This window comes from Caulobacter segnis (assembly GCF_031454995.1).
Lineage (GTDB): Bacteria > Pseudomonadota > Alphaproteobacteria > Caulobacterales > Caulobacteraceae > Caulobacter > Caulobacter segnis_E.
Genome location: NZ_JAVDRV010000006.1, coordinates 166,916 through 222,126 on the forward strand (window position 1 = coordinate 166,916; position 55,211 = coordinate 222,126).

The window sequence follows — 55,211 nt, forward strand, 5'->3', positions numbered from 1 at the left end:
CGCCCGCCTGCCGTCGGCGCCCAAGGTGCTACGGCTGGTCTCGCCGTTCGACTATGAGAACCACGCGCGGGCCTTGGTCGTCACCGACGTCAACAAGGAAGACCCGCGCCAGGTCTCGGCGGCGATGCGCGAGCTGTTCCTGGCGGCTGGCGGCGGCGGGCTTGGCCTGTTCACCGCCATCCGCCGCCTGAAAGCCGTGCACGAGCGCATCGCCGCGCCGCTGGCCGACAACGGCCTGGCGCTCTACGCCCAGCACGTCGATCCGCTGGAGGTGGGGGCGTTGGTCGACATCTTCCGGGCCGAGGAGGACGCCTGCCTCCTCGGAACCGACGCCATCCGCGACGGGGTGGATGTGCCGGGGCGGTCGTTGCGCCTGCTGGTCTTCGATCGGGTGCCTTGGCCGCGTCCGGATGTCCTGCACAAGGCTCGTCGGCTGCGCTTTGGCGGCAAGGGCTATGACGATGCCGTGGCGCGTGCGCGGATCAGCCAGGCGTTCGGCCGCCTGATCCGTCGCGCCGACGATCGCGGAGTCTTCGTGATGCTCGACGCCGCCGCGCCGACGCGATTGTTCTCCAGCCTGCCGGACGGCGTGAAGATCGAGCGGGTTGGACTGGTCGAGGCGATCGAGGCGACGGCGGCGTTCCTGGCCAAGAAGGATCGGGACGGACCGACCGACGATTTGGCGGCTTCCTGACTTAAAGCCGTCGAATTTCCGCAATGAGGACGTCCTAAAACTCGGTCATGGGGAGAGCCAGTACAGGAGCGTACCGATGACCCGCCATGCCGACCCCGCGATCGATGAAGCCGCCACGCCCTCGCGCGCCCGCTCGGCGCGAGCTCTCGTCCAGGCGGTTCGCTGGCGCACCGGGCTGTCGCAGGCCGATTTCGCGACCGTTTTCCGCATCGACCTCACCCTGCTGCAAGACCTGGAGCACGGCGAGGCCCGACTGGATCCGGCGCTGGCGGCCTATCTGCGCGTCATAGACCACGCGCCGGACGTCGTCCGGGCCGCCCTGGGCCGCGCCTCCTAGTCTCGACCTCGCCACGCATCCGTTCTTTCCGCCCGCTCGTATCGGGGGGGAAGTGGAGCGGTTCATGCGGCGTTGGATTTCGTGCGTCTTGGCGATCTGGGTGGCGTCCGCGGCCAGTGCGAACGCTTTCGAGCTGACGCCGAAGGCCAACGCGGCGCTGAACCGGGGCGAAGCCTATGCCGAGGTGACCCCGGACGCCGATGGCGTCTCCGGCCACGTGCGAGCGGTCATCGACATCGATGCGCCCATCCAGCGCGTCTGGCGCACGATGACCGACTGCGCCGCCGCCAAGGTCATGATCTCGACCTTGACCGGCTGCCGGGTGGTCGAGGGCGATCAGGCGCGCGGCTGGGACATCCGCGAGCACATCACGCGCCGGAACCTGGTCTTTCCCAGCATGCGCATCGTGTTCCGCTCCGACTACGAGCCCTACGGCTTGATCCGGTTTCGATTGGTCGAAGGCGATCTGAAGGTTCAGCAGGGCGAATGGCGGCTGCAGGCGCTGGACGGCGGCCGCCGGACCCGCGTCTTCTACGAGAACAGGCTCGCCGTGGACTGGCCCGTGCCGAAAGCCCTGATGCGCGAAGCCCTTCGCCGCGACACGCCCAAGGTGCTCATGAACCTTCGGCGGGTTTGCGAGTAGCCGACCGGCGTTCGGGATCGCGCGGCCCGTGGCGCGACTGCCTGCGACAGCGGGCCGCGTTGCCGTTAAACCCGTCTTCGGCGAATTAGCTGGGACGAGTTTGAGGCGAGACCGCGCCCGGTGCGGCGGCGATCGACGCCGTCCTGTTGGGGAACAGGACGACGCCCCTGGATCCCCTGGATCCGGGGGCGTTTTCACATGGCTTCATGAGCAAGGCACACCGCGACGCAGCGCTGGGCGAGGGCCTCGGTGGCGTCGAGGAACGGGACCGACAGGTCGGCGGCGGTCAGCACAAGCGGCACCTCGGTGCAGCCGGCCACCACGCTCTCAGCGCCCTTGCCCACCAGGCGATGGGCCAGCGCGGCCATGGTCTCGCGTGACGCGGAGCCCACGTCGCCGTGCTTGATCCGATAGAGCAGGGCCATGAACTCGACCTGTTCGTGGTCGTCGAGCGTGACGACCTCCAAGCCCATGTGAAAGAACCGGTCGCGATAGAGGCCGAGCGCCATGCTGGTGCCCAGCACGCCGACGACGGTCGCGCCGTTGGCCTTGGCCGCGAGGCCGGCCGTTTCCAGCATGTCGACCAGGGGCAGGCCGCTGGCTCGGACCGCGTCGGCGTAGGCGTGCGCGGTGTTGCAGGCGATCGCCAGCACCTGGGCGCCGGCGTCGCGCAATCCAGCCGCCATGGCGGCCAGGACGGGCGCGGGGTCTTCCTCGCCGACATTGCGGTCCGGGACTTTCGGATTGATGTCGACCAGCACGCGCAGGTGATCCTGCTCGCGCCGGACCGGTGTCGCCGCCTGCAGCTTGGCGAGGAAATCCAGGGTGGCGGCCGGACCCATGCCGCCCAGAACCCCGAGGACCTTGCTCATGAGATGGCTCCTCTAGGAAAGCGCGGGTTCGAGAACGCTTTGATAGCCGAATAGGCCTTGCGCGCCGCCCGTATGCAGGAAGACCACGCGCTCGCCCTTGAAGGCGCCTTTGCGCGCCTGGTCGATCAGGCCCTTCATCGCCTTGCCGGAATAGACCGGGTCCAGCAGCAAGCCCTCGGTCCGCGCGGCCAGGGTCAGGGCGTCGATCACGCCCTGGTCGACCAAACCATAGCCTTCGCCGACATAGTCGCAGTCGGCCACGACGGCTTCACGCTTGACCCGGCCCGCCGCGCCGATCGTTTCGGCGGTGGCGACAGCGAGGTTGAAGACGTTCTCTTCCTGCTTGGGCTTGGGCGCGCGCACGCCGAAGCCCAGGATCGGGATGTCCACCGAAAGGGCCGCGAAGCCCGCGACGAGACCGGCGTGGGTGCCGGCGCTGCCGGTCGCGGTGACCAGGCGGTCGATCTTCAGATCCATCTGGTCGGCCTGGACGACTAGCTCGCGGGCGCAGTCCACATAGCCGAGCGCGCCGATGGTGTTGGAGCCGCCGCCCGGGATCACATACGGCTTGCCGCCGCGTTGGCGGACGCCTTCGGCGGTCGCCTCGAGCTCCGCGATCATGTCGCTACCTCCGGGAACATAGCGGATCGCCGCGCCCATCAGCTTGTCGAGCAGAACGTTGCCGTTGCCGACATAGTCGCCGGCCTTGGAGCCGGTGCGCTCCTCCAGGATCACTTCGGTCTTGAGGCCGAACCGCGCGCCGGCCGCGATGGTCTGGCGGACGTGGTTGGATTGCACCGCGCCCTGCGTGACCAGGGTGTCGGCGCCTCGCGCCAGGGCTTCGCCCAGCAGGAACTCCAGCTTTCGGGTCTTGTTGCCGCCGCCCGCCAGGCCCGTGCAGTCGTCGCGCTTGACCCAGAGATCGACGCCGAGCGCGGCGCCCAGGCGGGGTAGGGGCTCCAGCGGCGTTGGCAGGTGGGCGAACCGAGCGCGGGGAAAACGGGCGAGATGCATGCGGTGAAGGTCCCTCGAGTGTCGCGGCCTTGTTAGCACGACTGGCGAGCCGTTCGACGATTTGGTGGCGCCCCCGCGAGCGCCTTGGTGGTATGATCCACCCATGAGAACCGGCGCTCGAACGACCGGCTCCACGGAGGAAGACATGACCCGGATGATTCCGTACCTCGCCTTGGGCGCGGCGGCTTTCCTGTTCGCCGGCGCGGCTGGCGCTTCAACCATCGTCATCGGCGGCGGCTCGGCCAACGAGTGTTCCGACGCCGCGCTCAAGGGGCGTTCCGATGATCGCGCGGTGCTCGCCTGCACCACCGCCCTCGAACTCGAGACCCTGAACTTCCGCGATCGCGCGCGGACCTATGTGAACCGCGGGGTGCTTCAAATGCGCCAGCATCGGTTCACCGCGGCGCGCGCGGACTTCGACCAAGCCTCGAGCATCGATCCGAGCCTTGGCGAGGCCTATGTGAACCGCGGGGCCACCCTGGTCGGCGAGGCGCGCTACCAGGAAGGCGTGGCCCAGATCGACAAGGGTCTGTCGATGGGCGTCAAGGATCCCGAACGCGCGCTGTACAATCGCGCCCTGGCCCACGAAGGTCTGGGCGACCTGCGCGCGGCCTATCTCGACTACGCCAAGGCGGCGGAGCTTAAGCCCGATTGGGCGGCGCCGAAGACCGAACTCGCGCGTTTCACCGTCAAGCGGCCCTGATCCTCGCCCGACCGGCGCGGCGGGCCGTTCTGAACAAGGAGCGCGACGTCGCGTGTGGAAGGTCTTTTTCGTATCGATAGGGCTGGCGGCTCTGGGCGGGAGCGCCGATGCCCAGAGCCTGCGCGAGATTCAGGCCCGCAACGCCGCCGCTCATGCGCTGGAGGACGTCCGGCGCGACCTGCTGGCTGGCCAGATCGAGGCGGCTAACGCTCAAGAGCGCGCGAGGACCGAGAGCCTGCTGCGCGGCTTGGAGCAACAACGGACCAGTTCCGCCCTCGCGGCGCCGTCGATGACGGTGCCGCCCGCGCGCGCCCTGGACACGCCGGAGCGGCGCGAGGCTGATCGCGCCAGCGCCATGAGCCGGATCGACCAACTGACCCAGGACGCTCTGACCGAGAGCAACGCCCGCATGCGCGCCATCCGGCCGGCGAGCGAACCGAAACGCTGATCTGAACAGAACGAGGCAGGCATGGAGTGGGAAGGCGGCCGTCGATCCGGCAACATCGAGGATCGACGCGGTCTGGGGCCAGTCGGGATCGCCGGCGGCGGGATCGGCGCGATCGTGCTGGCCGCGATAGGCTATTTCGTTTTCGGGATCGATCCCCAGACGACGATGCAGGCCACGCAGCAATTGCAGCCCGCGCAACAGGAAGGCGAGCGAGGAGAAGTGTCCGATCGTGACGGGCAGTTCGTCGACGTGATCGAGACTTCCAACCGAGAGGTGTGGACGCCGATCTTCGCCCGTGAAGGCGTGGACTACAGGCAGCCGGAGGCGATCGTGCTCTATGAGCAGGCCACCAGCACCGGCTGCGGCACGGGGCAGTCGGCGATGGGGCCGTTCTATTGTCCCGCCGACCAGAAGGTCTATCTCGACCTTTCGTTCTGGCGAGAGCTGGAGAGCCGTTTTGGCGCGAAGGGCGAGTTCGCTCGGGCCTATGTGATCAGCCACGAGATCGGCCACCACGTTCAGCACCTGCTCGGCGCCGATCAGCAAGCCCGCCGCATGGGCGCGCGGGGCGAGGAGAGCGGTTCGGTGCGGCTCGAACTGCAGGCCGACTGCTATGCCGGCGTCTGGGCGGCCCATGCGAACGAAGCCTCGGGCGGTCGGATCGTCATCAATCGCGGCGATATCCAGGATGGTCTGGGCGCGGCGGCGGCGGTCGGAGACGACACCATTCAGAACCGCACCCAAGGCCAGGTCGTGCCCGACAGTTTCACACACGGCACGAGCGCTCAGCGCATGCGGTGGTTCAGCCGCGGCTATGACCAGGGTGATCCATCGGCTTGCGACACCTTCTCGGCCGCCAACCTCTAGGGACTATTTCGTCGGGACGTGGGCGATCAGCTGGATCTCGACGATGCCGCCGGGCGCCAGCAGGCCGGTCGTGCCGACGGCGGTCCAGGCTGGGTTGGGGCCCTTGATGAACTCACTCTTCACGGCGTTGATCATGTTGATCTGCTCCCAGCGCGGCGCGGGCTGATCGGGACCTTCCCAGACGTGGAAGCTGTTGATCATGACGACGTCGTCGAAGCTGGCGCCCGAGGCCTTCAGAACCGCGTCCAGAGCGTTGAATGTTCGACGAACCTGCTTCTTGAAGGACTCCGGATCCGTGCCTTCGCCCTTGGCGCGGCCGACGATCGCCCCGGAGACGTAGAGCGTGTCCCCGACCCGCCGAGCCGGGGCGTACTTGATCTCGTCATAGGCCTTCTGATGGCCGGCGCTGGGGATGATGACCTCGCCGCCGGGCGCGGGGATTCTCTTGGGATAGGTCTCCCGCGCGAAGGCGGGGGTGGCGAGAAGGGCGCAGAGCGCGGGTAGGAGCAGACGGCGGACGGTCATGGCTGGAGCTCCGAAGAACGTGTGTCTTCGGATCGCCTCAACGACCGCCGCCGGCAAGTGAAATAAAGGTCACCCGGCCGCCTTGAGGATCAGATCCGCGATCGCCCGCGGATGAGAGATCATCGAGACATGGCTGGATGGCAGCTCGATCGTCGTGGCGCCCATGCGCTTGGCCAGGAACCGTTCGAGATCGGGATTGGTCGTCTGGTCGTTGGCCGACACCGCGTAGAAGCTGGGCTTCTCGCGCCAAGCGGCGACCGTGACGCGGCCCGCGAACAGGTTGGCGGCGATCGGCTGCTGCACGGCGTGGAGCGCCAGAGCGCGCGCCGGGTCGAGGTCGCCGGCGAAATAGCGGACGAAGGCGTCCTTCGACAGCCAGGAATAGCCGTCGCGGGTCATCACGCCGGCTCGGGCGGGCATGGTCGGGTACTGGGCCGCGAGGGCGTTGAAGTCCTCGCCCACGTCTGGCGCTCGGGCGGCGACGTAGACGAGGGCGGCGACCTTGGGGTCGAGGCCGGCCTCGGTGATCGGAACCCCGCCCCAGGAGTGACCGACCAGCACGGTCGGCCCGTCCTGAAGCGCCAGGACGCGGCGGGTCGCGGCCACGTCGTCGGCCAGGGAGGTGAGCGGGTTTTGCACCGCCGTGACATTGAAGCCCTTGCCCTGGAGGCGGGGAATGACCTCGCTCCAGCACGAGCCGTCGGCCCAGGCGCCGTGGACCAGGACGATGTTGCGAGCCGCCGTTCGGGCCAGGGCTGGCGCGGCGACGGAGAGGCCGACGCTCAAGCCGCCCAACAGCAGGGCGCGGCGATCGGTTCGCGGGGGCGGGGAAGGCGGCATCTTGATGGTCCCTGGACGGCCGCGCCGAGGACCCGTTCCTCGACCTGACCATCGCGTCACCATTCGGCCGAGGATGTCGAAAGGATACGCCGATGACGGCTTCGTGAACGGCTAGGCGCGCCGACGCTTGACCTGCGCGTCAGCGCGCCTAGTGTCCGACCCTTGTTCACCGGGGGGCCGCTCGCGCGGCTGAGATTGGGCTTTCGCCCTGACCCGTAGAACCTGATCCGGGTCATGCCGGCGAAGGGAGGGAACGCGGGCGCGGTCTTGATAAGCGTCCGTAGACCGACTCAAGCACGCACGTCCGGGTCTCCTTGGAAGCTTGAGGAGCGCCCGAAATGAATATCCAGACGACCATCAAGTCCGTGGCCGATACGATCTCGACCGGTCCGATCCCCGGCTCGCGCAAGGTCTATCAGGCCGGCGAGCTGTTCCCGGATCTGCGCGTGCCGTTCCGCGAGGTGGCGGTCCACCCCTCGGCCAACGAGCCGCCGGTGACGGTCTACGACCCCTCGGGCCCCTATACCGACCCCACGGTGGCCATCGACATCGAGAAGGGCCTACCGCGCACCCGCGAGGCCTTCGTGGTGGCGCGCGGCGATGTCGAGCTCGTCACCGATCCCCGCCAGGTGAAGCCCGAGGACAACGGCTTTGCTCAGGGCAAGCACCTGGCCCCCGAATTCCCCGACCAAGGTCGCAAGATCTATCGCGCCAAGCCGGGCAAGCTGGTCACCCAGCTGGAATACGCCCGCGCCGGGATCATCACGGCCGAGATGGAATATGTCGCCATCCGCGAGAACCTGCGCCGCGAGCAGAACGCCCCGTGCGTGCGCGACGGCGACGATTTCGGGGCCAGCATCCCCGACTTCGTGACGCCGGAGTTCGTGCGCCAGGAAGTGGCCCGCGGCCGCGCCATCATCCCGGCCAACATCAACCACGGCGAGCTGGAGCCGATGGCGATCGGCCGCAACTTCCTGGTCAAGATCAACGCCAACATCGGCAACTCAGCGGTGCTCTCCACCGTCGCCGACGAGGTCGACAAGCTGGTCTGGGCCACGCGCTGGGGCGCCGACACGGTCATGGACCTGTCGACCGGCCGCAACATCCACAACATCCGCGACTGGATCATCCGCAACAGCAGCGTGCCGATCGGCACGGTGCCGATCTATCAGGCTCTGGAGAAGGTCAACGGCGTGGCCGAGGATCTGAACTGGGAGGTCTTCCGCGACACCCTGATCGAGCAGTGCGAGCAGGGCGTCGACTACTTCACGATCCACGCCGGCGTGCGCCTGCCGTTCGTGCCGCTGACCGCCAAGCGCGTCACCGGCATCGTCAGCCGCGGCGGCTCGATCATGGCCAAGTGGTGCCTGGCGCACCACAAGGAGAACTTCCTCTACGAGCGCTTCGAGGACATCTGCGAGATCATGCGCGCCTATGACGTGTCGTTCTCGCTGGGCGACGGCCTGCGTCCGGGCTCGACCGCCGACGCCAACGACGAGGCCCAGTTCGCCGAGCTGCGCACCCTCGGCGAGCTGACCAAGGTGGCCTGGAACCACGGCGTGCAGGTGATGATCGAAGGGCCGGGCCACGTGGCCATGCACAAGATCAAGGCCAACATGGACGAGCAGCTGAAGCACTGCCACGAGGCCCCGTTCTACACCCTCGGTCCGTTGACCACGGACATCGCGCCTGGCTACGACCACATCACCTCGGCGATCGGCGCGGCGATGATCGGCTGGCTCGGCACGGCGATGCTCTGCTACGTCACGCCCAAGGAGCACCTGGGCCTTCCGGACCGCGACGACGTGAAGACCGGCGTCATCACCTACAAGCTGGCCGCCCACGCCGCCGACCTCGCCAAGGGCCACCCCGGCGCGGCGATGTGGGACGACGCCATCAGCCGCGCGCGCTTCGAGTTCCGCTGGGAAGACCAGTTCAACCTGGCGCTCGACCCGGAAACCGCGCGCAAGTTCCACGACGAGACCCTGCCCAAGGAGGCGCACAAGACCGCGCACTTCTGCTCGATGTGCGGTCCCAAGTTCTGCTCGATGAAGATCAGCCAGGAAGTCCGCGACTTCGCGGCCGGCAAGGCGCCCAACAGCGCCGAGCTGGGCATGGCCGAGATGAGCGAGAAGTTCCGCGAGCAGGGCTCGGAGATCTATCTGAAGACCGAATAGGGCGGGTTTGACCCGCCGCAAGGCGGGGCGAGCGGCGGCGGCTAAAGCTTGGGCTTTCGGAGCCGCCGCCATGCTCGACCGCCGCGCCCTGATCGTCGCCATGCCCCTGCTGGTCGCTGGATGTTCCGGCGGCGAGAGGCCCTATGACCGCGCCGTTCGGGATCTCTGGCGACTGCCGGACCTGGGCGGCGAGGTTCCGATGCTCGCCCTGGTTCACGCCGCGACGCTGGCGGCCAATGGACACAATACCCAGCCCTGGCGCTTTCGTGTCGAGGCGCGCGCGATCGAGATCCTGCCAGACTTTTCGCGACGGACGCCCGTCGTCGATCCGGACGACCACCACCTGTTCGTCAGCCTGGGCTGCGCCGTGGAGACCCTGCTGCGGGCGGGGCTTGGCTATGGCTGGGCGGGGGAGCCGGAGATCCTGCCGGGAGGCGGCGTCCGCGTCGCGTTTTCGAGCGCGCCGGCTCGCCCGGACGCGCTGTTCCAGGCCATTCCTCGCCGCGCCTCGACCCGGACCGAATACGACGGAAGGCCCGTGGACGCGGCGACGCTGCGCGGGCTCGAGGCGGTTGTCGGACAAGACGTGGCGCTCCGCTGGGTGCTGGCGGCCGAAGAACGCGCTCACCTCACCGACATGATCATCGACGGGAACAGCGCCCAGCTTGGCGATCCCGCCTTCATGCGCGAACTGACCGACTGGATCCGCTTCGACGCCCAGGAAGCCTTGGCGCGCCCGGACGGGCTGTTCACGGCCGCCTCCGGCAACCTCACGGCTCCGCGCTGGCTGGGCGAGCGCCTGCTGCCGATGGTCATGACGAAGAAGGGCGAGGCCGATCGCCTCGCGCGCTGGATGAAGAGCTCGGCGGGGGCGGCGATCTTCACCGGTCGCTCCGAGACGCCCGCCGGGTGGATCGCCGTGGGACGCGCCTTCACCCGGTTCGCTCTGAAGGCGACCGCGGCCGGCCTAAAGCTGGCCTTCCTCAACCAGCCGGTCGAGGACGTGTGGACCCGTCGTCGGATGGCGGCATGGATGGGCGAACCGAACAAACGCCCCGATCTCGTGGTTCGCTTCGGCTACGGCCCCGATCTGCCGCGCTCCCTGCGCCGCCCGCCGGGGGCCGTGCTGCTGTCCTAGCCACGCGCCTGATTTCACTGGCGCGGCGACCGCGAGGCCTTCACCGTCGCGCCATGAAACGACTGAGTCTCGCGGCCGCCGCCGCCGTTCTCGCCTTGGCAGCGCCCGCCTCCGCCGAAAGCCCGTTCTGGCCGGTCCAGGCCAAGGGCTCCGTCGCCGCGGAACTTCGCGGCGTCTGGAAGTCCCGCGGCTATGGCTGGATCGTCGAGTTCGGTCCCGATGGCGGCAAGCTTTTCCAAACAGCCGGCGGCGCCTGCTACGCCGATCCGCGTCGAGAGCCCGATCCGGACGGGGTCATGGCCGTCTGGCGGGCGGAGGGGCCGGGAACCGTCACGCTCGCCAGCGATCCCGACGGCACGCGCTATCTGTTCGACCGCCTTCCCAGCCTTCCGGCCGCTTGCCTCGCCACGGCCCCCTGGACGCCGGATCGCGTCGCGGCCTTCGTCGCCGACACCTTCGCCGAGGTCTATCCGCGCTCGGCCGAGCGCGGCCTGGATTGGACCGCGCGTCGCGCCGCCGTCTTGGCGCGGGTCGGCCCGCAAGCCGCCGACGCCCAGCTCTGGGCGGCTCTTTCGAGCTTGCTGGAGGGGCTCGACGATCCGCATGTCGAGCTGCATGGCGTGGTGGGCGGCGACCGGCGCGACCTGGAGCCCGGCGTGTCACCCACCTTGGCGCGCGTCCACGCCGCGGACCCCGAAGGCGGCGAGAAGGCGTGGTTGCAGGCCTATCGCGATGGGATCCTGACCCGGATCCTGGCGGGCAAGGGACGGCAAGCGGCCAACAACAGGATCTTCTGGGGACGGGTCGATGATATCGGCTACCTGAACGTCGTCACCATGGGCGCGTTCGCGCGCAACGCCGCGCCGGACGATCCCCGCCCGCTGGAGGCGACGCTGGACGAGGCGCTGACCGCCTTCGCCGGCGCAAAAGCCGTCGTGGTCGACGTCAGCAACAACCGCGGCGGCTATGACAGCATCGTTCGCGCGATCGCCGGCCGGTTCACCGATCAGCCGCGCGTGGCCTATTCCAAGGTCGCGGTTGGCGCCAAGGCCGCGCCGGGGGTGGTGACGGTCGAGCCGGCGCGTGGCCCGCGCTTCACCGGTCCGGTCTATCTGGTCACCAGCGACATCACCGTCAGCGCCGGCGAGACCTTCGGCTTGATGATGAAGGCCTTGCCAAACGTGAAGCACGTCGGCGGCGTCACGCATGGCGCCTACTCGGATCAACTGCCCAAGCCCTTGCCCAACGGCTGGGCGTTCGCCCTTCCGGCCGAGCTCTACAAGGCGCCGGATGGCAAGGACCTGGAGGGCAGGGGGCTCGCGCCGGACATGCCCATGGTCATCTTCCCGCCGGACGACCTTTCCGGCGGTCACGCGAAGGCCATCGAGGCTCTAATGATCAAGATTGGGCGAGAAACCCACTAGGGTGGCGTCCGGGCTGGTCAGTCCAAGCTTTGTTTCTTCCGTGAAACATGATTGCGACTTTCGCGGTCTGATCGCTCGAAATGTGACCAGCTTTCAAAGCTTCACCTAAAGCGAGGCCCGCCAAGGACATACTGGCGCGCGCTTTATCACACATGGTCTTTCCATACGCCGGGGGGCGTTGCGATGCGGGACGCTGGCCCGTGAGCGGCGGCGCCCCTAGCGTTCGCGCCGTCCGCGTGGCGGTCTTGCTTGCAACTCGTATTCCGTGGGCCGAATGACCCTTTCCGTGCTTCTCTACGGGCTAGCCGCCGCCTTCGATCCCACCAGCGTCGCCGCGACGGGCTATCCGTCCTCCGCGCCCGCGGCCGTCGAGGAGCAAAATCAGTCCGCCCCGAAGGCCGATGGTCCAAACGAGGTCGAGGGGCTGGTCATTCAGGCCGACCCGCGTGGCAAGGTCGAGGGCGATATTAAGCCCGAGATCGAGCTGAACGAGGCCGAGATCCAAAGCTTCGGCGCGACCAGCATCGGCGAACTGCTGACCATGCTGACGCCCCAGACCACCAGCACCCGCGGCCGCGACAGCGGCGGCGGTCCCGTTCTGCTGGTCAACGGTCGCCGCATCTCGGGCTTTCAGGAAATCCAGGGCATTCCGCCAGAGGCGATCGAACGCTTCCAGATCCTGCCCGAGGAGGTCGCGCTCAGCTACGGCTACAAGGCCGACCAGCGAGTCGTGAACATCATCCTCAAGAAGAACTACAACGCCCTGCAGACCCAGGCCTCGGCCACGGTCGCGACCGATGGCGGCCGGACCTCGCCCAGCGCGGGCGGAAACCGCGTCCGCATCGACGGCGACAAGCGCTGGAACGTGGACGTCCAGCTCTCCCACGAGCCCTATCTGTTGGAGACCGACCGGAATATCGTTCGCGCCGCCAACGGCCAGCCCTATGATCTGACCGGGAATATCGCGGGCGTGGGCGGCGCTGGCATCGCCGATCTCTCCGGCCTGACCGGAAGCGCGGTGACCTACGCCGGCGTCCCCAGCTCGGCCCTTGCCGGCAAGGCCAGCCTCTCTGACTACGCGCGCCTGGCCAACAGCTACAACACGGGCGACCTGACCCGTGACCGGTCGCTGATCTCCAAGTCGGACAAGGCGACGCTTCGCGGCTCGTATAGCCGGGATATCAACAAACAGACCCAGCTGACGATCAGCGGCAATCTCGAGGACACCAGCAGTCACGCGCTGCTGGGTGTGCCCGGGGTGACCTTCACCCTGCCGGCGGGCAGCCCGTTCTCGCCATTCTCCCAGGCCGTCACGGGCTATCGCTACATCGACGCGCCGGGTTCGTTGTCCAGGGACGTCGATACGCTGCGCACCCAGGTCAGCATGGCCGCCAATGGCCGGGTCAAGGACTGGCGCTGGAACCTGACCGGCGACTTCGACCGCACCGCGACCGACACCACGACGGGGCGCGGTTTGGACGCCTCGGCCTTCCGCGCCGCCGTCGCGGCCGGTGATCCAGCCGTCAACCCGTTCGGCGTGATCCCCACCAGCCTCTACACGTCCGTCGCGGCCGACACCGCCCACTCGGTCTCGACCTCGGCCAGCGCCGAGCTGGTGCTGAACGGAAACCTGTTCCAGTTGCCGGCGGGCCCCTTGCAGACCACGTTCAAGGTCGGGGCCAACAGCAAGGGCCTGGATTCGAAGACGGTCCGCTCCGGCGTGACCACGACGCGCGACATCACCCGCACGACCGAAAGCTTCCAGAGCAGCTTCAACCTACCCCTGACCAGCACGCGCCAGGACTTCCTGGCCAAGGCCGGGGATCTCTCGCTGAACTTCAATCTCGGCTATGACGACCTGTCGGACCTGGGCGGCCTGACCACGCTCGGCGGCGGTCTCAACTGGTCGCCGATCAAGAAGATCAGCTTCATCGCCAGCTACACCGACGAAGAGGGCGCGCCCTCGACCAACCAGATCAACGATCCGGTGCTGGTGACGCCCAACGTTTCGGTGTTCGACTTCACGACGGGTCAGACGGTGATCATCACTCGGACCGACGGCGGCAATCCGAACCTTCGGAACGACAACCGCCAGGTCCAGAAGCTGGGCGTGAACTACAAGCCATTCGACAAGGTCGAGCTGACGTTCAACGCCACCTATACCCACGCCGAGACCAAGAACATGATCTCGTCGTTCCCGGCCATTACGCCGGACCTGGAGCGCGCCTTCCCCGAACGCTTCACGCGCGACGCCGCGGGCAGGCTGCTGGCGATCGACGCCCGGCCGGTGAACTTCGCCAGCGCCGAGAGCGAGAACATCCGCTGGGGCTTCAACCTGTTCAAGCCGATCGGCCAACCGACTCCCGGCGCGGCGGCGGGACCCGGCGCGCGCCCGGGCGGCCCTGGCGGCGGGATGCGCTTTGGCGGGCCGCCCGGCGGCGGTCCTGGCGGTCCGGGTGGCGGCGGCTTCGGCGGACCGCCTCCAGGCCTGATGCGGCCGGGGCAGGGCATGTTCCAACTGTCGGTCTATCACACCTGGCGGCTGACCGACGAAGTGACCATCCGAGAGGGCTTGCCGGTGCTCGATCAGCTGGACGGCTCGGCGATCAATTCCCGCGCCGGTCAGGCCCGCAATGAAGTCCAGATCCAGGGCGGCTATTTCAAGGATGGCCTGGGCATGCGCTTCAACGGGACCTGGAAGGACTCGACATGGGTGAACGGCGGCTCCACGGGCGGCCAAACGCTCTACTTCTCGGATCTCGCCACGGTGGGCGTGAATTTCTTCGCCAACTTCAGCGTCCCGGCGCGAAAGAAGGCCGTGGAGCGCTTCCCGATCCTGAAGGGCGCGCAGGTGTCGTTGAACTTCGACAACATCCTCGACGCCAAGCAGACGGTTAGAGACCAGGACGGCAAAACGCCGCAGGCTTACCAGCGCGATTACTTGGATCCGCTGGGCCGCACGGTGCGTATCGGCTTCCGAAAACTGCTCTAGAGGGCGCGAGCGACAGATGATCGGCGTCTCAACACGTCCTTAAGCTGTCTGTCCCACCCTGATGGTCTGAGCGGCCGATTTGGCCGGGTCGGAGGTCGTCATGTCCATCATGACATCCAGTACGCGTCGCGCGGGCGACCACTTCGAACCTACGGATACGGACCCGCAGGTCCAACGTCGCATGCGTGGCTATCTCGAACAGATCGACTACACCGCCTTCGCCTCGAACAAGGCGGTCCTGTCCGTGGCGCTCCCACGAGCGGAGGGCGAGCAATTTCAGCGTCTGGCGGTCGCGGCCTCGACCGCGCGGGCGCGCTGGGTGACCGAGGCCGTGGCGATGGCCGACGGCGGGCACTCGCTGTCGGAGGCCCAGGTGGCCCGTCTGCATCACCTGCGTTCGACCTACGAGGAGCTGACCTCGGTCTATGAAGCCATGCGCCGTATGGTCGAGCGCGGCTACATCGCCTACCGCCCCATCTCGGCGTAATTTCTCCCGGGTAATATTGACTCGGATTATTATCCGGGTAAAAGGCGCGTCCAGGAGGCGATCATGTCCGGACGCAAGGCGCTGTCGCGCGCATACAAAGAGCGAAAGATCGAAGCGGGCGTCTACGCCGTGCGCTGTTTGGCGAGTGGAGAGGTGTGGGTCGGCTCGACCGCGGACCTCGCGACGCGCCAGAGCGGGGTATGGTTCACCCTGCGCCTGGGTTCGCACCGCGAGCCGACCCTGCAGGCGGCGTGGAATGGGCATGGCATCGACGCTTTCGCGTTCGAACCTCTCGAGACCGTCGATGTGGAGGGGCTGGACAACTTTGGCCGGACCAGCCGTCTGAAGGATCGCCGCGACCACTGGATCGGGACGCTGAACGCGCGAGGGTTGAACTGATGGAAGAGCGTTACATCGTCTTCCATGGCCATCGGCGCGTGGCGTCGGGGAGCCGTCTGGACGCCGCCTTGGCGGCGCATGCGCTAGCCGCCGAGGCGGAGGTTCTGGCTTTCGGTCCGGACGGACGCGGGATCGACTTCGACTTGACGGGCGGCGCCGAGCGCATCTCGGAGCGCTATGCGCCGATCGAGGCGACGAGGGGGCGGGGACGTCCCAAGCTTGGCGTCGTCGCGCGGGAGGTCACCCTGCTGCCGCGTCATTGGGAGTGGCTGGCAAGCCAGCCCGGCGGCGCCTCGGTGGCGATGCGCAAGCTGGTCGAGGCCGCCAGCCGCGCCGCCGAGGGACCCGATCGCATCAGGACAGCCCGCGAGGCGGCCTACCGTTTCGCGTCGGCCATGGCGGGAGACCTGCCGGGCTTCGAGGAGGCGATGCGCGCTCTGTTCGCGGGCGAAGACATGGCGTTCGAGGCGCGGATCGACCTCTGGCCCGGCGACATCGCGGCCCAGATGCGGACCTACGCGGCGGAAGCCTTCGGACCCGATCAGCCGGCGGACTTGGCTACCACCTCGGCCAGCAAGGCGGAGTAAGCCGCGTCGAACGGCGCGCGGTCGCTGTCGGGCTTCATCGGCCACAGCGGCCGCAGCGCCGCGGCGCGCGTCGCCGCGTCGCGCAGCCACGCCGGATCGGCCTTGGCCAGGCGAGCCGCGCGCTGTTCGATCTCGGCCGGCGAGCGTCCGTCATGGGCGAGCAGCGCGCGCAGGGCCCAAAGCGCCTGCTCCTCGGGATTGGGCTTCGCGGCGCCCGGCAAGCGGCCTGCGGTCCAGCGCACCGCGTCGACGATCTGCTGGCGATAGCGAGGGTCGTCCCAGGTGCTCGGGGTGTGGCCAAGGTTGGTGTAGAACAGCCGCCCCTTACCGATCTGGCGCGTCCAGGTGACCGGCACGAACCAGGGCCGCTTCAGCGCCATGTCGCTGAAGTCCAGCGCTTGCAGCACGCGGACCTTGGCCGGCTCGTAGTCGGCGTACTGGTAGATTTCCTCGGCGAAGGCGAACCGGCGAGGCCAGGCCTGGTTCATCGGTTCCTTGGCGTCGCCCAGGGCCTGGACGGTGATCGGCGTGCCTTGCGTCCAGGGATGGCCGGCGAACTTGCCGTTGATGAAGGCGGTGTAGGTTTCGCCAGGGCCGTCATAGGGCCAGCCGGTGTCGGTGGCGCTGTGCAGGCCGACGAAGCCGCCCCGGCCGCTCTTGATCCAATCCTGGATGGCGGCCCAGGTCGCGGGGGCGATGGGCAGGGCGCCGGTCGTGTAGAACACCAGGACGTCGATGTCCTTCAGCGTTGCCGGCGTGATCGTGCTGGCGTCGCGGGTCGAGCGGACTGAGAAGGCGCCCGAGCGTGCTCCGATTTCCGCCATGGCGATCTCGGACAAGGTCGGGCCGTTGCTGGCCTTCGGCGCCATGACCGGCGCGTGCACGAAACCGACCGACTGATCGACATAGAGCACCCTGACCTTGCCATCCTTGGGCGCGGCCAAGGCGGGGAACGCGAACGCCAGAAGCGTCGCGACGAGAACGAACAGGCGCGTCATGGCGGTCTTTAAGCCCCTGGCTGCAAAAGGTCCCAACGGTTCCCGTGGAGATCCTCGAACACCGCCACCGTACCGTAGGCTTCGTGGCGCGGTTCTTCCAAGAACTTCACGCCGGCCCCGCTCATGCGCGCGTGGTCGCCGGCGAAGTCGTCGGTGTGCAGGAAAAGCCAGACCCGGCCCCCGCCTTGGCGGCCGATCGCCTCGGCCTGGTCGCCACTGGCCTTGGCGAGAAGGAAGTCCGTGCCCTCGGAGCCAGGAGAAACGACCACCCAGCGCTTGCCGCCGCCCATGTCGGTGTCCTCCACCAGGTCGAAACCCAGCTTGCCGACATAGAAGGCGATCGCCTCGTCATAGTCGGCGACAAGTAGGGAGACGAGAGCGACGCGGCGGGCCATGGGCGACTCCTTGAACAGGAGTTGCTCTTAGCACGCGCCGGCTCAGCCGCCGCTATAGCCGCCGATGATCGGCAGGATCTCGCCGGTGATGTAGCTGGAGGTCTGGGGCGAGGCGAGGAAGACGTAGGCCGGCGCGATCTCCTCGGGTTGGGCCGGACGCTTCATCGGCGTCTGGCTTCCAAACTTGGCGACCTGGGGCCCAAGCTTGTCGGCGGGGTTCAGCGGCGTCCAGACGGGACCGGGCGCGACGGCGTTCACGCGGATCCCCTTGTCGACCAAGTGTGTCGCCAGCGAGCGGGTGAAGGCGTGGATGCCGCCCTTGGTCATCGAGTAGTCGAGCAAGTCCTTGTTGCCCAGGAGGCCGGTGACCGAGCCGGTGTTGATGATCGCGCCGCCCTTGGGGAGGTGCTTCACCGCCGCCTTGGCCATGTGGAAATAGCCGTAGAGGTTGGTCTTCAGCGTGCGGTCGAAATGCTCCTCGGTCAGGTCCTCGAACTCGGTGACATGCTCCTGGAAGGCGGCGTTATTGACCAGGACGTCGAGCCGACCGAACGCCTCCACGGTCTTTTCGACGGCGGCTTGGGCGTAGGCTGGATCGGCGACGTCGCCCGGCAGCAGGATAGCGCGGCGGCCCTCCATCTCGACAGCCAGTCGCGTGGCCTCGGCGTCCTTGTCCTCGCTGAGATAGGCGATGGCCACGTCGGCGCCTTCGCGGGCGAACAGCACCGCCACGGCGCGACCGATGCCGCTGTCGGCGCCGGTGATCAGGGCGACCATGCCCTCGAGCTTTCCCGAGCCCTTGTAGAACGGCGCGTCGTACATGGGCGCCGGATCGAGGCGATATTCATCGCCAGGCTTGCTCTGGTGCTGCTCGGGGAACGGCGGCGCGGGGTAGGGGCGCGCGCCGGCCTGCATGGCCTCGGACTTTTCCTCGTCGTTCGGCTGGAAGGAGCGTTTCTCTTTCGCGTCCAGGGGCGCCTGGATGGCGCGTTCGGCCTCGGCGGCGCGCTCGCCGGCCTGTTCGAATTCGGGCGTCTGTATCTCGGCCATGGCTGCCTCCTGGGGGTGAGCCCGGAAAACCACTGGCGGGGCGCGATGTTCCAACCGCTGCCGAAAGCGGTTGCCCGAGAAGGGGGCTTAAGCCACCTTGCGCGCCTTCTTTGACATTGGTGACTTCGATGCCGCGCGACGCGGCCGGAACGGCGCTCACTCCCGAGCGGCCGCGCGGCCCCATTCTGACCGATCTGATCGAACTGCTCCGCCTGGCGGGGCCGGTCGTGCTGTCGCGCCTGGGCATCATGGTCATGGGCCTGACGGACGCGATCGTCGTTGGCCACTACTCGGCCCAGCAACTGGGCTTCCACGCCATGGCCTGGGCGCCGTCCTCGATCTTCGTGACCATGAACGTCGGCCTGCTGGTCGGCGTGCAGGTGATGACCGCGCGCGCCATCGGGGCGGGGCGGCGGCACGAGACCGGCGCCGTGCTGCGGAGGGGACTCAGCTACAGTCTCTGGTTGGGCCTGGGCGGCATGGCGCTGCAGGCGCTGCTAGGGCCGTTGTTCCTGCATAGCCTCGGCCTGAAGGACGGTCTGGCCGACGGCGCGACCTTGCCGCTGATCGTCTTCGCGCTGTCCTTGCCGCTCTATTCGGTATCCGTGGTGCTGACCTTCTGGCTGGAGGGGCTGGCGCGACCGACGCCCGGCGCGGTGATGATGTGGCTGGCCAACATCGTGAACCTGGCCGCCAACCTGATGCTGGTGCCCGGGACCATCGGCCTTCCGGCGTTGGGGGCCACCGGCGGCGCCTGGTCGACCTTCGCCGCGCGTCTGGCGCTGTTGGTCGCCCTGGCGATCTATGTGCTGCGCATGAGGGAGGCGCGCGAGCTTGGCGTCTTCGACAAGCCCGCCCGAGATCGACCCGCCGAGATCGAGCAGCGGCGGATCGGCTATGGCGCCGGCGCGTCGAACTTCTTCGAGGTCTCGGCCTTCGCCGGCATGAACCTCGTCGCGGGCTGGATCGGCGCCTTGGCCGTCGCGGCCTGGGCGGTGGTGCTGAACGTGGCGGCGATCATCTTCATGATCCCGTTGGGCGTGGCCTCGGCGACAGCGGTGCAGGTCGGGCGAGCCTATGGCGCGCGCGACCCGGCCGGCATGACCCGCGCCGGCTGGATCGCCTTCGCGGTGATCGCGGTGATCGGCGTGATCGCGGGTCTGCTGCTCTATCCGACAAGGCACTGGGTGGCCCTGGCCTATACGACCGATCCGGCGGCGCTGGAGCTGATCCTGCCGGCCCTGGTCCTGACCTGCTTCTTCCTGGCCCCGGACGCGGTGCAGGTCGTGGCGGCTCAGGCGCTGCGGGCCCGAGGCGAGGTCTGGGTCCCGACCATCACCCACCTGATCAGCTACGCCCTGGTCATGGGCCCGCTGGCCTGGTGGCTGGCGATCCCGCGCGGCATGGGCCTGAACGGCGTGGTGCTGTCGGTGATCGCCACCAGCTTCCTGGCGGCCGGCTTCCTGCTGGCGCGGTTCAGGATCCTGGATCTGCGGGACCGAAAGCTGGCGCGCGAGGGCGCCTAGGCCCCCAGGATCCAGCCTTCCTCGGTTTCGGCCACGGTCAGGGCGTCCTCGTCCAGGTCCTTGGGCGCGGCGAAGACGGCGGCCAGCTTGCCCGTCTCGTCCAGCTTGGCGAAGTGCTCGGCCAGCTCGCGCACCTGGGCCAGGTCCTTGACCTCGCCGGGGGCGGGGACAGCCTTCAGCAGCGACGGATAGACCTCGGCCACGACGACCTCGACGCCCTCGAGATCGGCCTCGGTCAGGGTCTTGAAGCCCGTCTCGAACGGCCAGACGCGCACCGCCTCGCCGCGCGCGTCCTTCAGGCGGCGCGCGGCCGGGATGCCGACGATCGCCTGACCGCCAACCGAGCCGTTGTAATAGAGCTTCCAGATCGAGTGCGCGCCTTTCGCGGCCTTGTCGGCCTGGCGGAACTCGGGAAGGTCGTCGGGGCCGTGCTCGCGGACGCGCTTGGGCTGCAGCGTCGTCAGGGCGTCCTTGGGCGGGCAGCCCCAGAACGGGAACGGGCCGCCGGTCAGGCGGCGGTTGATTTCCGAGCCGACGCCGAAGCGGTTGTTGGTGTTGTCGGCCTTGTCCTTGACCATCTTGGCCAGCTGGTCCCAGACCGCGCGCCAGGGCTTGTCGCCGGGCAGGGCCAGGGCCTTGGCGAGGCCGCGCGGGAAGCCCAGCGGGAAGTCGAAGCCGACCAGGGCCCGCTCGCCGCGCTTCTTCAGGTCGTCGAGGATCGCGGCCAACCGCGTCTCGGCCTCGGCGCGGGTCGCCGGATTGTAGCTCTCGAAGGTCAGGCGAAAGCGCACGTCGCGCTTGAGCACGCCGATCCAGATGGAGTCCGCGCCCGTGCTCGGCTTGGCCGCGGCGCTCCAATCCACGATCACATAGGCGCTGAACAGACGCGACACGGCGCACGGCTCCGGAAGAGAAACGAAGTCGCGCTTCTACTCTTCCGAGAGCCTCGCGGCCAGATCATCAAAGCGCTTGACGCGCGGATATCAGGCCGCGTCGCGGATCTTGGTGGTCGGGCCAATCGGGCGGCCATTGCGGGCGAACCAACGGATCGGCGGCTCGCAGGACGGACCCAGGGCCGCGCGGACGATGGCCGGCGGGCGGCGCTCTTCCGGGGTCATGAACAGTCCGTTGGTCTTCAGCTTCAGGCCGGCGACCTTGTGGGCGCCCAGCATGGTCAGCGGCACGGCCAGCACCAGACCCAGCAGGATCGGCGCGGTCGAGGTGAACAGGTCCGGCGTGAACCAGAAGACGCTGGCCAGGACGAGACCCGCGGCGCTGATCCAGCCCATGGCGGCCGAGGCCTCCTTGAAGCTGACTTTGTCGGCGTCGCGGCGCTGGGTGGCCCAGCCGCCGACCTTGCCGGCCAGGATCTCGACGATGGCGCGGGTCTGGGTGAACATCAGCATCGGCGCGACGAGGGCCGACAGCAGCATCTCGACGGCCAGGCCAGCGGCCATGCGGCGCTTGCCGCCGAAGCCCTTGACCTCGGCCTTGCGGCTCAGGACCAGGATCGCGCCCAGGATCTTCGGGCCGAACAGCAGCACGAAGGTGATGATCATGGCCCAGGCGGTGGCCTGGATCTCGCGCCAGTCGATCAGGGCGTGGGCGGCGGCCTGCAGGTCAGCCATGGTGAAGGCCGCCTTCTTCAGCTCGGGCATCAGGGCGCGCGAGGTGATCCCGGCCGTCAGGGCGATGAACCACAGCGGCGACAGGGCGTAGCTCAGCACGCCGATGACGAGGTGCAGGCGGCTCATCCAGTGCAGGCCGGGCAGGCCGACCAGCGGCACGTGTTGGATATTGCCCCGGCACCAGCGACGGTCGCGGGTGGCGAAGTCGAGCAGGTTCGAGGGGCTCTCCTCGTAGGAGCCTTCCAGGTAGGGGGCCAGGTGCACGCTCCAGCCGCCGCGGCGCAGCAGGGCGCTCTCGAGGGCGTCGTGGCTCATCACCTCGCCGCCGAAGGGCTTGGGGCCGTTCAGGTGCGGCAGACCGCAGGTCTCGGCGAAGGCGCGGGTGCGAACGATGGCGTTGTGGCCCCAGAAGGAGCTCTCCGCGCCCGACCACCAGGCCAGGCCCGTCCACGCGACGCGGCCATACAGGCGCGTGGCGAACTGCAGGGTGCGGGCGAAGATCGTCTGGCCGTTGATGATCATCGGCATGGTCTGGATCAGGCCGGCGCCCGGATGACGCTCCATCGCGTCGGCCAAGCGGACCATGGCGTCGCCCGTCATCAGGCTATCGGCGTCCAGCACCAGCATGTGCTCGTAGGCGCCGCCCCAGCGGCTGACCCAGTCGGCGATGTTGCCGGCCTTGCGGCCCGTGTTTTCCTTGCGGACGCGATAGTAGACGTTGCTGTGGGCCTCGCGGCGGAAGCGGGCGAAGCAGGCCTGCTCGGCCAGCGCCACCTGGGCGTCGCGCGTGTCGCTGAGCACGAAGATGTCGAAGTGACGGCTGAGGCCGGTCTCGGCCAGCGAGGCGTCCATGGCGCGCAGACGGGCGAAGACGGCGGCGGCGTCCTCGTTGTGCACCGGCATCAGGATGGCGGTGCGGGTGTGCAGCTTGGGCATCGGCTTTTCGCTGTCGATGCCGAGAGGATCCTTGGGCTTGCCCAGCAGGATGACGAAGCCGGCCACGGCCGTGCAGAACCACAGCGACAGGGCCAGGAACAGCGGGGCCAGCAGGGTCAGGACGATGGCTTCCAGCCGGGTCACGCCGCCCAGCGCGATGGTGTCGAACGTGGCCTTCCAGCCGGCGACGCCCATGACGATGGTGGCGAGCGCGACAACCCAGCGGCGCATCGTCATGCTGGAGACGATCGCGGCGGCGCGGCGAGCGCCGCCTTGCCAGAAGCCCAGCGGCTGCACCGGCATGGCCAAGGGCACCTCGGCGGGGATCTCGACGGTCTCCCGCCGCTGCACGACCTGATCGAGGGACACGCTCGTGGAGGTGCGCACGTCGAAGAGGGCGGAACGATCGCTCATATCGTCAGATCTCGGACTTTTTCCGGCGAACCGGGCTCTCTCCGCGTGTTTCGCCGCCGCGGGGCCTTTCCGCGTCGTCTCGGGTTCGCTAGGGGAACCGTGCAAGCGCGCGTGACGGATACATGACGGCGAAAACCGGCGTGGAGAAGCACCGGCGACGCACACAGTAAAACCTCGATCACAAATTCGCTACCAGAAATCACGCCGATTTCGCAGTTGCGAGAAAATGCACCGAACGCGCGCCCGGCGAGATCTGATCGCCTTATGGGGGAATTTCGCTAAGATGATGAATTGCCGGTACTTTTTTGCTTTGGCTGGCCTCGCGGCGCTGGCGGCCTGCGGCGATACGTCCGAAACGGGGCGCGCGAAGTCAGCCGCGGTAGAGGCCGTGGAGTCTACCGAAACGCTTCCGAGCTACGAGGCCCAGGGCGTCATCTCCAGCCTCGAGGGTCAGATTCTCACGCTCGATCACGACGGCGCGAGCGCGGCGGGACTAAGGGCGGGCCGCGACCGCTTCAAGGTCTATGCCGACGTGCTGGCCGAGGCGCCCATCACACCCGGAGCCCGCGTGAAGTTCCAGTTCAAGAAGACGCCGACGGGGCTCGAGGTGTCGAAGCTCGAACCCCGCGACTAGACCCTAGCTCAGCTTCACCAGCATCTTGCCGAGGTTCTCGCCGGTGAAGAGCTTTACGAACGCGTCGGGGGCGCGCTCGACGCCGTTCTCGACGGTTTCCTTCCAGGTGATCTTTCCGGCCTTGATCCACTCGGCCATGTCCTTGGCGAATTGCGGGAACATGTCGATGTGGTTCGAGACGATGAAGCCTTCCAGGCGCAGGCTCTTGCCGACGGCCTGGATGATATTCGACGGACCCTCGGGCTTACCGGTTTCGTTGTACTGCGAAATCATCCCGCACAGGGCGAAGCGGGCGAAGGGGCGCGCCGAATTGATCGCCGCTTCCAGGTGCACGCCGCCGACATTCTCGAAATAGACGTCGATGCCCTTGGGGGCGACCTTGGCGAGTTCGGCAACCACGTCGGGCGTGGCCTTGTAGTCGATGACGTGATCGACGCCGATCGACTTCAGGAACGCCACTTTTTCAGGACCGCCAGCCGAGCCGATCACGGTGTGGCCCTTCAGCTTGGCGATCTGGCAGACCACCGAACCGACCGCGCCCGCGGCGGCCGAGACGAACACGACATCACCGTCCTTCAGCGCCGCCACGCGCAGCAGGCCGACATAGGCGGTCAGGCCGGGCATGCCGACCACGCCCAGGAAGGCCTGGGGCGGGATGCCGTGGGTGTCGAGCTTGGTGATGGCGCCCAGGCCGCCGGCCGCGAGCGCCTTGGGCGAGGCGTTATAGGCTTCGCGCCAGCCGAACATCGAGCTGACGATGTCGCCCGGCTTGAAGTCGGGATCGTTGGACGCGATGACCTCGCCGACCGCGCCACCCTGCAGCGCCTGGCCGATCTGGAAGGGCGGCACATAGCTGGGGCGGTCGTACATGCGGCCGCGCATGTAGGGGTCGACCGACATCCACAGGTTCCGAACCTGGATCTCGTCGGGACCCGGGGCGGGCAGGTCGACGGTGGCCAGTTCGAAGTTGGAGGCCTGGGGAAGCCCGACGGGACGGCTCTTCAGGCGGATCTCGCGCGACGTGGTCATGATCTTCCTCCCCTTGGCCCAGCCAAGCGTTGTCAATTTAAACGAATGTTTAGCGCGTCCTTACGCAAGGCTCCAGTGCTTCTATGCGGTCGCGAAGCGGAGTAGACAGCGCGCCATGACCCAGACTCTGAAAGCGGGCGTCGTCGGCGCCGGTGTGTTCGGCGGCTATCACGCCAAGAAGTACGCGGACCTGCCGGGAGTGACGCTGGCGGGCGTGTTCGACGTCGATCTGGCGCGGGCCCAGGCCTTGGCCGCGCCGCTGGGCGCGGAGGCCTTCGACGACATGGACGCCTTCCTCGCCGTCGTCGACGTGGTGACTGTCGCGACGCCGGCCGTGCACCACGCGGGCGCGGCGCTGGCGGCGCTGAAGGCGGGCAAGCCGGTCTATTCTGAAAAGCCCCTGGCCGTGACGCCCGATGACGCCGACAAGATGGTGGCCGCCGCCGACAAGGCCGGCGTGCCGCTGGCCTGCGGCCACCAGGAGCGGGTCGTGTTCCAGGCCATGGGCCTGCTGGACATCCCCGAACAGCCGCTGCGGCTGGAAGCGGTGCGGCGCGGCACGCCGTCGGATCGCAACCTCGACGTCTCGGTGGTGCTGGACCTGATGATCCACGACATTGACCTCGCCCTGGCGCTCTGCGACGGCGAGCCGGTCGCGGTGGAAGGCGAGGGGGCGATCACCCGCTCGACCTCGCTGGACTGGGTCAAGACCGAGGCGACGTTCGATAACGGCTTCACCGCCGTGTTCGACAGTTCCCGCGTCGCCGAGGCGCGCGAGCGGACCATGAAGGTTGTCTATCCGTCCGGCGAGGTCGAGATCGACTTCCTGACGCGCGCCTTCCGCAACACCACGCCGTACCCGCTGATCGAGAACTTCACCGAGACGCCGGCGGGCAAGGACCCGTTGGGCCTGTCGGTGGCCGGTTTCCTGGCCGCCGTGCGCGGCGAGGCCCCGCGTCCCGTGGTGACGGGGCGAGAGGCGGCCCGCGCCCTCGACCTGGCGCTGGCGGTCGAGCAGGCGGTAGAAGGCTAGGGCTCACCCCGCCTATCTCGTGGAGACGATCTTGCCGCACGACGCCTGGCCGATCGATCCCGCCGTCCTCCTGCCGTTCTTGGCGGCGGTGACCCTGATCGAGCTCACGCCAGGCCCAAACATGGGCTATCTGGCCGGCCTTTCGGCGGTGGAAGGTCGGCGCGCGGGGCTGGCCACGGTGGCCGGGATCACCTGCGGGCTGCTAGCCTACATGCTGGCCTCGGTCGTGGGGCTGACCGAGGTCCTGCGGGTCAACCGCCACCTCTACGACCTGCTGCGGTGGGCGGGCGTGGCCTATGTGCTCTGGCTGGCGCTCGATGCTTGGCGGGGCAAGGACAAAGCCGAGGCGCTTCGAGACGGCTCGAGCGACTGGACGCATTTCCGCAAAGGCCTGTTCGCCAATCTGCTGAACCCGAAGGCGGCGTTGTTCTACGTCACCTTGTTGCCGGGCTTCGTTCAGCCGGGCCATGCTTCGCCCTTGGCCCAGGCCTTGATCCTGGGCGGCGCGCACATCGGGGTCAGCATCCTTGTCCACGGAACCATCGTCCTCTCCTCGGACGGGCTGGCGCGGCGGCTTACCCTTGTTGGGCGTAGCGTCGTGGCGCGTAGAACATTCGCGGTCGCCTTGGCCGCGACCGCGGCTTGGATCGCCTTCGAAACCAGCCGGTAGGGCGATGTGCTATTCGTCGAGGTCGAACGGCAGCTCGTTCTGATCGCTGGGCGCTTCGCGCCGCGCCTTGGAGACGGGCTTATAGGTGGGCTCGGGCGGCGGCGGCGCTGGAAAGGTCTCTTCGTCGTCCCAGGGCGGATCGTCGAACATGTCCGGCTCGGTCGAGCGCGGTCGCGCCGAGGCCGGGCGAGCCACCTGGTCGAACGACGAGTGCCGCGCGGAGGGCGTCGGCGTCGCGGCGGCGGGAGCGGGCTCGGGCGAGGCGAACATCTCATCGTCCGCCTCCTCTTCGAAAGCGTCCAGGGGAGGCGGCGGAGCGACGGGACGAGCCGGTTCGGGCGGCGGCGGGGGGCGGACGGTGACCGGCGCGGCCTTTTCTGGACGCGGCGGCAGCGGGCGGCGGACGATCGCCTCGCAGCGCGCCAGCCAGCGGTTGGCCTCCTGCACCAGTTCGCCGGCCGAGCGGCTTTCGCGGCGCTGCTCGTCGCCGGGCGCCCACAGGTCGAGCGTGAAGTCCGGATGGCGCGGGTCGTCGAACACGAGGCGCAGGGTGACGGTGTCGGCCTGCGGCGACATGTGGTCGATGGCGCGCCGGCCTTCGCCCCGGAAGACTCGGCCCATGACCTGATTGTCGACCAACAGCTCGGCCCCGGTCAGCTCATCAAGGCGATAGACCAGGCACCAGGCGCCGCGGTCCCAGGCGACGGCCAGCAGATTGGTCGAGAAGGAAAAGCCCGCGCCGCGCCCGCGTCCGCGCGCGACGATCACGCCTTCCGGCTCGCTCTTGAGCACATTGCGCAGGGCCCGGCGGATGCGCCGGTCCTCGTCGCCGTACCAGATGGCGAAGCTGCCCATGAACGTCACCGCCGTGCCGGCGATGGCCACGAACAGCAAAAGACGCGCGAGTTCGCTCATGAGCGGCAGACTAGCGGCGCTTGCGATTCCCGCCCAGAGGGGCGGAAACGCGCGTCAGATTTTGAAATGGCCTACGACCGGCACGTGATCGGACGGCTTTTCCTTGTCGCGCTCGTCGCGGTGGATGACCACGTTTTCCAAGCGATCGGCGGCCTGTGGCGACAGCAGCAGGTGGTCGATGCGGATGCCGAGATTCCGCTGCCAGGCGCCGGCTTGATAGTCCCAGAAGGTGTAGCCGCCCGGCGCGCCGTCGGCCTGCATGTAGGCGTCGGTCAGGCCCAGGTTCTTCAGCGCGCGAAAGGCGGCGCGGCTTTCGGGGCGGAACAGGGCGTCGCCCAGCCAGGCCTCGGGATTGGCGACGTCCTGGGCCTCGGGAATGACGTTGTAGTCGCCGGCGATAACCAGCGGCTCCTCGAACGCCAGCAGGCCTTGGGCGTGGGCGTGCAGGCGACGCATCCAGGCGAGCTTGTAGTCGAACTTCTCTGTGCCGATCGGATTGCCGTTGGGCAGGTAGATGCCCACGACGCGGAACGGCGTCGGCGCGCCGATCACCGCCTCGATATAGCGGGCCTGTTCGTCGACCTCGTCCTCGGACAGGAAGGGAAGCCCCTTGCGCACGTCCTCGACCGGGTGCTTCGAGAGCAGGGCGACGCCGTTATAGGTCTTCTGGCCGTGGACGACGACGTTGTAGCCCAAGCGCTCGAAGGCCTCGGCGGGGAACTTCTCGTCGACGCACTTGATCTCTTGCAGCACCGCGACGTCGGGCGCCTCGGCCTCGAACCAGCCGAGCACGCGCTCCAGGCGGGCGTTGACCGAATTGACGTTCCAGGTGGCGATGCGCATCGAGGACTCCAGACTTGAGGCCGGAAGCTAGGGCCCAAGACCGGGTGGCTCAAGGCGCCGCGTTCGACTTAGATCGAGAAGCTGACGCCGCAGCCGCAGCTGGACTTGGCGTTCGGGTTGCGGACCCGGAACTCCGCGCCGGCCAGCTCGTCGACGAAGTCAATCTCCGAGCCCTTCAGCAGGGCCAGGGAGACCACGTCCACCAGCGCCGCGGCCCCGTCGCGCTCGACCTTCAGATCGTCCTCCTCGACGGAGTCGACGAGATCGAAGCGGTACTGGAAGCCCGAGCAGCCGCCGCCGTCCACCGCGACGCGCAGCATGAGCGGGCGGCCCTCGCTGGCGGCGATGGCCTTGATCCGGCGCGCGGCGTTTTCGGAAAGCGTTAAGTCTGTTTGGGTCATGGCTGTGGAAAAATCACCTTCGCCCTATATGAGGGTGTCGGGGCCTCTTCGGAAGGGGCCAAATCGACCAACGCGATAAAGGCGGTCTATGTCTCAGGTCCCGTACTTCGTCCCGCGCGCGCCCTACGCCGAAGATCCGTTCAAGTCGAAGGGCCGTCGTTTCAAGGAGGAAGAGAGCCGCACCCGGACGCCGTTCGCGCGCGACCGAGACCGCATCATCCACACCTCCGCCTTTCGTCGCCTGAAGGAGAAGACCCAGGTCTTCGTGGCGCACGAGGGCGATAACTTCCGCACGCGCCTGACCCACTCGCTGGAGGTGGCGCAGGTGGCGCGCTCGCTAGCCACGGCCCTCGGCCTGGACAGCGATCTGGCCGAGACCATCGCCCTGGGCCACGACCTGGGCCATCCGCCGTTCGGCCACGCCGGCGAGGACGAGCTCGAGATCCAGATGCGCGAGTACGGCGGCTTCGACCACAACGTCCAGACGTTCAGGGTCGTGACCGAGCTGGAGCACCGCTATCCGGACTTCCTCGGCTTGAACCTGACCTGGGAAACCCTGGAAGGGATCATCAAGCACAACGGGCCGGTGACCAATAAGCTGGGCAAGCCGTCCTGGAAGGCGATCTCCAAGTACGACAACGAGTACGAGCTGGGCCTGGACAGTTGGGCCTCGGCCGAGGCTCAAGTCGCGGCGCTAGCCGACGACATCGCCTACAACAACCACGACGTGGACGATGGCGTCACCGCCGGCCTCTTCACGCTGGACGAGCTGATGGACGTGCCGCTGATCGGCCCGATCCTGTTCGCGGTGAAGAGCGAGCGCCCCGACCTCGACCCGCGCCTGACTCATCTGGAAGCCATCCGGCGCATGATCGGCGCCATGATCGACGACGTGATGGGCGAGACCCTGCAGCGCGCCGCGGCGACCGGCGTCCAGTCCGCCGACGACGTGCGACGGCTGGACCACGCCCTGGTCGCCTTCTCGCCGGACATGGCGGAGGATCTGGCCCGCCTGCGCTCGTTCCTCTACGAGCGCATGTACCGCCACTGGCGCGTCAATCGCACGCGCAGCCAGGCCCGCCGTATTCTCGGCGAAATGTTCGCGCTATTCCTCAAGGAGCCGGAGGTTCTTCCGACCTACTGGTTCGCCAAGTCGCAGAACCGCGACGAAGCGGGCAGGGCGCGCGTGGTGTGCGACTACATCGCGGGCATGACCGACCGTTTCGCGATAGAAGAGCACCGCAAGCTGTTTCATCTCGACGTCTGGAACTAGGCTTCCGAGCGCTGGGGCGAAGCGGCTAGGCGAGTTCGCCTCGTCCGCCATTCACGCGGCGCGAATGCTTCTGGGACGGCGCGGGCTTGGGGTAACCTGAGGCCGGCGCGTCCGATTCGAGGCCTTCGATCCGCGCCCGAGTTTTTGGAGCTTAGCTTAAGATGTCCGATCCGCACCGCGGGGCCTACACGCCGCCCACCGACGCGCCTCTGTCGTTTGACGCGCGGCAGCCCGTGCGCGGCGCGCGTCCGCTGCCCATGACCCTGATCATCAGCGCGGTGGTGCTGGTCACCCTGGTCGTCGGCGTGGCCTTGGTCTATCGCGGCGGCATCCGCGATCCCAACGCGCCGCCGCCCGCCGTGGGCGCCCCGGTGGCCGAGATGAAGACGCCGCCCCCGGCCAACAGCCAGCCGCAGGACCCCGCGGCCGGACTGCAAATCTACCACAGCGAGGACGGCCAGCCCTCGGCGACCTTCGCCGCCCCGCCGGAGACGCCGCAGCCGCGTCCGGCGGTTCCGTTGAACACCGCGCCGGTGCAGACCGCCGCCCTGCCGCCGGCCAAGCCGGCCGCCGCCGCGCCGACCATCGAGTCGCTGGCGACCGACGCCGTGGCGCCCAAGCCCGCGCCGAAGCCCGTTCAAGTGGCCGCGACGACGCCAGCCCCGAAGCCCGTCGCCGCCGCGCCCAAGCCCGTCGCGACCGCCACCGGTCCGGCCTCGGTGCAGATCGGCGCGTTGTCCTCGCCCGCCCTGGCCGACAAGGCCTGGACCGACGCCGTCCGCCTTGCCCCCGGCCTCGCCGCCGGCAAGGGCAAGAAGGTCGAGGCCGTCGACAAGAACGGGACCACGCTCTACCGCACCTCGGTCACCGGCTTCCCCAGCCGTGAAGCGGCCAAGGCGTTCTGCGAGGCGATCGCCGCCTCGGGCAAGTCCTGCTTCGTCAAATGAGCCTGCTGATGGGCGCTTCTTCCGCCGCCATCCTCGGCTGCGCCGGGACCACGTTGACGGCCGAGGAGGTCGCCTTCTTCAAGGACGTGAAGCCCTGGGGCTTCATTCTGTTCAAGCGCAACATCGCCGATCCCAATCAGGTCCGGGCCTTGACGGCGGCGCTGCGGGAGACGGTCGGCCGGCCCGACGCGCCGATCCTGATCGACCAGGAGGGCGGCCGCGTCGCCCGCCTGCAGCCGCCGCATTGGCGGACCTATCCGCCGGGCCGCGCCTATGGCGAGCTGGTCGCCAACGATCCGCTGGTCGCCCGCGAGATCACACGCCTGGGCGCGCGGTTGATCGCGCATGATCTGCACTCCCTGGGGATCAACGTCGACTGCGTGCCGGTGCTGGACGTGCCCGATCCGCAAGGCCACGAGATCATCGGCGACCGCGCCTATGGCGACACGCCCGAGCAGGTGGCGACGCTCGGTCGAGCCGCCGCCGAGGGGCTGCTGGCCGGCGGCGTCCTGCCGATCATCAAGCACATTCCCGGCCACGGCCGCGCCCTGGCCGACAGCCACCTGGAGCTGCCGGTCGTGAAGGCCAAGCTGGCCGAGCTGGACGCGCGCGACTTCGCGCCGTTCCGCGTGCTGTCCGACATGCCGATGGCGATGACCGCCCACGTCGTCTACACGGCCATCGACCGCAAGAACCCGGCGACCACCTCCAAGAAGGCCATCAAGAAGATCATTCGCGAATCCATCGGCTTCGACGGACTTCTGATGAGCGACGATCTGTCGATGAAGGCCCTCTCCGGCGACTTCAAGCAGCGCGCCAAGGACAGCCTATCGGCTGGCTGCGACGTCGTCCTGCACTGCAATGGCGACATGGCCGAGATGAAGGCCGTGATGTCGGGCGTCGGCAAGATGTCCAAGGAAGCCCGCCGTCGGGCCCAGGCGGTCATGAACCGGCTGGTCAGGGTTCCCGAGCCCCTCGATGTCGCCGAGGCCCGCGCCCGCTTCGATGCGGCGTTCGGCGGAAAGTACGCTTGAGCACGGGCTTCCAGCCCACATTCGACTTCGAGGCCGCCCAGGAGGCGGCCGAGGACGGCGCCGCGCTCGTCATCGACATCGACGGCTACGAAGGTCCGCTGCACGTCCTGCTGGCCTTGGCCCGTAGCCAGAAGGTCGACCTGCTGCAGCTGTCGATCACGCGTCTGGCCGAGCAGTACCTGGCCTTTGTCCAGCAAGCCCGGCGCGTGCGCTTCTCCCTGGCGGCCGACTATCTCGTCATGGCCGCCTGGCTGGCCTATCTGAAATCTCGCCTGCTGCTGCCCAAGCCCGAACAGCCCAAGGCCGAGGAGCCGCCCGCCGAGGAGATGGCCGCCCAACTGGCCTTCCGCCTGGCCAAGCTGGATGTCATGCGCAAGGCCGTCGAAGCCCTGAAGGAACGCCCGATCCTGGGCCAGCAGGTCTTCATGCGCGGCGACCCAGAGGCGGTGAAGATCGTCTCGTCGACGCGGCTGGAAGGCGACCTCTACGGCCTGATGAGCGCCTATATCGAGCAGCGCAAACGCGAGCATAGCCGCCACTACGCCCCCCGCCCCCCCACGGCCTATCCGCTGGAGGACGCTCGCGATCGCCTGCGGAGCCTGCTGCCGAGGATGGAGGACTGGACGGTTCTGTCCTCCGTCGCGCCGATCGAGCAGGCGCTCGAGGACGACGACGGGCCGACGCCAGCGTCCTATCTGGCCTCGACGCTGTCTGCCTCGCTGGAGCTGGTGAAGGAAGGCGTGCTGGAAGCGCGCCAAATTGGGGCGTTCGAAGACATATACTTGCGGACCAGGGCCGAGCCGCCGCAAATCGCCGAATGACCACCGAGCTGGATCCTCTCTTCGTCGAGCGCTGCATCGAGGCGCTGCTGTTCGCGGCCGCCGAGCCGCTGAGCGACGTCGACCTGGCCAAGCGCCTGCCGGAAGGCGCGGACATCGCCGCCGGAATCGCCGGCCTGCGGACGCGATACGCGGGCAGGGGAATCGAGCTGATCGAGGTGGCCGGGCGCTGGCGCTTCCAGACGGCGCATGACCTGGCTTTCCTGATGACCGAGGAGCGCGAGGAGCCGCGTCGCCTGTCCAAGGCCGCTCAGGAAACCCTGGCCATCGTCGCCTATCACCAGCCCGTCACGCGGGCCGAGATCGAAGCCGTGCGTGGCGTCCAGGCCAGTCGTGGCACGCTGGACGTGCTGCTGGAGCTGGGCCTGATCCGGATGCGTGGCCGGCGCCGCACGCCCGGCCGTCCGGTGACCTTCGGCACCACCGACGCCTTCCTGGAGCATTACGGCCTGGCCTCGCTGGCGGACCTGCCGGGGATCGCGGAGATGAAGGCCGCCGGTCTCTTGGAGATGAACTTGCCGCCAGGCTTCAACGTGCCGGATCCGCTGGGCTTGCGCGCGGCCGGCGACGAGGAGGATCCGCTGGACCTTGACGATGGCGAGACGCCGGAGTTCGCCCAGGACTTCCTGGGCGAGCCGGAAAAGGCGGACGGCTAGGGCGCTTTTCTAGGCGAGGATGTCGGCGACCAGGCCCGTCTGGCCCTTCTTGCCGATGTCGTTCTGGACCTGCTGCTTGATCATGTCCTGGATCTTGTCCTCGATCTTTTTGCGATCTTCGGTGGACATGGCCTTCACCTGCTCCTCGGTGACGCCGAGCTTGGCCAGGATCATCGCCCGCATCTTCTCGGCGGGCGACTTGGACTGGAACTTCAGGAACTCGTCCTTGGCCGTGGGTTCGCCGATGGGCGAGGACGTGGAGGCGGACGAGACGGCGCCGGCATAGGCGTAGGGCGACGAGTAACCGACCGAGGAAATCGACATGTGATGCGCTCCCGAACTCAAGGGGTGCGACATCTTGGCAAGAAACGCGCCATGGCCACGAAGCCATGCTTTTCAAAGGTTTGAGCCTCGCGGCCTTGCCGTGGAGCCCGTTTGGGCGGTCAAGTTGGCCGAGCAGAACCTGCCGAGCTTTGTTCAGGGCGAAGCCTTCGCGGTGAGCGATGGTCGGCGGCCCATCGAGCGCCTATATTCCAGGGCATGTTGTAACGACGCGTCGCAGCGGCTATCTGGCGCTGTCGCAAGGAGTCTAGGTTATGGGAAGCTTCGGTCCTATCCACTGGATCATCGTCGCCGTCGTGGTGCTGTTGCTGTTCGGCGGTCGCGGCAAGCTGTCGGGCATCATGGGCGACGCGGCCAAGGGCATTCGCGCGTTCAAGGATGGCCTGAAGGACGACACCAGCAGCGAAGTCGCCGACAACAAGACCAAGGGCGCGCTGCCGCGCACCGAGGCCGAAGCGGAAGAGCTTCGCAAGTCGTAAGGTTTAGGCGGGCGGGGACGGTCTCCGCGCGTTTCGGTCTACTCTTCCGCGGGGGGTCTTGAAGCCCCGCCGTTCTAAGGCGTGTCCATGCTTCCTGATATCGGCGGCACAGAACTTCTCGTCATCGCCGCCGTCGCCCTGATCGTGGTCGGTCCCAAGGACCTGCCCGCGCTTCTGCGAAAGCTGGGTCAGTTCGTTGGCAAGATGCGGGGCATGGCCTCGGAATTCCGCGCCAGCTTCGACGAGATGGCCCGGCAGTCCGAGCTCGACGAACTGAGGCGCGAGGTCCAGGCCATGCGCTCGGGCCAGTTTGCCAGCCCGACCCAGGCCGCCGCCGACGCCGTGCGCGAGACGGGGGCGGACCAGGTGTTCGCCGAGATCGACGCCTCGCTGAGCGGCGGCGCGACCCAGATGCATCCCTACGCCGGCGGCGAGATCCATAATCCGGCCCCGACGACCGACAATTCCATCCTGCCGCCGCCGACGACCGAGATCGTCGAAAAGCCCAAGCGCGCCTCGCGCAAGAAGGCGAACGCCGAACCGGCGCTCGTCGCGCCGGCGAAGACCGCGCGCAAGCGGACGGCGGCCAAGAAGGACATCACCGTCGAGGCTCCCAAGGCCGCTCCCGCGCCGCGCAAGCGCTCGGCCAAGGCCGGCGGCTCCAAAGCTTCGGACATCGTCTCGTGAACGACAAAGCCATCGGATACGACACCGAGGACGACATCGAGGCCTCGCGCGCGCCCCTGCTGGATCACCTGATCGAGCTGCGCACGCGGTTGATCATCTGCGTGGCCTCGATCGCCGTGGCGTTTGGCGTTTGCTTCGCCTTCGTGAAGCCGATCTTCCTGTTCCTGGTGCGGCCGTTCACCGTGGCCGAAGGCCTGAAGGCCATGGAGGACGCCGGCGGCAAGCACGGGTCTTTCGACCTTCTGCTGGCCCTGGTCGGCCTCAAGACCGTTCCGGCCAGCGCCATGGCGGGGATCACCCTGCAAGCGACCGCGCCGCTGGAGCAGTTCTTCACCAACATCAAGCTATCGGCTTTCGGCGCCATCATCCTGGCGTTCCCGATCATCGCCTGGCAGCTCTACCGCTTCGTGGCGCCGGGTCTCTACAAGAAGGAGCGCAACGCGTTCCTGCCCTTCCTGATCGCCTCGCCGGTCCTGTTCCTGATCGGGGCGTCGCTGGTCTACTACATCATGCTGCCGTTCGTGCTGTGGTTCTCGCTGAGCCAGCAGATCGTTGGCGACGGCGTGAAGGTCGTGCTGCAGACGCGCGTGTCGGAATATCTGACGCTGGTCACCACCTTGCTCCTGGCGTTCGGCCTCAGCTTCCAGCTGCCGGTCGTGCTGTCCCTGGGCGGCCTCGCGGGATTGATCGATTCCAACATGCTGCGGACGGGCCGCCGTTACGCCATCGTCGCGGTCTTCGTCCTGGCGGCCATCGTCACCCCGCCGGACCCCATCAGCCAGATCACCTTGGCCGTGCCGCTATGCCTGCTCTACGAAGTCTCGATCTGGTGCGTGTGGCTGATCGAGCGACGGCGAAAGCGGGAAGACGAAGAAGCTGGCCTGACGGACTAAGGGACACGAAAAAGGGCTCCGCGGATCGCGGAGCCCTTCTTTGTTTCGACGTACGGAACGTCTTAGGCCGAAGCGCCGACGCGGGCTTGCAGCTGGGCCTTGGCCGAGCGGACCGTGTCGGTCACGCAGGCTTGGTAGGTCACGACGCTGAAGTTCGGCTGAGCCTTGCACACCGTCTGGGCGGCGGTGCGGATTTCGGCGTGGACTTGATCCAGGGTCTTGCCCTTCAGCGAGATGCGGACGACCGAGACGCTCTGAGCGACTTGGGTCTTGCCGGCGTCGCGAGCGCGCAGGATCGAGGCCAGTTGGCGGTGAGCGCTGATGATCGCGCCGTCGACGCAGTCATCGATCTGGGTCTTGGTGACGGTGGCGCAGACCGAGGCCGCGGCGGCCTTGATTTCGGTTTCGATCTGGACCGAGTTCTTGTTGGCGATCGAGACGCGAACTTCGTTGACGGCGGCGCCGGCCGGAACGGCGACGGTGGCGGCGATGGCGAGGGCGGCGAAAGCGGCAAAGGTCTTCATGGTTCAAAATCCTCTGAATGATCGAGCTGGCCGGGGAGGGCCGTAAAGGTCAAAAACGCGTACTGAATTGGGCGGGGCTTTTCGGCGATCGCGATTAAGTCGCGGTGTGGAAGGACGCCTAATTCCCGTTAACAAGTAGGATTTAGGTGCGACGTCTGGTCGCGGGTCCCGAGGGGCTCCCTTTTTCCGAGAGCACCCCATCCTGAACCCATACGGGCGTCGCGACGCTTGGCGCCCCCGCCGACGCGCCTTAGAGAGGGCGTTTCCCACCGCCTCTTCCGAGCTTGCGTTCGATGCACGACATCAAGGCCATCCGCGACAATCCCGAAGCCTTTGACCTTCATTGGTCGGCGAAAGGGCGTTCAGGCGCGGCCGCCGAGGCCGTGAAGCTCGACGCCCAGCTGCGCGCCGCGCAGACGGCTTTGCAAGAAGCCCAGGCCAAGCGCAACGAGAGCTCCAAGCTGATCGGCATGGCCAAGGCCAAGAAGGACGAGGCCGAGGCCCAGCGCCTGATGGCCGAGGTCGAGACGCTGAAGGGCGTCATGGCGACCGCCTCGGAAGAAGAGACCATCGTCGGCGGCAAGCTGAAGGACCTGTTGGCCAGCCTGCCCAATATCCCGGCCCCCGAGGTTCCGGTGGGCGAGGACGAGGCGGGCAATGTCGAGCAGCGCCGCTGGGGCGACGCCGCCAAGCTGCCGGCCGGCAAGCTGAACAAGCCCAAGGACCACGTCGACCTGGGCGCGGCCCTCGGCGGCATGGACTTCGAGGCCGCCGCTCGCATGAGCGGCGCGCGCTTCGTGGTGCTGAAGAAGGAGATCGCCCGCCTGGAGCGCGCGATCGGCCAGTTCATGCTGGACCTGCAGACGGTCGAGCACGGCTATACGGAGGTGTCGCCGCCGCTGCTGGTGAAGAGTGATGCCCTCTACGGCACCGGCCAGCTTCCCAAGTTCGCCGATGATCTCTTCCACACGGAAGATGATCGCTGGCTGATCCCCACCGCCGAGGTCTCCCTCACCAACATCGTCCGCGAGCAGCTCGTCGCCGAGGAAGAGCTGCCGATGCGTCTGACGGCCCTGACGCCGTCGTTCCGCGCGGAGGCCGGTTCGGCCGGTCGCGACACGCGCGGCATGATCCGCCAGCACCAGTTCTACAAGGTCGAGCTGGTCTCGATCACGACGCCCGACCAGTCCGAGGCCGAGCACCAGCGCATGGTCGAGTGCGCCGAGACCGTGCTCAAGAAGCTGGAGCTGCCGTTCCGCACCATGCTGCTGTGCGCCGGCGACATGGGCTTTGGCGCCCGCAAGACCTACGACCTCGAGGTCTGGCTGCCCTCGCAGGACATGTACCGCGAGATCAGCTCGTGCTCGAACTGCGGTGACTTCCAGGCGCGCCGCATGGAGGCCCGTTACCGCAAGACCGGCGAGAAGGGCGGCCACTTCGTCCACACCCTGAACGGCTCGGGCCTGGCCGTTGGACGCACGCTAGTGGCGGTGCTGGAGAACTACCAGGACGAGGGCGGTCGCATCCACATCCCGGCCGCGCTGCAACCCTATATGGGCGGGATCACCCACATCGGGGGCGCGGCGTGAGGATCCTCCTCACCAACGACGACGGCATCCACGCGCCGGGCCTAAGGGCGCTCGAGACGATCGCGCGGGCGCTCAGCGACGACGTCTGGATCTGCGCGCCCGAATACGAACAGTCGGGCGCCAGCCGGGCGCTGACGCTGGCGGACCCGCTGCGGGTGCGCCGACTGGACGAGCGCCGCTTCGCCGTCGAGGGGACGCCGACCGACTGCGTGATGATGGGCGTTCAGGAGCTGGTCGAGGGCGCCAAGCCCGACCTGGTGCTGTCCGGCGTCAATCGTGGCCAGAACCTCGCCGAGGACGTCACCTTGTCGGGCACCGTCGCCGGCGCGATCGAGGGCATGGCGCTCGGCATTCCGTCGATCGCCCTGTCGCAGTCGATGACCTATTTCCACGACGAGATCGTCGCCCACTGGGAGACGGCCGAGGCGTTCGGGCCGGGGATCGTCCAGCGCCTGCTGGAAGTGGGTTGGCCGACGGACGTGGTGATGAACGTCAACTTTCCGGCCTTGCCCCCGGAGCAGGTCACGGCGGTCGAGGTGACGCGCCAGGGCTTCCGCGACGGCCACCTGCGCCACATGGAAAAGCGCACGGACCCGCGCGGCCGCGACTACTACTGGATGGGATTCACCGCCAAGGCCTCGAGCCCCGCCGAGGGCACGGACCTGCGCGCCGTCTATGAAGGCCGGATCTCGGTCACCCCTCTGCACATCGACCTGACACATTACGAGACCGCTCACGCGCTGAAGGGCGTGCTGGGCGGGGCGCCGCCCAAGCTTAAGGTGGCGGAATGAGCGGACGGACGACCAAGGCGGCGGAGAACGCCAAGGCCGACCTGCCGCGCCTGATGCAGGCCTTGCGCGACCAGGGGGTGACGGACCCCCAGGTGCTGAAGGCCATCGAGACCACGCCGCGCGACCTGTTCACGCCGGACCTGTTCAAGGATCGGTCGTGGGAGGATTCGGCCCTGCCGATCGCCTGCGGCCAGACCATCAGCCAACCGTTCATCGTCGGCCTGATGACCCAGGCGCTGACCGTCGAGCCGCGCGCGCGCGTGCTGGAGATCGGCACCGGCTCGGGCTACCAGACCACCATCCTCAGCAAGGTCTCGCGCCTCGTCTATACGATCGAGCGCTATCGGACCCTGATGAAGGAGGCCGAGGGCCGCTTCCAGAAGCTTGGCCTGACCAATGTCATCACCAAGTTCGGCGATGGCGGCGAGGGCTGGGCCGAACAGGCGCCGTTCGACCGCATTATGGTCACGGCGGCGGCCGAAGATGACCCCAAGCGGCTGCTTTCGCAGCTGAAACCCAATGGCGTGCTGGTCGCGCCGGTGGGGAAGGGGCCTGTCCAAAGCCTTCGCCGCTATGCCGGCGACGGCAAGGGCGGCTTCCGGGTCGAAATCCTATGCGACGTGCGGTTCGTGCCGCTGCTGGCCGGCGTCGCCAAGGATCAATGAGTTTGGGGCGTCGGGCGTGGCTCGGCGGCCTTGGTGTTAAGACTTGATTCACCCTGGCGGCGCCTTGTGAAGGCCCGACGGGAAAGGAGACGTCATGAGGCAGTTGTGGACGCAAGCGGCGGTGATCGCCCTGTCGGCTGGAACGCTCTCCGCCTGCGCGACCGCCCCGCAATATTCGACGCGCGAGGGCCAGACCCCCGCGTCCGCCACGCGGATGCCCACGCCGAATTTCCCGATCACCCAGCCGCCGTCCTCGACGCTCCAGGCTGCCGCGCCGGAGACGGGCGCCGAGTCCGACGCCGTGGCGACCGCGCCGACGGTGGCCGCCGCGCCGGCCCCGGCTCCGATCCAGTCCCAGCCGCTGGCTCCGGTGACCCAGTCCGAGCTGCCGCCGCCCGCGCCCGCCCGCGCGGCGCCTCAGCCCGTCCTGCGCGCCATTCCGCCCAAGACCATCGTCACCACTTCCGTCACTGGTCCGGTGGTCGAGGTCGACGGCAAGGCCCAGGTCCACGTCGTGAAGTCGGGCGACACCCTGACCTCCATCGCCAAGAAGTTCGGCGTCAATGTCAACGACTTGGCCAAGGATAACGACATCAAGAAGGGCCAGACCCTGCGTCTGGGCCAGAAGATCAACGGCCCGGCCAGCGAGCAGAAGGCCTATGTCGTCCAGACGGGCGACACGATGTTCGCGATCGCCAAGCGCTTCAACGTCACCGCCTCGGCGCTCGCCGAGGAGAATGACCTGTCGACCGGATCGTCGATCAAGAAGGGGCAAAGGCTGAAGCTGCCCGACGGCTACAAGGACAAGGGGCCGATCAAGACGACCTCGGTGGTTCCCGGTACCGCCGCTCGGACGGAAGTCGCCGATGAGGAGACCGCGCCGACGCCGGCGCCGACCCGTTCCAACGCGTCCTCGCGGCCGTCGCGTCAGCCGTCCGCCGAGCCGACCACCGTCAGCACGACCTCGCTCAGCGTCACCGGCGCCGTGGTCGAGGTCGCCGGGCCCCGCCAGGTTCACACCGTCAAGTCGGGCGACACCCTGACCTCGATCGCCAAGAAGTTCGACGTGAGCGTCGGCGACCTGGCCGAGGACAACAAGATCAAGAAGGGCCAGACGCTGCGTCTGGGTCAGAAGATCAAGGGGCCGGCCACCGAACAGAAGGCCTACGTCGCCCAATCCGGCGACACGCTGGCCGAGATCGGCAAGCGCTTCAATGTCAGCGTCAAGTCGCTGGCCGCCGAGAACAACCTCAGGACCAGCGCCACGATCAAGAAGGGCCAGAAGATCCGTCTGCCGGACGGCTTCAAGGACAAGGGCCCGCTGAAGACCACGACCACCGTGTCAAAGCCTTCGCCGGTCGAGCCGCTGAGCAGCTATGCTCGCGTCGACACGCCGTCGCCCGCGCCCGCGACCTCGCCGTCGACCTCGGGCACGCCGTCCAGTCCCGTTCCCTACACCTCGAGCTATCCACGCCCGAGCGCGCCGGTCGCCGCTCAGCCGATCACGCCGCCGGCTTCGTCGCGTCCGATCATCGAGAGCAGCGCCGCGCCGACCGAGGCCGAGATCATCGCCTCGGGCAAGGGCAAGTTCGACTGGCCGCTGCGGGGCGAGATCATCTCCAGCTTTGGCGTGAAGGGCACGGGCCAGCGCAACGACGGCCTCAACATCCGCGCGCCGCAAGGAACGCCGGTGCTGGCCGCCGCCGACGGCGAGATCGCCTATGCCGGCAATCAGGTGCCGACGTTCGGCAACCTCGTTCTGGTCAAGCACGCCGACGGCTGGGTGACGGCCTACGCCCACCTCTCCGGCGCCACCGTCAAGATGCGCCAGCAAGTCCGGCGGGGCGATCAGATCGGCTCGGTCGGGGCCACCGGCGGCGTCAACGAACCCCAGCTGCACTTCGAGATGCGCTACGCGCCGACGGTCAAGGACAAGGCCAAGCCGGTCGATCCGGGGCTGCTGCTGCCCCGCTAAGGCTCCATCCTCCCCCTAGCGGGGGAGGTGGTCGCGAAGCGGCCGGAGGGGGAAATGCTGCCGAGCCTGCTTCTTCCCTCTCCGTCGACTTCGCCGACACCTTTCCCTTGAGGAGAGGATTTTTCTCTACCCCGGCAGCTTGACGCCCAGCTCCCCCGCCAGGTCGCGCACGAACTGCCAGGCCACCCGGCCCGAGCGGCCGCCTCGCTGGGTCGACCACTGCAGGGCGCGGCGATCAAGGTCCGGGGCGTCGAGGCCGAAGCGCTCGGCATAGGCGTGGATGGCGCCCAGATAGGTGTCCTGGTCCATCGGCGGAAAGCCGATCCACAGGCCGAAGCGATCGGAGACGCTCATCTCCTCCTCGGCGTTTTCGGCCGCGGCGATCGCGCCCTGGCTTTCGACGTGGTCGCGCGGCATCAGGTGACGGCGGTTGGACGTGGCCACGAACAGCACGTTCTCGGGCGGACCCGAAACGCCGCCCTCCAGCGCCGACTTCAGCGCCTTGGCCGCCGCGGCGCCGTCTTCGAACGAGAGATCGTCGCACAGCACGACGAAGCGCTCGGCGCGGGCGCGTAGCAGGTCGAACAGCGGGGGCAGGGCGGCGACCTCGTCGCGATCCACCTCGACCAGCTTCAGGTCGGGATAGCTGTCGGCCAGCGCGATGAAGGCCGCCTTGGTCACCGAGCTCTTGCCGGTGCCACGCACGCCCCACAGCAGAACGTGGTTGCAGGGCAGGCCCACGGCGAAGCGGCGCAGATTCTCGACGAAGCGCGCCTTCTGCCGGTCGATGCCGACCAGCAGGTCCAGGGATAGCGGATAGTCCGGCGCGGGGGCGAAGGCGCCGGTGACGGGCTCATGCCGGAAGAGCCGCGCGGACGAGAAGTCCGGCGTCGCGGGCGGCGGCGGGGCCAGCCGCTCCAAGGCGTCGGCGATGCGGGCGAGTAGGGGAGCGGTCGCGTCGGTCATGGCCCGTTCCATACCCTCGCGGGCTCGCATTGCAAAAGGGAAGGCGAACGCATAGCTTCCGCCGACTTGGCGCGACCCTATGTAAGGCGGCGCGCCTCATCGGATTTTTTTGGAGTCTCCATGAACAGCCTGAACGCTCAAATCCTGCAGCTCGCCCCGATCCTTCTGATGGTCGTGCTGTTCTACTTCATGCTGATCCGTCCGCAGCAGAAGCGCGCCAAGGAGCATCAGACCATGCTCGCCAACCTGAAGCGCGGCGACAGCGTCGTCCTGTCTTCGGGCGTTCTGGGCAAGATCGTCCGCGTCGAGGACAAGGAAGTCGGCGTCGAGATCGCCCAGGGCGTCACCGTGAAGGTCGTCAAGGGCATGATCACGGAAGTCCGCGCCAAGGGCGAGCCGGCCGCGGCCAACGACGCCAAGAACTAAGGCGAATCCACCCTGTCTCGAGGCGTCGCCCGCGACGTCGCCTGAAAGCTGCTGATCCATGCTGACTCTCTCCCGCTGGAAGATCATCGCCGTCACCCTGTCGGTGGTCTTCGGGATTCTGTTCTCCCTGCCCAACGTTCTTCCTCAGAAGACGCTGGACGCCATGCCCGCGTGGCTGCCGCACAAGAAGCTGAACCTCGGCCTCGACCTGCAAGGCGGTTCGTATCTCCTCTATGAGGTCGACACCGAGGCGCTGCACCGCGAGCGGCTGTCGAATCTGACCGAGGACGTCCGCACCCAGCTGCGGAGCGAGCAGATCCCGTTCGGCGAGCTGAACCAGCAGGGCGAGATCATCAGTGTTCGGATCGGCGACGCGGCCCGCTACAACGACGCCCTGAACCTGCTGCGCACGAACCTCGGCGCGCCGCTGGCCGGCGTGATCGGCGGCAAGGACGTCTCGGTCTCGGGCAAGGGCGACAACCGCATCGAAGTCCGCTTCGTGCCGGAAGCGATCAAGGCCGACGCGGTCAAGGCGGTCGATCAGTCGATCGAGACGATCCGCCGCCGGATCGACAGCCTGGGCACCAAGGAGCCCTCGATCAACCGCCAGGGCGAAAACCGGATCATGATCCAGGCGCCGGGCGAGAGCGACCCTGGCAAGCTGCGCGACATCATCGGCAAGACCGCCAAGTTGACCTTCCAGATGGTCGACGAGACGGTGACGCCGGAAGACATCCAGGCCGGCCGCATCCCACCGGGCTCGGAAGTCCTCCCGGGCGATCAGTACGCGCCGGTCTACGTGGTCAAGAAGCGCGCCCTGGTTTCGGGCGAGGAACTGACCAACGCTCAGCAGCAGTTCGATCCCCAGACCGGCAGCCCTGTCGTGGCGCTGACTTTCAACGCCTCGGGCGGCCGCAAGTTCGGCGACCTGACCGCCCGCAATGTCGGCAAGCGGTTCGCGATCGTCCTGGACGACAAGGTCCTGTCCGCGCCGACGATCCAGGGCGCCATCACGGGCGGCAGCGGCATCATCACCGGCAACTTCACCGTCCAGAGCGCCAACGAACTGTCGCTGCTGCTGCGCTCGGGCGCTCTGCCCGCGCCGCTGAACGTCGAGGACCAACGCACCGTGACCGCCGAACTCGGCGCCGACGCCGTCAAGGCTGGCTCGATCTCGCTGGCCATCGGCGCGGTCTCGATGTTCGTGTTCGTGATCCTGGCCTACGGTCTGTTCGGCGGCTTCGCGGCCATCGCCCTGGTGGTCAACGTTCTCTTGATCGTCGGCATCATGTCGGTGACCCAGGCGACCCTGACCTTCCCGGGCATCGCCGGTCTGATCCTGACCCTGGCCGTCGCCGTCGACGCCAACGTGCTGATCTATGAGCGCATGCGCGACGAGGCCAACGCGGGCAGGACGCCCATGGCCGCGGCCGACCATGGCTACAAGCTGGCCCTGACCTCGATCCTGGACGCCAACATCACCAGCCTGATCTCGGGCATGATCATGTTCAGCTTCGGTTCGGGCCCGGTGAAGGGCTTTGCCTGGACCCTGGTGATCGGCGTGTTCACCTCGCTGTTCACCGCCATCTTCATCACCCAAGTGCTCATCGGCTGGTGGTTCAAGACCGCCAAGCCGAAGAAGCTGCCGATCGCATAGGAGATCCGACCATGCGTTGGCCCCTCATTCGCTACATCCCCCGCGCCACCAAGTTCCGCTTCGTGCGCTGGGCCCCGGTCGCGGCCGTCTTTTCGGCGATCCTGATCGTCGGTTCGGTCGCCTCGCTGTTCGTGCAAGGCCTGAACCTCGGCATCGACTTCAAGGGCGGCAACGCCCTGGAAATCGCCATGTCGCGGCCCGTGCCCCTGGCCGACCTGCGCTCGGCCATGAATCAGATCGGTGTCCACGACGCCCAGGTCCAGGGCTTCGCCAGCCAGCCGAACTCGGCCATGGTCAAGTTCCTGCCGGCCGAGGGGCAAGCCCCCAGCGCCGCCTCGGCCAATGTCGAGCGCGAGCTGGTCAAGCGCTTCCCCGACCTGAAGGTGACCAGCCGCTCGGAAGTGGGCGCCAAGGTCTCTGGCGAGCTGCTGATGTCCGGCTTCAAGGCCCTGGGCGTCGCCCTGCTGCTGACGCTGGGCTACATCTGGTTCCGCTTCGGCCTGTCCTACGGCACGGGCGCGGTCGTGGCCGTGATCCACGACATCGTCCTGACCCTGGGCCTGTTGTCGGTGGTCGGCATCGAGTTCTCGATGACCGAAATCGCGGCCCTGCTGACGGTCATCGGCTACTCGATGAACGAGAAGGTCATCACCTTCGACCGACTGAAAGAGAACCTGCGCAAGTACAAGACCACGCCCCTGCGCGACATCATCGACCTGTCGGAGAACGAGCGTCTGTCGCGGACGATCATCACCGGCACCACGGCCTTGCTGGCCCTGGGCGGTACGATGGTGTTCGGCGGCCCGGTACTGTTCCCGCTGGTCTTCACCATGGTGTTCGGCATCATCATCGGCACCTATTCGTCGATTTACATCGCCCTGCCGCTGATCCTGGTCTGGGGCGTGAAGCGCAACGACGACGACGCCACGCCGGTCAAGTTCGGCGCGGCCTCGCGCCCCTGATGCGGCAACCGCCGTCCATCGACGCCTGGGGCGGCGGCGGCTTCCGGGTCTCCGGCGTCTGGCGGCCCGGCTCGCTGCTGGTCCTCGATGACCAGCCGCGCGACTGGGCCGCGACCGCCCTGGCGGATCTGACTCCCGAGTCGTTCGCCGAGGTTTTCGCCGCCGGCGGCGCGGTTGAGTTCGTACTGCTGGGGACGGGCCTTGTGAACGCGCTGCCGCCGCGGCCGGTCCGCGACGCCCTCAAGGCCGCCGGGATCGGCCTCGAGTTCATGAGCACCGAGGCCGCGGCCCGCACCTACAACGTGCTGGCCAGCGAAGGTCGGCGGCTGGCGGCGGCGCTGATCGCGGTCTGACACGCTCGAAATTATAAATCTCAAGCCTCCTCGCCCTTGTGGCGAGGGCCCGTGGCGCGGCTTGGCTCAGTGTGGGTCGGCGTGGTCGCCCGCCATTCAGCGCAATGCTCGCTGAACCCTGGGCCCTAGGCACAAGGCCTAGGGAGGCGACGGAAAGGGCGTGAGTAACAAGAACCGTGTTCGCCCAAAACTTTGCCCGACTCCGAAAACACCCCTATGGTCCCTCTCCAAGGAAAAGGGATCCGAGGGGGAAACCGATGTCTGGACTGCTTTCCAACTTCCGCAACACCATCATCGTCAGCTTCGTGCTGGCGCTGGTGATCGTTATTGGCTACGGCCACAGCCCGCAGGGCCACGGCCTGGTCTATTTCCAGGCCATCTATCGCTGGCTGCACGTGCTGTTCGGCATCCTGTGGATCGGGCTGCTGTACTACTTCAACTTCGTGCAGATCCGCGTGATGCCGCAGATCCCGGCCGAGCTGAAGCCGGCGGTCAGCAAGTACATCGCGCCCGAGGCCCTGTTCTGGTTCCGCTGGGCCGCCCTGGCGACCTGGGTCATGGGCGTCATCCTGGCCTATAGCCGCGGCTATCTGCTGGAGGCCTTCAGCCTGGGTCTGGCCGGCGGCTACACGCCCGGCGCCGACATGGGCTTCACCTTCATCGGCACCGGCATGTGGCTGGCCACGGTGATGTTCTTCAATGTCTGGGTCTTCATCTGGCCCAACCAGAAGATCGCCCTGGGTATGGTCGAGGCCGACGCGGACGCCAAGGCCAAGGCCGCAAAGACCGCCATGCTGTTCTCGCGCACCAACACCCTGCTCAGCATCCCGATGCTGGCGACCATGGCGATGAACCAGACGCTGTTCGGCTGACGCCGGCGACGACACGCTGTAAGGGGAGGGCCCGTCAACTCGACGGGCCCTTTTCTTTTGAGCTCATGGCCGACACCGAAACCCTCGACGACCTCGTCCGCCGCGTCGATCCGGACCGCTGGCTGACGACCCGTTTCATCGCCGACCCGGCCGCGCGGGCCGACGTGATCGCGCTGTATGGCCTGAACTACGAGCTGGCCCGGGTGGCCGGCGGCGTCTCCAACGCTCTGATGGGCGAGATTCGCCTGACCTGGTGGCGCGAGGCCATGGAAGAGGTCGCGTCCGGCAAGGCGCCGCGCAAGCATCCGAATGTCGAGGCCTTGGCCGCGTCGGGTTTCGATCCCAACGCCCTGGCGGCCTTGTCCGAGGCCCGCTTTACCGACCTCGACGAGGGACCGCTGAAGGACGAGGCGGCGGTGATAGCCTATGTCGACGGCACGGCGGGCGCGCTGGCCGTCCTGGCCGCGCGTCGTCTCGATCCGAGCGCCGACCCGCACGCGGTCAAGGGCGCGGCGCGGGCCTGGGGCCTGGCGGGACTTTGGCGGCTGAAGTCGGCGGGGCGCTCGCGCCTGCCGGAAAGCTGGACGCAGGCGGATGTGAAGCAACGCGTCGAGGCGCAACTGAAAGCCGCTCGGGGAGAGGTGAGGGGACTGCCGGTGGCGGCGTTCCCCGCCGTGGCCCCGGCGGCCCTGGCGCGGGCGTACGTGTCAGGTCGCGAGATGGGCGAGCTTGAAAAGAAGGCGCGACTGACCTTCGCGGTCGCGACGGGGCGGCTTTAGGGCCAAACCTTCAGCTAGATTGGGCTGTCATCCCGGAAGCCTCGCAGAGGCTATCCGGGACCCAGGGAGTGACGAAGCGCTGTGCGCGCCGCCCCTGGGTCCCGGCTCTCCGCTTCGCTACGGCCGGGATGACACGCAGTTGGCGTTGACCGCGATCACTTCCCCGGCCGCGTATTCCCCGTCCACTGGTCCAGCCAGTCCAGCACTTCCTTGTGCCACTGCACCGAGTTCTGGGCCTTTAGCACCCAGTGGTTCTCGTTGGGGAAGTACAAGAGCTTGCTGGGCACGCCCTTGCGCTGAAGGGCGCTGAACGTGGCCAAGCCCTGCTCGACGGGGATGCGGTAGTCGAGCTGACCCTGCACCACCAGCTGCGGCTTGACCCACTTGTCGACGTGCAGGGCCGGGTTGAAGGTCTCGTAGGTCGCGCCGGGCTGCCAGGGCGTGCCGCCATTCTCCCACTCGGTGAACCACAGCTCCTCGGTCGAATAGCCCATGGCGCGGGTGTCGAAGACGCCGTCGTGATTGACCAGGCACTTCCACGGCGCGTTCCAGTTGCCGGCGATCCAGTTGACCATGTAGCCGCCGTACGACGCGCCTAGGGCGCAGGCGCGGTCGGCGTCGAGGAACGAATACTTCTGGGTCGCGAACGCCCAGCCCTTTTGCAGGTCCTCCAGCGGACGGTCGCCCCAGTGCTGGCTGATCGCGTCGGTGAAGGCCTGGCCGTAGCCGGTCGAGCCATGGAAATCGACCATCACCACGGCGTAGCCGGCGTTGGCGTAGACCTGCGGGTTCCAGCGATAGGACCAGCTATTGCCGAACGAGCCCTGCGGGCCGCCATGGATCAGGAAGGCGACCGGGTACTTCTTGGCCGGATCGAAATTGGCGGGCTTCAGCACGAAGCCGTGCACGGTCTCGTCGTTCCAGCCCTTGAAGCTGAACTGCTCGGGCTCGCCCCAGGCGACGTCCTTCAGGGCGTCGCTGGACACGCTGGCCACCTTCACCGCCGGGCCCTTGGCCGGCAGCATGAACAGTTCCGAGGGGCTTTTCAGCGAGTCCGAAGCGTAGACGAGGCCAGTGGGGCCGACGTCGAAGGCGCTGACATGGCCCTCGCCGGTCAGGGCGGTGACCTTGCCGGTCTTCACGTCGATCGCGAACAGCTTGCCTTGGCCGACGTCGAGGGCGGTGGCGTAGATCGTCTTGCCGTCGCGGCTCCAGGCGATGGCGTCGGCCGAGCGGTCCCAGCTCGGCGCCAGCTCGCGCTCCTGGCCTGTGGCCATGTCGCGGATGATCACGCCGAAGCGGTCGGCCTCGAAACCGGGACGCTTCATGGCGCGGTAGGCGGCGAACTTGCCGTCCGGCGAGAACACCGGCGCGGCGTCCCAGGCCTTGTTGCCGGCGGTCAGGTTCTTCAACCGTTCGGAACCGTCCAGCGGCGCGCTCCAGACGTCGAAGTTTGTCGTCCAGGCTTCGTCCTTGCCGGCGACCTTGGCGGAGAAGGCCACGGTCTTGCCGTCGGGCGTGATCGCGAAATCCTCGTCCCCGCCGAAGGGCTTGGTGGGGCTGTCGCCGTCGAAGCCCTTCATCAAGTCAACCGGCTGACCGGTCGCCACGCCTTGGCCGTCCAGGGCGTAGGCGAACAGGTGGTTGCGGGTCCCATCCGCCCACGTGTCCCAGTGGCGGACGAACAGGCGGTCATAGACGACGCCGGTGGCCTTGGTCGCGGTCTTAGCGGCCAGGCGAGCCTCGGTGCAGGCGAAGTCGGCGCAGTCGGGGAACACGGCCATGGCGACGACGATGGTCTTGCCGTCCGGGGCGACCTTGTAGGCCTGAACATCGAACGGCGTCGCGGTGACCTGGGTCGCGGTCTCGCCCGCGGCATCGGTCTTGAACACCTGATCGGTTCCGCCGGCGCGGCCGGAAACGAAGTAGATCGACTTGCCGTCGGCGCTCCAACGGCCGCCGCTCGCGCCGCCGTCCGAGATCTTGAGGCGACGCGGCGCCATCTTGGTCTTCAGGTCGGCGACCCACAGGGACATCGAGGCCTTGTTGGCCGGATAGTCCATGGTTCGCACCGAATAGAGAACATGGCGGCCGTCGGGCGAGACGCGCGGATCGCTCAGCCGATCCAGGCTGGCCATGTCCTTGGCCGTGAAGACGTGTGGCTTCTGGAGCGGCGTCTGCGCATGAGCCGTCCCGACCAAGGCCAGGGACAGCGCGGCGGCGGAGGCGGCGAAACGCAAGCTCTTGATCATGAAACCGAATTTCCCGGAAGCGGTTATGTATTTGGCGGCGGAGCCTAGTCCCGCTTTTCGCCCACCGCTAGGGTAAGTCTGGTGAGTGTTCACCAGCCGCGGATCGCTGATCGGCGTTCTGTTTCGCTGCGCGCGCTTCCGTAATAAAAGTGAAACAAAGTCATAGGCTTAGAGCGTAACAATCCGAAACAGGACTTGCTTTGCCGCGACGCAGCATCACTCCTACATGCTAACTCGGGGCGAAAACGGCGGGCTTAGACCTGTCCGTCTAGCAATAAGGGTCTCTAGTGTCGGCTTCGGGTTATTTTCAGCACACGGTCGCGGGACCGGTGATCTTCGCGGGGACCGGTCTGCACACGGGCGCGCATGTGCGCGTCGTGGTGCGTCCGGCGGCTCCCGACGCGGGGATCGTCTTTGTGCGGACCGACGTGCATGACCGCGACAACCGCGTCCCGGCTACCGCCGAGGCGGTGTGCCAGACGCAACTGGGCACGGTGATCGGCAACGCCGCCGAGGTCCGCGTCTCGACCATCGAACACCTGATGGCGGCCTTGGCCGCGCTATCGATCGACAACTGCGTCGTCGAGCTGGACGGTCCGGAAGTGCCGATCATGGACGGCTCGTCCGAGCCCTTCATTCAGATCCTGGACCGCGCCGGCCGCCGCAAGCAGGAAGCCGTCCGCCAGTACATCGAGATTCTCGCGCCGATCATGGTGGAGGACGGCGACAAGCGCGCCGCTCTGCTGCCCGCCGACCGATTCGAAGTCGCCTTCGAGATCGCGTTCGGCAGCAAGGCCATCGGCCGTCAGGCCGTCGACCTGGTGATCGACGAAGAATCGTTCCGCTCGGAGCTGTCGAACTGCCGCACCTTCGGCTTCCTGCGGGACGTCGAAGCTCTGCGCGCCATTGGTTTGGCCCGAGGCGGCTCCATGGAAAACGCCGTCGTGATCGATGGCGACCGCGTGCTCAATCCCGAGGGCCTGCGCCGCAAGGACGAGTTCGTTCGCCACAAGGCGCTGGACGCGATCGGCGACCTTTATGTGCTGGGCAGGCCGATCCTTGGCCGCTTCGAAGGCTTTCTGGCCGGTCATGGCCTCAATAACGCCGTGGTTCGAGCGTTGCTGGCCCAGCCGCGCGCTTGGCGCCTGCGCGCCCTCGCGTCGGAACTGGCTGAAGCGGTTTAAGAGCGTCTCCGGAAGTCGGGGCTCGGCCTTCGCATTTGCGCCTTTAGCGGCGTGGTGTAGAAGCCTTGCACGGCGCAGGGGCGCACGTTTGCTTCGAGGGTGAGAGACTCCGTGCTTCGTAATTTCTCGGGACGTTCGGCCGTCACTATCGCCGCTGTTCTCGTCGCCGTGTCGGTGGCGGGCTGCGCCGGCAAGTCCAAGAAGCCGAGCCTCGCCTACGAAGAGCGCCCCGTCGAACTGCTGTACTCCACCGGCGCGGATCGGCTGGATCGCGGCAACTGGAACGAGGCCGTCGACTATTTCCGCGAGGTCGAGCGCCAGCACCCGTATTCGGAATGGTCGCGCCGCTCGATTCTGATGACCGGCTACGCCCACTACATGGGCAACAACTACAACGACGCCATCGGCGACGCCGACCGGTTCATCTCGCTGTATCCGGGCAATCCGTCGGCCAGCTACGCCTACTATTTGAAGTCCGTCTGCTATTTCGAGCAGATCGTCGACGTGAATCGCGACCAGGCCGCGACCGAGCAGGCGCTGGCCGCCCTGCGCGATGTCGTCCAGCGCTATCCGAACAGCGAATACGCCACCGACGCGCGCCTGAAGATCGACATGGTCAACGACCAGTTGGCCGGCAAGGAAATGGCGATCGGTCGCTATTACCTGAAGAACGGCCAGACCCTGGCCGCGATCGGCCGCTTCAAGGCGGTCATCGAGCGTCACCAGACCACGTCGCACACGCCCGAAGCCCTCTATCGCCTAGTCGAGTCGTATCTGACCCTGGGCCTGATGGACGAGGCTAAGCGCAACGGCGCGGTGCTGGGCTACAATTTCCCAGGCGATCGCTGGTACGCCGACGCCTACAAGCTGCTCAACGACAATGGCCTGAGGCCCGCCGTCGAGCCGCTAAAGGCCGGCGCCAAGCGCAACGCGCTGGAGCGGATCCTGTCCAAGGATAAGGACACGACCCTGGCCCCGCCCGGCGAGAAGAAGTCCAAGAAGGGCGGCGTGATGGGCGTCCTGGGCATGTAATAGCGGCGGGATCGAGCCCTGATCCCGTTTCGTTCCGCCTTGGCGCTTTCAAAAACTCTGATTCCCGGCGATCCTGCGTCCATGCTGATCGGCCTTTCCATCCGTGACGTCGTGCTCATCGAGAGCCTGGACCTCGCCATCGGCGAGGGCCTGACCGCGCTCACGGGTGAAACGGGCGCCGGCAAGTCGATCATCCTCGACGCCTTGGGCCTGGCGACCGGCGCGCGCGCCGACGCGGGCCTGGTGAGGCGAGGGGCGGCCGGCCACGCCTCGGCCACGGCGATCTTCGCGCTTCCGGCCGACCACCCGGCCTTCGCCTATCTCGACGACAAGGGCCTGGACTATGCCCGCGACGAGGACCTGGTCCTGCGCCGCCAGCTGTCGCCCGACGGCCGCAGCCGCGCTTTCGTCAACGACCAGGCCACGAGCGTCGGCGTGCTCAAGGACCTGGGCGGATTGCTGCTTGAGGTGCATGGCCAGCACGAGACCGTCGGTCTGCTCGATCCCAAGACCCATCGCGGCCTGCTCGACGCCTTCGGCGGCGTGTCGCTCTCGGCGGTCGCCTCGGCCTGGAGCGCTTGGCGCGCCGCGCGCGAGAAGGCCGAGGGCCTGCGCGACCTCGCCGGCCGCGCCGCTGCCGAGACCGAGGAGCTGACGCTTCGCCTTTCGGAACTGGATCGCCTGGACCCGCGCGAGGGCGAAGAGACGGCGCTCGCCGACGAGCGGGCCCTGCTGAGCTCCGCCGAAAAGGCCATCACCGACATCGCCGCGGCCCAGGACGCGCTGGGCGGCGACAGCCTGTCGGGCAAGCTGGCCCAGGCCTACCGCGCCCTGGAGCGTGCCCGCGAGCGCGCCCTGCAGGCCGGAGCCCCCGCCGACGGCGCGGCGATGACCAAGCTCTCGGCCGCCTGCGAGGCGGTCGACCGCGCCATCGTCGAGGCCCAGGAGGCCAGCGCCGCCATCGACGCGGTCGCCGAGTCGTTCGAATTCGAGCCCGACCGCCTGGAGAAGGCCGAGGAGCGATTGTTCGCCCTGCGCGGCATGGCCCGCAAGCTCAACGTCCTGGTCGAGGACCTGCCGGCCAAGCGCGCCGAGTTCGCCGCCCGTCTGCAGGCGATCGAGACCTCCGAGGACGCGCTGAAGGCGGCGGACAAGGACGCCGCCGAGGCCCGCGAGGCCTATCTCTACGCCGCCGAGGCTCTGTCGGCCGAACGCCGCGCCGCCGGCGACGCCCTGGCCGTGGCGGTCGAGGCCGAGCTAGCGCCGCTAAAGCTTGAGAAGGCCAGGTTCCGCGTGGCGCTGGAGCCCCTGACCGAAGACCGCGCCGGTCCGACGGGCCTGGACCGCGTCGCCTTCGAGATCTCGACCAACCCCGGCGCGCCGTTCGGGCCCATGGAGGCGATCGCCTCCGGCGGCGAGCTGGCGCGTTTCGCCCTGGCGCTGAAGGCCGCCTTGGCTGGGCGCGGCGGCGGTCCTCAGCCCCTGATGATCTTCGACGAGGTCGACCAGGGCGTCGGTGGGGCCGTGGCCGACGCGGTGGGCCTGCGCCTCAAGCGCCTGGCGGCCAACGCCCAGGTGCTGGTCGTGACCCACTCGGCCCAGGTCGCCGCGCGCGCCGACGCGCACTGGCGGATCTCCAAGTCCGGCGACGAGACCTCGACCCGCACCAAGGTCGAACCCCTGGCTCCCGCCCAGCGCGAGGAGGAGATCGCCCGGATGCTGTCGGGCGCCGAGGTGACCGAGGCGGCGAGGGCGGCGGCCCGGGCGTTGATGGCTTAAGGCCATCGCTGACTCCCACCGTCAGGGGGAGGTTGCTAACGTCCCGCCTCGTTCCTGTCCTTCCGGATTCGCCGCCGTGTCCCTGATCCCTGTCGCCGACCTCACCGAAGCCCAGGCCGTCGAGGAACTGGAGCGCCTGGCCGACGAACTGGCGCGGCACGACATCGCCTATCATCAGCAGGACAACCCGACGATCAGCGACGCCGACTATGACGCGCTGAAGCGGCGGAACCTCGATATCGAGACGCGCTTCCCGCATCTGGTGCGCGACAATTCCCCCTCCATGCGCGTGGGCGCGGCGCGGGCCGAGCAATTTTCGCCGGTGCGCCACGGCGTGCCGATGCTCAGCCTCGACAACGCCTTTTCCAACGACGAGGCCGAGGAGTTCGACGCCCGCGTCCGTCGGTTCCTGCGCCTGTCGCCCAGCGAGACCCTGGCCTATACGGCCGAGCCCAAGATCGACGGCCTGTCGGCCTCGCTGCGCTACGAGAAGGGCGTTCTGGTCCAGGGCGCCACGCGGGGCGACGGCCAGACCGGCGAGGACGTCACCGCCAACCTCCGCACGATCGCCGACATCCCGCATCGCCTGAAGGGCTCGGGCTGGCCCGACATCATCGAGGTGCGTGGCGAGGTCTATGTCGAGCTCGAGGCCTTCGACGCCTTCAACAAGGCCGCCGAGGAGGCCGGCCAGCGGACCTACGCCAATCCCCGCAACTTCGCCGCCGGCTCGCTGCGCCAGATCGATCCGACCGTCAGCGCCCAGCGGCCGTTGCGGTTCTTCGGCTATGCATGGGGGCTGGTGTCGGAGCCCTTCGCGGGCGGGCAATGGGAGGCGCTGGAAAAGCTCAGGTCCTGGGGTTTCGTGACGACCGCGCCGCCGGCCCGCCGGGTCGAGAACGCTCGAGGCCTGCTCGACGTCTACGCCGAGTTCGAGGCGCTGCGGCCGACCCTGAACTTCGATATCGACGGCGTGGTCTACAAGGTCGACGACCTGGAGCTGCAACGCCGTCTGGGCTTCGTCTCGCGCTCGCCGCGCTGGGCGATCGCCCGCAAGTTCCCGGCCCAGAAGGCCCGCACGGTCCTCGAAGCCATCGACCTGCAGGTCGGCCGCACCGGCGCGATCACGCCGGTGGCGCGGCTCAAGCCCGTGACGGTCGGCGGCGTCGTGGTGACCAACGCCACCCTGCACAATGGCGACGAGATCGAACGCCTCGACGCTCGGATCGGCGATACGGTCGTCGTCCAGCGGGCCGGCGACGTGATCCCGCAGATCGTCGAGGTGGCGCTGGACGCGCGGCCCGATCCGGCGCCAGAGCCCTACGTCTTCCCGCACGAATGCCCGTGCCCGCTGAAGACGCCGCTGGCGCGTGAGGTCAACGCCTCCGGCCAGGAATCGGTCGTCCGTCGTTGCACCGGCGAATTCGCCTGTCCGTTCCAGCGGGTCGAACACCTTCGCCACTTCGTCTCGCGCCGCGCCTTCGACATCGAGGGCCTGGGCGAGAAGCAGCTGCAGGCCTTCTTCGACGAGGGCTGGATCACCGAGCCGGCCGACATCTTCAAGCTGGCGCGCGACGAGGAGAAGCTGGCGGCCCTGCGCGAGCGCGAAGGCTATGGCGAGACCTCGGTCGCCAATCTG

General features: G+C 67.8%; 56 protein-coding genes, 1 pseudogene and 1 riboswitch (2 of these 58 running past the window's edge). Of the genes and pseudogenes, 39 read left to right on the forward strand and 18 right to left on the reverse strand.

Annotation, left to right across the window (positions count from 1 at the left end; translation table 11 throughout):
* The 3 genes from J2728_RS18320 to J2728_RS18330 all read left to right on the forward strand — a co-directional run.
* Positions 1-694, forward strand: the 3' end of a protein-coding gene (locus J2728_RS18320) for an ATP-dependent DNA helicase (protein WP_310001457.1). It extends 2,162 nt beyond the left edge of the window; the window shows 694 of its 2,856 coding nt (coding positions 2,163-2,856); its start codon lies beyond the left edge, outside the window; the stop codon is at positions 692-694.
* 76 nt (positions 695-770) lie between these two features.
* Entirely contained in the window at positions 771-1,031 is a 261-nt protein-coding gene (locus J2728_RS18325) for a helix-turn-helix domain-containing protein (protein WP_310001458.1), read from the forward strand.
* A gap of 64 nt (positions 1,032-1,095) precedes the next feature.
* The gene (locus tag J2728_RS18330; protein WP_310001460.1) at positions 1,096-1,674 is read left to right on the forward strand and encodes an SRPBCC family protein; all 579 of its coding nucleotides are present in this window, start codon (positions 1,096-1,098) and stop codon (positions 1,672-1,674) included.
* 194 nt (positions 1,675-1,868) lie between these two features.
* Here the strand turns inward: J2728_RS18330 and cuyB are convergent, their stop codons facing one another.
* Complete coding sequence (gene cuyB, locus J2728_RS18335) at positions 1,869-2,546, reverse strand: cysteate racemase (protein WP_310001461.1); 678 nt, start codon at positions 2,544-2,546, stop codon at positions 1,869-1,871.
* A 12-nt stretch (positions 2,547-2,558) separates the two neighbouring features.
* Positions 2,559-3,560 carry a D-cysteate sulfo-lyase gene (gene cuyA / locus J2728_RS18340; RefSeq protein ID WP_310001463.1) on the reverse strand — a complete coding sequence of 334 codons (1,002 nt, stop codon included), beginning with the start codon at positions 3,558-3,560 and terminating at the stop codon, positions 2,559-2,561.
* A gap of 145 nt (positions 3,561-3,705) precedes the next feature.
* On the opposite strand from cuyA, the gene J2728_RS18345 reads away from it, so the two are divergent.
* From J2728_RS18345 to ypfJ, 3 genes are read left to right on the forward strand one after another with little or no spacing between them, the layout of a single operon-like run.
* Positions 3,706-4,263 (forward strand): tetratricopeptide repeat protein, encoded by a 558-nt coding sequence (locus J2728_RS18345; RefSeq protein WP_310001466.1) that lies wholly within the window; start codon positions 3,706-3,708, stop codon positions 4,261-4,263.
* 52 nt (positions 4,264-4,315) lie between these two features.
* Complete coding sequence (locus J2728_RS18350) at positions 4,316-4,711, forward strand: hypothetical protein (RefSeq protein WP_310001468.1); 396 nt, start codon at positions 4,316-4,318, stop codon at positions 4,709-4,711.
* 21 nt (positions 4,712-4,732) lie between these two features.
* Positions 4,733-5,578 (forward strand): KPN_02809 family neutral zinc metallopeptidase, encoded by an 846-nt coding sequence (ypfJ, locus tag J2728_RS18355; RefSeq protein WP_310001470.1) that lies wholly within the window; start codon positions 4,733-4,735, stop codon positions 5,576-5,578.
* 3 nt (positions 5,579-5,581) lie between these two features.
* Here the strand turns inward: ypfJ and J2728_RS18360 are convergent, their stop codons facing one another.
* Together J2728_RS18360 and J2728_RS18365 are read right to left on the reverse strand one after the other, a co-directional pair.
* Positions 5,582-6,103, reverse strand: a complete 522-nt coding sequence (locus tag J2728_RS18360) for a RidA family protein (protein ID WP_310001471.1) — start codon at positions 6,101-6,103, stop codon at positions 5,582-5,584.
* Between the two features lie 69 nt (positions 6,104-6,172).
* Positions 6,173-6,943, reverse strand: a complete 771-nt coding sequence (locus tag J2728_RS18365) for an alpha/beta fold hydrolase (protein WP_310001473.1) — start codon at positions 6,941-6,943, stop codon at positions 6,173-6,175.
* Between the two features lie 160 nt (positions 6,944-7,103).
* Positions 7,104-7,209, forward strand: a riboswitch (TPP riboswitch).
* A 72-nt stretch (positions 7,210-7,281) separates the two neighbouring features.
* Between J2728_RS18365 and thiC the strand changes: the two genes are divergently transcribed.
* The 7 genes from thiC to J2728_RS18400 all read left to right on the forward strand — a co-directional run bounded on the left by thiC (position 7,282) and on the right by J2728_RS18400 (position 16,147).
* Positions 7,282-9,120, forward strand: coding sequence for a phosphomethylpyrimidine synthase ThiC (gene thiC / locus J2728_RS18370; RefSeq protein WP_310001474.1), 1,839 nt, complete (start codon positions 7,282-7,284; stop codon positions 9,118-9,120).
* Positions 9,121-9,190: 70 nt separating this feature from the next.
* A complete protein-coding gene (locus J2728_RS18375) occupies positions 9,191-10,258 on the forward strand; it encodes an Acg family FMN-binding oxidoreductase (protein WP_310001476.1) in 1,068 nt (355 codons plus the stop codon).
* Between the two features lie 53 nt (positions 10,259-10,311).
* Positions 10,312-11,682, forward strand: coding sequence for a S41 family peptidase (locus J2728_RS18380; RefSeq protein ID WP_310001477.1), 1,371 nt, complete (start codon positions 10,312-10,314; stop codon positions 11,680-11,682).
* 274 nt (positions 11,683-11,956) lie between these two features.
* Positions 11,957-14,674, forward strand: coding sequence for a TonB-dependent receptor (locus J2728_RS18385; protein WP_310001478.1), 2,718 nt, complete (start codon positions 11,957-11,959; stop codon positions 14,672-14,674).
* A gap of 100 nt (positions 14,675-14,774) precedes the next feature.
* Positions 14,775-15,161 carry a hypothetical protein gene (locus tag J2728_RS18390; protein WP_310001480.1) on the forward strand — a complete coding sequence of 129 codons (387 nt, stop codon included), beginning with the start codon at positions 14,775-14,777 and terminating at the stop codon, positions 15,159-15,161.
* A 63-nt stretch (positions 15,162-15,224) separates the two neighbouring features.
* Positions 15,225-15,560 (forward strand): GIY-YIG nuclease family protein, encoded by a 336-nt coding sequence (locus J2728_RS18395; RefSeq protein WP_310001481.1) that lies wholly within the window; start codon positions 15,225-15,227, stop codon positions 15,558-15,560.
* Complete coding sequence (locus J2728_RS18400; protein WP_310001482.1) at positions 15,560-16,147, forward strand: DUF2239 family protein; 588 nt, start codon at positions 15,560-15,562, stop codon at positions 16,145-16,147. The genes J2728_RS18395 and J2728_RS18400 overlap by 1 nt, the downstream gene beginning before the upstream one ends.
* On the opposite strand, the gene J2728_RS18405 is transcribed toward J2728_RS18400, so the two are convergent.
* The 3 genes from J2728_RS18405 to J2728_RS18415 are packed head-to-tail and all read right to left on the reverse strand — an operon-like array spanning position 16,102 to position 18,590.
* Entirely contained in the window at positions 16,102-17,145 is a 1,044-nt protein-coding gene (locus J2728_RS18405) for a ThuA domain-containing protein (RefSeq protein ID WP_310001483.1), read from the reverse strand. The two genes, J2728_RS18400 and J2728_RS18405, sit on opposite strands and share 46 nt — an antisense overlap.
* An 8-nt stretch (positions 17,146-17,153) precedes the next feature.
* On the reverse strand, positions 17,154-17,540 hold the full coding sequence (locus J2728_RS18410) for a VOC family protein (RefSeq protein WP_310001484.1): 387 nt from the start codon (positions 17,538-17,540) through the stop codon (positions 17,154-17,156).
* Between the two features lie 42 nt (positions 17,541-17,582).
* The gene (locus tag J2728_RS18415; protein WP_310001485.1) at positions 17,583-18,590 is read right to left on the reverse strand and encodes an SDR family oxidoreductase; all 1,008 of its coding nucleotides are present in this window, start codon (positions 18,588-18,590) and stop codon (positions 17,583-17,585) included.
* A 110-nt stretch (positions 18,591-18,700) separates the two neighbouring features.
* Between J2728_RS18415 and J2728_RS18420 the strand changes: the two genes are divergently transcribed.
* Positions 18,701-20,116, forward strand: a complete 1,416-nt coding sequence (locus J2728_RS18420) for an MATE family efflux transporter (RefSeq protein WP_310001486.1) — start codon at positions 18,701-18,703, stop codon at positions 20,114-20,116.
* Here J2728_RS18420 and J2728_RS18425 read toward each other — a convergent pair.
* Together J2728_RS18425 and mdoH are read right to left on the reverse strand one after the other, a co-directional pair.
* Complete coding sequence (locus J2728_RS18425; protein ID WP_310001487.1) at positions 20,113-21,009, reverse strand: cobalamin biosynthesis protein CbiG; 897 nt, start codon at positions 21,007-21,009, stop codon at positions 20,113-20,115. The genes J2728_RS18420 and J2728_RS18425 overlap by 4 nt on opposite strands.
* A gap of 90 nt (positions 21,010-21,099) precedes the next feature.
* Positions 21,100-23,094 (reverse strand): glucans biosynthesis glucosyltransferase MdoH, encoded by a 1,995-nt coding sequence (gene mdoH / locus J2728_RS18430; protein WP_310001488.1) that lies wholly within the window; start codon positions 23,092-23,094, stop codon positions 21,100-21,102.
* Between the two features lie 388 nt (positions 23,095-23,482).
* Here mdoH and J2728_RS18435 point away from each other — a divergent pair, with 388 nt between their 5' ends.
* A complete protein-coding gene (locus J2728_RS18435) occupies positions 23,483-23,728 on the forward strand; it encodes a copper-binding protein (RefSeq protein WP_310001489.1) in 246 nt (81 codons plus the stop codon).
* A 3-nt stretch (positions 23,729-23,731) separates the two neighbouring features.
* Here J2728_RS18435 and J2728_RS18440 read toward each other — a convergent pair whose 3' ends face one another.
* Positions 23,732-24,757, reverse strand: coding sequence for an NADP-dependent oxidoreductase (locus tag J2728_RS18440; protein ID WP_310001490.1), 1,026 nt, complete (start codon positions 24,755-24,757; stop codon positions 23,732-23,734).
* Between the two features lie 115 nt (positions 24,758-24,872).
* On the opposite strand from J2728_RS18440, the gene J2728_RS18445 reads away from it, so the two are divergent.
* On the forward strand, positions 24,873-25,790 hold the full coding sequence (locus tag J2728_RS18445; protein ID WP_310001491.1) for a Gfo/Idh/MocA family protein: 918 nt from the start codon (positions 24,873-24,875) through the stop codon (positions 25,788-25,790).
* Positions 25,791-25,821: 31 nt separating this feature from the next.
* On the forward strand, positions 25,822-26,460 hold the full coding sequence (locus J2728_RS18450; RefSeq protein WP_310001492.1) for a LysE family translocator: 639 nt from the start codon (positions 25,822-25,824) through the stop codon (positions 26,458-26,460).
* A gap of 9 nt (positions 26,461-26,469) precedes the next feature.
* Here J2728_RS18450 and J2728_RS18455 read toward each other — a convergent pair whose 3' ends face one another.
* From J2728_RS18455 to erpA, 3 genes are all read right to left on the reverse strand, one after another.
* Complete coding sequence (locus J2728_RS18455) at positions 26,470-27,375, reverse strand: hypothetical protein (protein WP_310001493.1); 906 nt, start codon at positions 27,373-27,375, stop codon at positions 26,470-26,472.
* A 54-nt stretch (positions 27,376-27,429) separates the two neighbouring features.
* Entirely contained in the window at positions 27,430-28,218 is a 789-nt protein-coding gene (xth, locus tag J2728_RS18460) for an exodeoxyribonuclease III (protein ID WP_310001495.1), read from the reverse strand.
* 68 nt (positions 28,219-28,286) lie between these two features.
* Positions 28,287-28,619 carry an iron-sulfur cluster insertion protein ErpA gene (gene erpA / locus J2728_RS18465; protein WP_310001497.1) on the reverse strand — a complete coding sequence of 111 codons (333 nt, stop codon included), beginning with the start codon at positions 28,617-28,619 and terminating at the stop codon, positions 28,287-28,289.
* Between the two features lie 88 nt (positions 28,620-28,707).
* Here erpA and J2728_RS18470 point away from each other — a divergent pair, with 88 nt between their 5' ends.
* From J2728_RS18470 to scpB, 5 genes are all read left to right on the forward strand, one after another.
* Entirely contained in the window at positions 28,708-29,892 is a 1,185-nt protein-coding gene (locus J2728_RS18470) for a deoxyguanosinetriphosphate triphosphohydrolase (RefSeq protein WP_310001499.1), read from the forward strand.
* Positions 29,893-30,053: 161 nt separating this feature from the next.
* Positions 30,054-30,839: a cell division protein FtsN gene (ftsN, locus tag J2728_RS18475; protein ID WP_310001500.1), complete on the forward strand. Its 786-nt coding sequence runs from the start codon at positions 30,054-30,056 to the stop codon at positions 30,837-30,839.
* Positions 30,836-31,873: a beta-N-acetylhexosaminidase gene (nagZ, locus tag J2728_RS18480; protein WP_310001501.1), complete on the forward strand. Its 1,038-nt coding sequence runs from the start codon at positions 30,836-30,838 to the stop codon at positions 31,871-31,873. Before ftsN ends, nagZ begins: the two co-directional genes overlap by 4 nt.
* Positions 31,870-32,694: a segregation and condensation protein A gene (locus J2728_RS18485; RefSeq protein WP_310001503.1), complete on the forward strand. Its 825-nt coding sequence runs from the start codon at positions 31,870-31,872 to the stop codon at positions 32,692-32,694. Before nagZ ends, J2728_RS18485 begins: the two co-directional genes overlap by 4 nt.
* On the forward strand, positions 32,691-33,368 hold the full coding sequence (scpB, locus tag J2728_RS18490; protein WP_310001505.1) for an SMC-Scp complex subunit ScpB: 678 nt from the start codon (positions 32,691-32,693) through the stop codon (positions 33,366-33,368). Before J2728_RS18485 ends, scpB begins: the two co-directional genes overlap by 4 nt.
* A 9-nt stretch (positions 33,369-33,377) precedes the next feature.
* Here scpB and J2728_RS18495 read toward each other — a convergent pair whose 3' ends face one another.
* Positions 33,378-33,692: a hypothetical protein gene (locus tag J2728_RS18495; protein WP_310001507.1), complete on the reverse strand. Its 315-nt coding sequence runs from the start codon at positions 33,690-33,692 to the stop codon at positions 33,378-33,380.
* Positions 33,693-33,964: 272 nt separating this feature from the next.
* On the opposite strand from J2728_RS18495, the gene tatA reads away from it, so the two are divergent.
* The 3 genes from tatA (at position 33,965) to tatC (ending at position 35,769) form a co-directional block, all read left to right on the forward strand.
* Positions 33,965-34,189, forward strand: coding sequence for a twin-arginine translocase TatA/TatE family subunit (tatA, locus tag J2728_RS18500; RefSeq protein ID WP_310001509.1), 225 nt, complete (start codon positions 33,965-33,967; stop codon positions 34,187-34,189).
* 87 nt (positions 34,190-34,276) lie between these two features.
* Positions 34,277-34,876: a Sec-independent protein translocase protein TatB gene (gene tatB, locus J2728_RS18505; RefSeq protein ID WP_310001511.1), complete on the forward strand. Its 600-nt coding sequence runs from the start codon at positions 34,277-34,279 to the stop codon at positions 34,874-34,876.
* Positions 34,873-35,769, forward strand: coding sequence for a twin-arginine translocase subunit TatC (gene tatC, locus J2728_RS18510; protein ID WP_310001512.1), 897 nt, complete (start codon positions 34,873-34,875; stop codon positions 35,767-35,769). Before tatB ends, tatC begins: the two co-directional genes overlap by 4 nt.
* A 62-nt stretch (positions 35,770-35,831) precedes the next feature.
* Here the strand turns inward: tatC and J2728_RS18515 are convergent, their stop codons facing one another.
* On the reverse strand, positions 35,832-36,293 hold the full coding sequence (locus J2728_RS18515; RefSeq protein ID WP_310001513.1) for a hypothetical protein: 462 nt from the start codon (positions 36,291-36,293) through the stop codon (positions 35,832-35,834).
* A 293-nt stretch (positions 36,294-36,586) separates the two neighbouring features.
* Between J2728_RS18515 and serS the strand changes: the two genes are divergently transcribed.
* From serS to dipM, 4 genes are all read left to right on the forward strand, one after another.
* Positions 36,587-37,882 (forward strand): serine--tRNA ligase, encoded by a 1,296-nt coding sequence (gene serS, locus J2728_RS18520; RefSeq protein ID WP_310001514.1) that lies wholly within the window; start codon positions 36,587-36,589, stop codon positions 37,880-37,882.
* Positions 37,879-38,673 carry a 5'/3'-nucleotidase SurE gene (gene surE / locus J2728_RS18525; RefSeq protein WP_310001515.1) on the forward strand — a complete coding sequence of 265 codons (795 nt, stop codon included), beginning with the start codon at positions 37,879-37,881 and terminating at the stop codon, positions 38,671-38,673. The genes serS and surE overlap by 4 nt, the downstream gene beginning before the upstream one ends.
* Complete coding sequence (locus tag J2728_RS18530; RefSeq protein WP_013078589.1) at positions 38,670-39,338, forward strand: protein-L-isoaspartate(D-aspartate) O-methyltransferase; 669 nt, start codon at positions 38,670-38,672, stop codon at positions 39,336-39,338. Before surE ends, J2728_RS18530 begins: the two co-directional genes overlap by 4 nt.
* A 94-nt stretch (positions 39,339-39,432) precedes the next feature.
* Complete coding sequence (gene dipM, locus J2728_RS18535) at positions 39,433-41,313, forward strand: cell division endopeptidase DipM (RefSeq protein ID WP_310001516.1); 1,881 nt, start codon at positions 39,433-39,435, stop codon at positions 41,311-41,313.
* 126 nt (positions 41,314-41,439) lie between these two features.
* Here dipM and J2728_RS18540 read toward each other — a convergent pair whose 3' ends face one another.
* A complete protein-coding gene (locus J2728_RS18540; RefSeq protein ID WP_310001517.1) occupies positions 41,440-42,279 on the reverse strand; it encodes an ATP-binding protein in 840 nt (279 codons plus the stop codon).
* A gap of 120 nt (positions 42,280-42,399) precedes the next feature.
* On the opposite strand from J2728_RS18540, the gene yajC reads away from it, so the two are divergent.
* The 6 genes from yajC (at position 42,400) to J2728_RS18570 (ending at position 47,328) form a co-directional block, all read left to right on the forward strand.
* Positions 42,400-42,705: a preprotein translocase subunit YajC gene (yajC, locus tag J2728_RS18545; protein ID WP_013078592.1), complete on the forward strand. Its 306-nt coding sequence runs from the start codon at positions 42,400-42,402 to the stop codon at positions 42,703-42,705.
* 58 nt (positions 42,706-42,763) lie between these two features.
* Positions 42,764-44,362: a protein translocase subunit SecD gene (gene secD, locus J2728_RS18550; RefSeq protein WP_310001519.1), complete on the forward strand. Its 1,599-nt coding sequence runs from the start codon at positions 42,764-42,766 to the stop codon at positions 44,360-44,362.
* Between the two features lie 11 nt (positions 44,363-44,373).
* Positions 44,374-45,324, forward strand: coding sequence for a protein translocase subunit SecF (secF, locus tag J2728_RS18555; protein ID WP_013078594.1), 951 nt, complete (start codon positions 44,374-44,376; stop codon positions 45,322-45,324).
* Positions 45,324-45,677: an Mth938-like domain-containing protein gene (locus J2728_RS18560; protein WP_310001520.1), complete on the forward strand. Its 354-nt coding sequence runs from the start codon at positions 45,324-45,326 to the stop codon at positions 45,675-45,677. The genes secF and J2728_RS18560 overlap by 1 nt, the downstream gene beginning before the upstream one ends.
* 257 nt (positions 45,678-45,934) lie before the next feature.
* Positions 45,935-46,549, forward strand: coding sequence for a urate hydroxylase PuuD (locus J2728_RS18565; RefSeq protein ID WP_066683125.1), 615 nt, complete (start codon positions 45,935-45,937; stop codon positions 46,547-46,549).
* A gap of 65 nt (positions 46,550-46,614) precedes the next feature.
* Positions 46,615-47,328, forward strand: coding sequence for a squalene/phytoene synthase family protein (locus tag J2728_RS18570; protein WP_310001521.1), 714 nt, complete (start codon positions 46,615-46,617; stop codon positions 47,326-47,328).
* Between the two features lie 53 nt (positions 47,329-47,381).
* On the opposite strand, the pseudogene J2728_RS18575 reads toward J2728_RS18570, so the two are convergent.
* Both J2728_RS18575 and J2728_RS18580 read right to left on the reverse strand, forming a co-directional pair.
* Positions 47,382-47,468, reverse strand: a pseudogene (locus J2728_RS18575) (hypothetical protein); the annotation flags it as partial.
* A gap of 15 nt (positions 47,469-47,483) precedes the next feature.
* Positions 47,484-49,580 carry a prolyl oligopeptidase family serine peptidase gene (locus J2728_RS18580; RefSeq protein ID WP_310001522.1) on the reverse strand — a complete coding sequence of 699 codons (2,097 nt, stop codon included), beginning with the start codon at positions 49,578-49,580 and terminating at the stop codon, positions 47,484-47,486.
* Between the two features lie 287 nt (positions 49,581-49,867).
* Between J2728_RS18580 and lpxC the strand changes: the two genes are divergently transcribed.
* From lpxC to ligA, 4 genes are all read left to right on the forward strand, one after another.
* On the forward strand, positions 49,868-50,764 hold the full coding sequence (lpxC, locus tag J2728_RS18585; RefSeq protein ID WP_310001523.1) for a UDP-3-O-acyl-N-acetylglucosamine deacetylase: 897 nt from the start codon (positions 49,868-49,870) through the stop codon (positions 50,762-50,764).
* 99 nt (positions 50,765-50,863) lie between these two features.
* Positions 50,864-51,796: an outer membrane protein assembly factor BamD gene (locus J2728_RS18590; RefSeq protein WP_310001524.1), complete on the forward strand. Its 933-nt coding sequence runs from the start codon at positions 50,864-50,866 to the stop codon at positions 51,794-51,796.
* Positions 51,797-51,877: 81 nt separating this feature from the next.
* Entirely contained in the window at positions 51,878-53,575 is a 1,698-nt protein-coding gene (gene recN, locus J2728_RS18595; protein WP_310001525.1) for a DNA repair protein RecN, read from the forward strand.
* 76 nt (positions 53,576-53,651) lie between these two features.
* A protein-coding gene (gene ligA / locus J2728_RS18600; RefSeq protein ID WP_310001527.1) for an NAD-dependent DNA ligase LigA crosses the window boundary here: on the forward strand, positions 53,652-55,211 show its 5' portion. The gene runs 792 nt beyond the window's last position; the window shows 1,560 of its 2,352 coding nt (coding positions 1-1,560); the start codon lies at positions 53,652-53,654; its stop codon lies off the right edge, out of view.

What these genes read in the sequence shown, in the direction of transcription:
- J2728_RS18325 (WP_310001458.1), top strand. Translation starts at nt 771, where the DNA reads ATGACCCGCCATGCCGACCCCGCGATCGATGAAGCCGCCACGCCCTCG.
- J2728_RS18330 (WP_310001460.1), top strand. Translation starts at nt 1,096, where the DNA reads ATGCGGCGTTGGATTTCGTGCGTCTTGGCGATCTGGGTGGCGTCCGCG.
- cuyB (WP_310001461.1), bottom strand. Translation starts at nt 2,546, where the DNA reads ATGAGCAAGGTCCTCGGGGTTCTGGGCGGCATGGGTCCGGCCGCCACC.
- cuyA (WP_310001463.1), bottom strand. Translation starts at nt 3,560, where the DNA reads ATGCATCTCGCCCGTTTTCCCCGCGCTCGGTTCGCCCACCTGCCAACG.
- J2728_RS18345 (WP_310001466.1), top strand. Translation starts at nt 3,706, where the DNA reads ATGACCCGGATGATTCCGTACCTCGCCTTGGGCGCGGCGGCTTTCCTG.
- ypfJ (WP_310001470.1), top strand. Translation starts at nt 4,733, where the DNA reads ATGGAGTGGGAAGGCGGCCGTCGATCCGGCAACATCGAGGATCGACGC.
- J2728_RS18360 (WP_310001471.1), bottom strand. Translation starts at nt 6,103, where the DNA reads ATGACCGTCCGCCGTCTGCTCCTACCCGCGCTCTGCGCCCTTCTCGCC.
- J2728_RS18365 (WP_310001473.1), bottom strand. Translation starts at nt 6,943, where the DNA reads ATGCCGCCTTCCCCGCCCCCGCGAACCGATCGCCGCGCCCTGCTGTTG.
- thiC (WP_310001474.1), top strand. Translation starts at nt 7,282, where the DNA reads ATGAATATCCAGACGACCATCAAGTCCGTGGCCGATACGATCTCGACC.
- J2728_RS18375 (WP_310001476.1), top strand. Translation starts at nt 9,191, where the DNA reads ATGCTCGACCGCCGCGCCCTGATCGTCGCCATGCCCCTGCTGGTCGCT.
- J2728_RS18380 (WP_310001477.1), top strand. Translation starts at nt 10,312, where the DNA reads ATGAAACGACTGAGTCTCGCGGCCGCCGCCGCCGTTCTCGCCTTGGCA.
- J2728_RS18385 (WP_310001478.1), top strand. Translation starts at nt 11,957, where the DNA reads ATGACCCTTTCCGTGCTTCTCTACGGGCTAGCCGCCGCCTTCGATCCC.
- J2728_RS18390 (WP_310001480.1), top strand. Translation starts at nt 14,775, where the DNA reads ATGTCCATCATGACATCCAGTACGCGTCGCGCGGGCGACCACTTCGAA.
- J2728_RS18395 (WP_310001481.1), top strand. Translation starts at nt 15,225, where the DNA reads ATGTCCGGACGCAAGGCGCTGTCGCGCGCATACAAAGAGCGAAAGATC.
- J2728_RS18400 (WP_310001482.1), top strand. Translation starts at nt 15,560, where the DNA reads ATGGAAGAGCGTTACATCGTCTTCCATGGCCATCGGCGCGTGGCGTCG.
- J2728_RS18405 (WP_310001483.1), bottom strand. Translation starts at nt 17,145, where the DNA reads ATGACGCGCCTGTTCGTTCTCGTCGCGACGCTTCTGGCGTTCGCGTTC.
- J2728_RS18410 (WP_310001484.1), bottom strand. Translation starts at nt 17,540, where the DNA reads ATGGCCCGCCGCGTCGCTCTCGTCTCCCTACTTGTCGCCGACTATGAC.
- J2728_RS18415 (WP_310001485.1), bottom strand. Translation starts at nt 18,590, where the DNA reads ATGGCCGAGATACAGACGCCCGAATTCGAACAGGCCGGCGAGCGCGCC.
- mdoH (WP_310001488.1), bottom strand. Translation starts at nt 23,094, where the DNA reads ATGAGCGATCGTTCCGCCCTCTTCGACGTGCGCACCTCCACGAGCGTG.
- J2728_RS18440 (WP_310001490.1), bottom strand. Translation starts at nt 24,757, where the DNA reads ATGACCACGTCGCGCGAGATCCGCCTGAAGAGCCGTCCCGTCGGGCTT.
- J2728_RS18445 (WP_310001491.1), top strand. Translation starts at nt 24,873, where the DNA reads ATGACCCAGACTCTGAAAGCGGGCGTCGTCGGCGCCGGTGTGTTCGGC.
- J2728_RS18455 (WP_310001493.1), bottom strand. Translation starts at nt 27,375, where the DNA reads ATGAGCGAACTCGCGCGTCTTTTGCTGTTCGTGGCCATCGCCGGCACG.
- xth (WP_310001495.1), bottom strand. Translation starts at nt 28,218, where the DNA reads ATGCGCATCGCCACCTGGAACGTCAATTCGGTCAACGCCCGCCTGGAG.
- erpA (WP_310001497.1), bottom strand. Translation starts at nt 28,619, where the DNA reads ATGACCCAAACAGACTTAACGCTTTCCGAAAACGCCGCGCGCCGGATC.
- J2728_RS18470 (WP_310001499.1), top strand. Translation starts at nt 28,708, where the DNA reads ATGTCTCAGGTCCCGTACTTCGTCCCGCGCGCGCCCTACGCCGAAGAT.
- ftsN (WP_310001500.1), top strand. Translation starts at nt 30,054, where the DNA reads ATGTCCGATCCGCACCGCGGGGCCTACACGCCGCCCACCGACGCGCCT.
- nagZ (WP_310001501.1), top strand. Translation starts at nt 30,836, where the DNA reads ATGAGCCTGCTGATGGGCGCTTCTTCCGCCGCCATCCTCGGCTGCGCC.
- scpB (WP_310001505.1), top strand. Translation starts at nt 32,691, where the DNA reads ATGACCACCGAGCTGGATCCTCTCTTCGTCGAGCGCTGCATCGAGGCG.
- J2728_RS18495 (WP_310001507.1), bottom strand. Translation starts at nt 33,692, where the DNA reads ATGTCGATTTCCTCGGTCGGTTACTCGTCGCCCTACGCCTATGCCGGC.
- tatA (WP_310001509.1), top strand. Translation starts at nt 33,965, where the DNA reads ATGGGAAGCTTCGGTCCTATCCACTGGATCATCGTCGCCGTCGTGGTG.
- tatB (WP_310001511.1), top strand. Translation starts at nt 34,277, where the DNA reads ATGCTTCCTGATATCGGCGGCACAGAACTTCTCGTCATCGCCGCCGTC.
- J2728_RS18515 (WP_310001513.1), bottom strand. Translation starts at nt 36,293, where the DNA reads ATGAAGACCTTTGCCGCTTTCGCCGCCCTCGCCATCGCCGCCACCGTC.
- serS (WP_310001514.1), top strand. Translation starts at nt 36,587, where the DNA reads ATGCACGACATCAAGGCCATCCGCGACAATCCCGAAGCCTTTGACCTT.
- J2728_RS18530 (WP_013078589.1), top strand. Translation starts at nt 38,670, where the DNA reads ATGAGCGGACGGACGACCAAGGCGGCGGAGAACGCCAAGGCCGACCTG.
- dipM (WP_310001516.1), top strand. Translation starts at nt 39,433, where the DNA reads ATGAGGCAGTTGTGGACGCAAGCGGCGGTGATCGCCCTGTCGGCTGGA.
- J2728_RS18540 (WP_310001517.1), bottom strand. Translation starts at nt 42,279, where the DNA reads ATGACCGACGCGACCGCTCCCCTACTCGCCCGCATCGCCGACGCCTTG.
- yajC (WP_013078592.1), top strand. Translation starts at nt 42,400, where the DNA reads ATGAACAGCCTGAACGCTCAAATCCTGCAGCTCGCCCCGATCCTTCTG.
- secD (WP_310001519.1), top strand. Translation starts at nt 42,764, where the DNA reads ATGCTGACTCTCTCCCGCTGGAAGATCATCGCCGTCACCCTGTCGGTG.
- secF (WP_013078594.1), top strand. Translation starts at nt 44,374, where the DNA reads ATGCGTTGGCCCCTCATTCGCTACATCCCCCGCGCCACCAAGTTCCGC.
- J2728_RS18560 (WP_310001520.1), top strand. Translation starts at nt 45,324, where the DNA reads ATGCGGCAACCGCCGTCCATCGACGCCTGGGGCGGCGGCGGCTTCCGG.
- J2728_RS18565 (WP_066683125.1), top strand. Translation starts at nt 45,935, where the DNA reads ATGTCTGGACTGCTTTCCAACTTCCGCAACACCATCATCGTCAGCTTC.
- J2728_RS18570 (WP_310001521.1), top strand. Translation starts at nt 46,615, where the DNA reads ATGGCCGACACCGAAACCCTCGACGACCTCGTCCGCCGCGTCGATCCG.
- J2728_RS18580 (WP_310001522.1), bottom strand. Translation starts at nt 49,580, where the DNA reads ATGATCAAGAGCTTGCGTTTCGCCGCCTCCGCCGCCGCGCTGTCCCTG.
- recN (WP_310001525.1), top strand. Translation starts at nt 51,878, where the DNA reads ATGCTGATCGGCCTTTCCATCCGTGACGTCGTGCTCATCGAGAGCCTG.